A 54,203-nucleotide genomic window follows, 5' to 3' on the forward strand; every position below is an offset into this window, starting at 1 on the left:
CGGCCTCGCCGTCGCCGAGCGCTTCGCCCGAGAGGGCTTCTCGATCGCCCTGCTCTCCCGCAACCAGGACCGCCTGGACTCCCTCGCCGCCGGCCTCCGGGAGCACGGGTACACCGCCGCCGGCTTCGCCGCGAACGTCCGCGACGGGGACTCCCTCCGTGGCGCCCTCGAGCGTGCGACCGAGCAGCTCGGGCCGATCGAGGTGCTGCAGTACAGCCCGCTGCCCGCCAAGGAGTACATGCGCCCGGTGCTCGAGACCACGGCGGAGGACCTGGTCGGCCCGATCGAGTTCTCGGTCTACGGCTCGGTCAACGCCGTCCGCCAGGTGCTGCCCGGCATGCGCGCGATCGGGCACGGCACGATCCTGTTCGTGAACGGCGGGAGCGCGGTGCGCCCGGGTGCTCGGGTCACCGGCACGTCCGTGGCGTTCGCGGGCGAGAGCGCCTACGCGCAGCTGCTGCACGACGCCGTCCGTGACGAGGACGTCCACGTCGGCCAGCTCATCATCCCGTTCGGCATCGACGACGGGCAGCCCGAGCACTCCGGTGCGTCGATCGCGGACCGCCTCTGGGCGATCCACACCGAGCGCGGTGCGTTCCGGACGTACGCCGAGCCGCTGCCCGAGTGACCCACTGACGGACGGGAGGGACGTGGCGCCGCCGCCCCGCCCCTCCCGTCCGACCCTGGTCGCGTCTCGATCAGCGCGCGGCTCGCGTGATCGCCGTCGCCATCACGCGCGCGACGACGACGTTCGTCGCCGCGTCGCCGTGGATGCCGTCCGCCGACGCGCCCCGGATCCACGCCCCGTCCGCCTGCCGGAACCCGGCGAACGGGTCGACGTACGACCAGCCGTGCTCCGCCGCGTCGCGCTCCAGCGCCCGGCTGAGGACGAGCTGTCCCGCGCGGCGGTCGGCGCCCCACTGGCTCCAGGTCCAGTTCGACGGCGGGCCGGAGACGACGAGGACGTGCCGCGCACCGACCTTCCGGACGACGGCGTCCACGTTCGCGATCGTCGTCGCGGTCGGGATCGCCTGGTTCACGTCGTTCGTGCCGAGCTCGACGACGAGGACGTCCGCGTCCGGAACGGGGCCGATCTCGTGGAGGACCTCGTCGGACCGGTACCCGCTGTGCGCGTAGCCGCCGACGGCGTGGAACCGGGTGTCCGGCACGAGGTCGTGGAGCCAGGAGTCCGGCCGTGCCGTGATGGAGTCGCCCGCGTACGCGAAGGTGACCGCGCCGGACCGGTCGCCGGAGCCGAGCGCCCCGGTCACGGCGTCGTCCGGTGTGGCGGCACGGACAGCTGTTCCGCCGGCTGCGGCTCGGGTGTCCGCACGTTCGACCGGCGCGGCGGAGGCGCGACCGACGGACGGGGCGCGCTCGGCTGCGGCGGTGCTCGCCGACACGACGGCCGTGCCGACGACGAGGGATCCGCCGGCGACGAGGCAGGCGGCGGTGACGATGCTCGCGACGAGGGCGAGACGACGGGTGCGGGACACGACATCAGGTATCCCCCGGATCGGCCTGCCGTACCAGTCCCCAGACCTGGGGAACCGCGCCGCTGGCTGTGGGTCTTCGCGGCCCTTCCCAGCCGGCCGCCTCGGTCGGGTCCGGGACCCGCCGCGTCCGGTCACGGTGTGCGTCGCAGTGCCACGCGGTGGCGGCGGCCCGCGAAGACCCAGGTCCCCGCGGTGACGAGCAGCGGCAGCCCGAGCCCGAGGAGGGCGAGCACGGGCCAGTCCGCCACGAACGGCAGGTGCGTGGTGCCGGCTGGTCCCGCCGAGAAGCGGAGGGTGAGCGCCCGGATGGGCAGCAGCCCGAGCAGCGTGCCGATCACCGCACCGACGGTCGTCAGGATCGCGGCCTGCCACGCGGACACCCGGCGACGGAGCACGGGTGCCGCACCGACCGCGTCGAGGACCTCGTCGTCGCGTCGGCCGTCCGAGCGGGCCAGCCCGATGGCGACGGCGGTCGCGCCGATCGTCACCGCCGCGGCGAGGGCGAGGACGATCGCCTTGACGATGCCCTGCGCGTCGACCGGACCGGCCTCGTACTGGAAGTACGGGCCGCCCCACCGTTCGCGGTCCGCGCCGCCGAGGCTCTGCCACGCCGAGGTCAGCTCGTCGGACTGTGCCGGGGTCAGGTCCGCGGACTGCTCCGTGACGAGCATGCCGTCCACCGCCGGGACCCGGTACCGCTCGGCGGTCTCGCGGGTCATGAAGACGCCGACCTGGATGCGGGGGGTCTGCACGTCGAGCACCGCGGGGATCGTCGTCGTGGCGTCCGGACGGGTCGTGGCCGTGATCGCGGGGCTGTTCGACGTCTGGTCGCGGAACGCGTCGATCCGGACCTGGCCGTCGTGCGCGTACTCCGACCACAGGGCGACGGCGCGGCCCGAGGTGAGCGCGTCGCGGACCTCGGCGGACGGACGGTGTCCGGTGAGGACGGCGTAGTCGTCCACCGTGCCGGTCCAGATGTGCGGCGCGGAGGTGTCCTGCGACTCCAGGTAGCGCGAGCACGACGTGGTGTCGTTCGCGCGGCAGTCCGTCCGCCCCCACGAGTGCAGGAGCGAGAGCGTCGACGGCTGGTCGCCGGCGACGTCGGGCGCGACGCCGAGCACACGGACCCGGTCGTGGTCGAGGACACCGGAGACGATCTTCGCCGCCTTCGCCGTGACGGAGGCGTCGTAGCCGCCGTCGCTGCCGTCCTCGTTCGAGAGCCAGACGTCGGCCGTCGCGACGCCCACGGCGGTGCGGTACTCGTAGTCGCGGACGAACTGCGCGTGCTCGGACGCACTCCACGTGATCGCCACCGAGGCCACGAACACGACGCTCATCACGCTCGCGAGCACCGGCACGGTCCGCACCGGGTTGCGCCGGGCGTCGCGGGCGGCGATGCGGGCGGAGAGCCCGAGCCGCGTCGCGGTCCTGGAGACGAGGGCGAGCAGCCACGGCGACGACATCGCGACCCCGAGCTGCATGAGGCACGGGCCGATCGCGACGCCGGCGCCGACGATCCAGGCGAGGTGGTCCTGCTGCACCGGGCGGTCGTTGAGGAGCAGCACGCCCGCACCGCACGCCAGGGTCATCACGGTGCCCGCGACGACGAGCACCGGTGCCCAGATCCGGCGGCGGCGCTCGGCGCGCGGGTTCACCGCCGCGGGCCGGAGCGAGCCGCGCAGTGCGGCGAGGACGTTCACCCGCGTCGCCGCACGGGCCGCGACGAGCGCCGACACGAGCCCCGCGAGGACGGCGGCGGCACCGATCGACAGGACCAGGCCGACCGGGACGTGCAGCCCGGGCCACGAGCCCACGTTGCCGTTGTCGGCCAGGTGGAACGCGAGCACGCCGACCCCGGTGCCGAGCGCGACCCCGAGGACGGCGCCGGTGAGCCCGAGCACCAGCCCGGAGCCGGCCACGATCGACCGGACGAAGCGTCGGTCCCCGCCGACGCTCGTGACGATCGCGTACGAGCGGGTGTCCGCCCGAGTGCCGACGAGGAACGCGGCACCGGCGAGCAGGGCGACCTCGAACATCGCGAAGACGCCGAGCAGCGCCATCGCCCCGAGGAACCAGCCGATCGGGCTGCTGAGCCCGGCGCCGTGCAACCGCTCGTCGGGCGGGTCGAGCACGACGGGACGCGACTGCACCGTGATCCCGTGGGCGTTGAGCGCGCGGATCTCCGACCACGTCGGGGCGTCCGAGGCCAGGTACACGGTCACGTCGAACGGCGCCGCGGCCGTGCCGGTCGTCGGCTGCGTGGTGCCCCACGGCACGAAGACGCCCTGCGCGCCCGGGTCGGACGCGGCGTCGCGCATGGTGCCCGTGATCGTGAAGCGCTTCGTCACCGGGTCGGTCAGGTCGACCGTGTCGCCGATCGACGCGCCGAGTCGCTCGAGCGTCGCCGGGGTGACCATGAGCTCGTCACGGCTGGTCGGTGCGGCGCCGTCGAGCACGTGCCAGTGCCCGTCGAGGACCCGCGACCAGACCGCTCCCTCGACCGCCTGGATCCCGATCGGCCCCTTCGGCCCGGTCAGCACGATCTGCGCCGAGGTGACCGGGATCGACACGGCACCGGCGGGCACGTGGTCGAGGACGTCGGCGAACCGGGCCTCGCCGTCGGACTTCGCCACCGGGCTGTCCTTCGCGGACTCGGTGTACTGCCACTGCACGGGGTCCTGCCGCATGCCCGGGAGGTCCGGGCCGACGACCTGCATCTGCGCTGCAGCGTGCCCGAGGTCGTACCGCAGGCTCTCCGCCTGGGTCGGCTGCGTCGACTGCACGACGACCGACACCGCGGCGAACCCGGCGGTCGGGATGCCGATGAGCGCGACGATCAGCGCCGCCCGCCCGGCCTTCGCGAACGCCAGCCGGCGGCCCAGCCGGAGCGCCGGTCGCAGCGCGAAGGGCGTGCGGCGGTCACGCCCCGAGCGGGCTCCGGCGTCGGCACGTCGCCGACGCGCGTTCACGAGGCGGTCCGGTCCGTGAGCGCCATCTCGACGCCCGAGTACACGGTCTCGTCCACGACGCGGCCGTCGCGGAGGAACACGATCCGGTCCGCCCAGGCCGCGTGCCGGGCATCGTGGGTCACGAGCAGCGCGCCCGCCCCGGAGTCGACGTGCCGGCGCAGCATGCGGAGCACGACCTCGCCGGTCTGCGAGTCGAGGGCACCGGTCGGCTCGTCGGCGAGGACCAGCCGGCGCTCGCCGACGACCCCGCGCGCGATCGCGACCCGCTGCTGCTGGCCACCGGACAGATCGTCCGGGAAGGCGTCGGCGCGGTGCCCGAGCTCGACGTTCTCGAGCGCGAGTTCGGCTGCGCGGCGGGCACGGCTCGCCTTCCAGCCGTCGAGCTCGAGCGGCAGCGCCACGTTCTCGACCGCGGTCAGCGAGGGGATGAGGTTGAAGTCCTGGAACACGAACCCGACGAGACGCCGACGCAGCGCGGCGAGGTCCTTGGCCGGCCGGTCGGACACGAAGTCGCCGTCGATGACGACCTCGCCGCTGGTCGGCGGCAGGAGCGTGCCCGCGCAGGCGAGCAGCGTCGACTTGCCCGAGCCCGAGGTGCCCATCACGGCGACCATCTCGCCGCGGGCGATGCGCAGGTCGATGCCGGCGAGGGCGGTGACGGCCTTCGCGCCGGAGCCGTACTGCACGCTCACGGCGTCGAGCTCGAGGAGCGGTGCGACGGCGTTCACCGGGCGCTCCGCACGGTGGCGTCGGACGACTCGGCAGCGACCGTCGAGTCGGGTGTCGGGGACGGGCGGTAGCGCGCGACGCTCGACTCCACGTGGTCGAGCCAGCGGACGTCGGCCTCGGCCTGGAAGAGCATCGACTCGAGCACGAGCGACCAGGCCAGGTCGTCCGCCGGGTCCGAGGAGCGCTTCAGTCGGGTCAGGTCCTGCAGGTTCCGCACGGCGGCGGCGCGCTGGACCTGCACGAGGCGCGGCACGTCGACGCCGGGCACCGTCACCGCCAGGGCGAACTTGATCGCGAGCTCGTCACGACCGCGCTTCGGCGGGACCGGCTCGCTGAACCAGCGTGCGACCTCCTCGTGACCCGCGTCGGTCGCCGTGTAGACGACGTGTCCGTCGTCGTCGGCGTCACCGCGGGCCACGAGGCCGTCGCGTTCCAGGCGGTCGAGCGTCGTGTAGACCTGGCCGATGTTCAGCGGCCAGCTGCCCCCGGTCCGGTGCTCGAACTCCCCCCGGAGCTGGTACCCGTAGCCGGGCCCGGCCACCAGCAGCGCGAGTACGCCCATCCGTACGCTCATGACGTCTTCCCCCTCGTTCCGTCCGCCTTGGACATACCGAGTATGCACATACCGCGTATGTGAACGCAACCCCATGACGGACTGGAGGCGCGGTGCCAGCTGGCACCGCGCCTCCCGTCCGTCACCGTGTCGCGTCAGTGACCCAGCTTCGACAGCTCCTCGAACTCGTCGTCGGTCAGCTCGACCGTCGCGCCCGCGAGGTTGTCCTCGAGGTGGGCGACGCTCGACGTGCCGGGGATCGGCAGCACCACGGGCGAGCGCTTCAGCAGCCAGGCCAGGGCGAGCTGGGCCGGGGTGGCGCCCTTGCGCTCGGCGATCTCGGTCAGCGGGGAGTCGCTGCCGGTGAGACCGCCGGTCGCGAGCGGGAACCACGGGATGAAGCCGATGCCCTGCTCGGTCGACCAGTCGAGGAGTTCCTCGGCGTCGCGCTTCTGCAGGTTGTACAGGTTCTGGACGGAAACGATCGTGGCGATCTCCTGCGCAGCCTTCACCTCGTCGACCGACACCTCGGACAGGCCGATGTGGCGGATCTTGCCCTCGTCCTGCAGCTTCTTCAGCTCGCCCACCTGGTCCTCGAGCGGGACCTTCGGGTCGATGCGGTGGAGCTGGAACAGGTCGATGCGCTCGAGGCCGAGGCGGCGGAGGCTCATCTCGGCCTCCTGGCGCAGGTACTCCGGGCGGCCGACCGGCGGCCACTCGTTCGGCCCGGTGCGGGTGAGACCGGCCTTCGTCGCGATGACGATGTCGTCGCCGTAGGGGTGCAGCGCCTCGCGGAGCAGGTCCTCGGCGACGTAGGGGCCGTAGGAGTCGGCGGTGTCGAAGAAGTCCACGCCGAGCTCGACGGCGCGCTTGAGGACACGGATCGCCTCGTCGTGGTCCTTCGGGGGTCCCCAGACGCCGGGGCCGGTGAGCTGCATGGTGCCGTAGCCGAGGCGGTGGACCTCGAGGTCACCACCGATGCGGAAGGTGCCGGAGGCGGCGGCCGGACGGTTCGTGGTGTCGGTGCCAGTGGTCATGTCCCCGGTCTACGCCTGCTTCGTTGCAGGTCTGGTGAACCGGTGTCCCCCGGGATCTGTCAGAAGCGGTTCCTATGCTCCTCGGCGTGCCCCTCCGCTCCCGCAGACGGAGTCCCGGCCGCTCGTTCGTCATCGGTGTCGTCGGGATCGCGTTGCTCGCCGGGATCGTCGTCCTCCTCGTCCCCGCCGTCCTGGGCGTCCTCGGGAGCTCGGGGTCCGTGATCGGCTCGCTGCTGCCGTGGCTCGCGCTCCTGCTCGTCCCCGTCGCCGGTGCGGCACTCGGCACCCGGTCGAAGCGGCTCGCCGTGCTGTCCCTCGCCTTCGCCGCCGCGTGGGCCGTCGCGGTCCTGCCCGGCGTGCTCGCTCCCGGCACCTCGGGGTCGCCGCAGTTGACGGTCGTCACCGAGAACATCGAGGCCGCCAACCCCGACCCGGCCGCCACTGCGAGGTCGATCGCGGCGCGCGACCCGGACGTCATCGCGCTCGAGGAGCTCACCCAGACCTCGGGCACGGCGGTCGCGGGCGTCCTCGACGAGCGGTACCCGCACCACTACCGCGTCGGGTCGATCGGGGTGTGGAGCCGGACGACCCTGCGCGACGGCGAACCCCTGACGCTCGGCCTGGGCTGGGCCCGGGCGCTCCGGGTGACGGTGGACACCGGGGTCGGCGACGTCCGGTTGTACGTCGTGCACATGGACTCACTGCGACTGGGTGGCGAGGACGGTCGGCCGCGGATGCTGGCGTCGCTCACCGAGGCGGTCCGCGACGACGAATCGGAGCGGCTCGTCGTCGCCGGGGACTTCAACGGCGGTGCGGCCGACCCGGAGATGCTCCCGCTGACCCGGATGCTCGACGAGGGCGGCGGGTTCGGGGCGACCTGGCCGGCGCAGTTGCCCGTCGTGCGGATCGACCACGTGTTCACCCGGGGGCTCGGGACGACGTCGACCGAGGTCCTGCCCGCGAACGGCAGCGACCACCGGGGCGTGCTCGTCGGCCTGCGCCGCTGACGGCGGGCGCGGGCGCGGGCGCCGTCGTCGGTGCGTTCGCGGTCGTCGGTGCGTCGAACCACGTTTCCGACGTCGAACCAGCCCGCGCGCCTGGTTCGACGTCGTCTTCGTGGTTCGACAGGGGCCGTCAGGGCTTCCGCGGGTACGGGGTCTCGCCCCGCTCGAGCCCGCCGACGAGCTTCGCGAGCCGGTTCGCCCGCGCCGTCGCACTCGGCGCGGTCGTGATCCGGTGGAGCACGGCGTACCGGTTCGTGGCGTCGAGTTCGGCGAACAGCGCTGCGGCCGCGGGAGCGGCGTCGAGCGCTGCCTGCAGGTCGTCGGGCACGGTGGCCGTCGCGGCACCGGCGTAGGCGCGGTCCCACCGGCCGTCGCGCTTCGCACGGTCGACCTCGGCCCGGCCCCGGTCGCGCATGCGCCCCGCGGACTCGAGGGTGGCCACGAGTCCGATGTTCCGCTGCGACCAGATCGACGCCTTGCGCCGCGGGGTGAACCGCTGGCGGAAGGTCGCGGTGTCCCGCCCGCGCTTCTGGCCGTCGATCCAGCCGGAGCAGAGCGCTTCGTCGAGCGCCTGGTCGTAGGTCAGCGTCGTGGGCTCCGTGGTGCCCTTCTTCGCGAGGACGAGCCACACGCCGTCGGGGTCGTCCTCGTGTGCGTCGAGCCAGGCGCGCCAGGCAGCGGCGTCGGGGAGTACCAGGTCGTCCGCGTCCATGCGGTCATCGTAGGGCGGCCCACCGTCGCCCGGAGGGCCGCGCCGGACCGGTGCCGCGCCTCCTGGAGCGGCGCTCCGGATCCCGGTTCCCCGACGACCCCGCGACCGCGACTCCGTGCGGGTCCGTCTCGACGGTCGCGGGCTCGCCCTCGATCGCCCGTCGCAGCGCCTCGAGGTACCCGAACCCGTCCCGCACGTTCGGGATGAGGCCGGGTCCGCCCTCGGCCCACTCCGACACGTTGTACACCGTCATCACCCGCGGCAGGTCGTGCTCGTCGACGTAGGCGCGGGCTCGGTCGAGCTGCTTCCGGAAGAGCTGCGGGGTCGACCCGGTGTAGTGGTACCCGGACGGGTGCGGGTGTGCGGTGTCGAGCGCCGTGAAGGTGCCGATCGCGGCGTTCTCCTGCAGGTCGGGGACGGCGTCGTACTCGACGTGTTCCGTGTAGTCGGCGTAGGTGTCGTGGTCGGTGCCGTCGTCGTAGTTGCCGTCGTAGGACGCGTTGACGATCCGGATGCCGTCGCCCACGTACCGCTCCCACCGCGCCCCGAGGACGCCGGGGTGGCGACCGAGCACGGCGACGCCGTCGTACCCGAGGTCGCGGAACGACGACGCGAGGGACCGGAGGAACGCGAGGGTCTTCGGCATGTTCAGGTTCGCGTACCCGTCGAACGCGCCGCGCAGCGACTCGAGGTCCCATGCGTTCACGGTCGCGTAGCGCTTGCCGTCGTCCGCGAAGACGTACACGTTCGGGTGGTCACGCACGGTGGCGACCAGCTGCTCGGCCCGGCGCTGGATCTCGGCTGCCGAGCCGACGCTGCCGATCGGCAGGACGTAGTCGAGCGCCCGCGAGTTCGGCGTCTGCTCGAAGTACGCCTCGAGCCAGTCGCGGCCGTTCCCGCTCCAGCCGTCGGTCGTGAAGCCGCGCGACTGTGGGAAGCTCACCGCTCGGACGCCGGCGCTCCGCAGCCAGTACGCGGTCCACCCGAGGACACGGGGATCGTCGCCCTCGTAGAACCCCAGCGTCGGGTGACGAGCCGGGTCGTAGCCGAGCTGCGGATCCGTCCTGCCCCCGTCGCGGTTCGTGGGGAAGTTCCACCGCCAGTCGTACCAGCCCTTCCACCCGGAGCCGCCCACGAGGCCGAAGTCGTTGTACCAGTGCGCGATCACGTCGATGTCGTCCGGCCCGGACCCGGCCGCGTGTTCGACGGTCGGCGGCTCGGTGAGCTCGCCGAAGTCCAGCGGTGTGCCGGCGTACACCGCGCAGTCCTCGTGCTGTGGCGTCCCGACGTCGGTGCGGTACGGCGGGTCGAACTCCGCCCAGGCCGCCCGGTCGGCGGGGTCTGCCGCGCACGGCGCGGCCGACCGGAGTTCGACGGTGGTGGTCAGGACGAGCGGGAGCAGCGCCACGATCGACAGGACGCGGCGGGCGGTCGTCGCGACCGGGACGGAGGGGGTGCGCACGACGGAATACAAGCACACCAGATGTGCCGTTCCAGAACATTCCGCATGCGCGCGGTGCTCACACCCAGTTCGGCTGCGCCAGCACCCCGCCCGGGTCCACCTGCTCGGCGATCCGGTGCAGCCGCGAGGTGTTCACGTCGAAGTAGTCCGCCGGGTCCGTGATCGCCGCGTCGCAGTAGTTCGCGTACGCCGCGTCACCCCACGCCGGCCGCATCGCCTTCCGGAACCCCCGGACGTAGGCGTCGAAGGGTGCCGGGTCCGATCCGTCCGCGAACACGGCGGTGTACTGCACGGTCATGAGCGCCGACCGCCACGGGAACGCGGTGTCGGTCCGTCCGACGTCGGAGACGACACCGCCGAGGGCGTCGAGCGCGACCCCGCCCTCGAGGTTCCCCGCCACGTCACCGGCGGCCTCGGCGTGGGCGACGAGCACGTCGATCTGTTCGTCGGACAGTTTCACCGATCCGATCGAGGACGTCGCCGCCTCGGACACCCGCTGTGGCTTCCCCGCCAGCGCGGACATCGCGGCACCGTAGGTGAGCTGTCGCGCGGTGTGGGCGAGCGGCTTCGCTCCGGTGGCGGCGATGAAACCGTCGACGGTGGTGTCAGCTCCGGTCTTCGAACCCGTCCACACACCCGTCACAGTGACGGTCGGGGCGGTGTGCCGGCTCCCGTTCAGCAGCTTGAGCGTCGACCACAGCTCCGGGTCGGCGGTGGGCGCCCAGTCCTGCCAGGCGCGCACGACCGCCGCGGCGGCCGACCACGCGAAGGTGATCGAGAAGAGCAGGACGCCGGGCGCGGCCTGGGTCCGGTACGTCAGTGCGGTGACGACGCCGACGGTTCCACCGCCCCCGCCGCGGCAGGCCCAGAACAGGTCGGGCTCGGCGGTCGCGGAGACCTCGTGCACGGTGCCGTCCGGCGTGACGACGGTCGCACCGGTGAGCTGGTCGCACGTCAGCCCGAAGGAGCGGACGAGCACACCGACCCCGCCGCCGAGCGTCAGGCCGCCGATCCCGACCGTGGGGCAGGACCCGGCGCCGATGGCCCGTCCGGCGGCGGCGAGCGTGGCGTAGACGTCGCCGAGCTGCGCACCGGGACCGATCGTCACGGTGCCGTCGTCGTGCACGTCGATGCCGTCGAGGTCCTGCGTGCTGATCACCAGCGACCGCGGGACGTCGGTGCCGCTCGCGCCGCCCGCCGACCAGCCCGTGTACGAGTGCCCGCCGGAACGGAGCGCCACCGGCGTGTTCGTGTTCCGGGCGAAGGCCAGCCCGGCCTGGACGTCCGCGGTGCCGGCCGCGCGCAGGATGCCCTGCGGGTCGGCGTCGTCGTACCGGGGGTTCTCGACGAGCCGGGCGCTGTTCCACCCGTTCGATCCGGAGCGCAGCAGCCGTCCGGAGACCGCGGCGGCGAGGGCGTCCCACGAGTCGGGGCCGCCCGGTGTCGGTGACGCGGTCGGGGTCCCGGTGGGCTCGGGCTCACTCGTGGCCGACGGGGACGGGGACGGCGCCGGTCGGCTGCACGCGGCGAGCACCCCGGCGATCCCGAGTCCGACTCCCCCGGCGAGCACCGCCCGCCTGGTGGCGGGACGGGTCACGGTCCGGAGACCCCGCCGCCGGCGCCGGTGATGCCCGGGTGCGCGGCCTTCGACAGCCCCTCGGTCACCGAGTGCGCGGCCTCGGCGTCCGCTCGCGCCTGTGCCCCGAGCCGCGGGTCGGCCGGTCCGAGGTGCGCGAGGCGCTTCGCTCGTCGGTGGTTCTGCACCTCGAGCACGGTGATGACGGCGGCGATCAGCACCGCGACGCCGATCACGATCCACACGATGGTCATGACGTCCCCTCTCGTCCCGGGGTCTCGGACCCCGTGCCCGCGAGCGTACCCGAGCTGCTGATCCGGGTGGCTCCGGCCCACTCGTGCACCCACTCCGGCACCGACAGGTCCCGGTCGGTCGCGCCCGCGGCCTCGAGCAGTTCCGACGGGGACACCGTCCCGCCGGTGCGCAGTAGGAACCGCGCCTGCACCACGGCCCGTGCCACCACGGCCCCGCGGCGGACGAACGTCTGCTCCAGGTAGGCCGCGCGGTCGTCCATCCCGAGCACCCGGGTCACGAGCTCGAACCGCTGCCCGAGCGTCAACGACCGCTTGTAGGTGATCGTCTGCGCCGACACGACCGGGTACCAGCCGCGCTCGGCGATCGCACCCCAGAACCCCGAGCGCAGCATGAGGTCGAGCCGCCCGAGGTCGAGCATCGACAGGTACTTCCCGTTGTTCACGTGCCGCAGCGGGTCGAGGTCGGTCAGGGTCACCCGGAACGGCGTGCGGACCTCGTCCCAGAGCGTCGGTCGCCGTCCGCCGGTAGTGGGGCGGAGCCGGACGCGCAACTGGAGCAGGAACAGCCGGAAGTACAGGTTCACTCCCCGATCACACCAGGGTCGGGCCACGAACGCGCGGAACCTTGGAGGAACCGCACGAACCGGCATTCCCGGCTGACGGGTCCGGTCAGTGCCTCCCTCCAACCGAGGGACCCGGAGTAGACCTGCACCCATGCAGACACGCAAGCTCGCAGACCTCGAGGTCGGACCCGTCGGCCTCGGCACCATGGGCATGAGCGCCTTCTACACGGGCGCCGGCACCGACGACGACGAGTCGATCCGCACCATCCACCGCGCGATCGACCTCGGCGTCACCCTGTTCGACACCGCCGAGGCGTACGGCCCCTACACGAACGAGGACCTGCTCCGCCGGGCCCTCGGAGACCGCCGCGACGACGTCGTCATCGCGACGAAGTTCGGCCTCATCACGCACACCGCCGGCGAGGAGACGCCCGCCACGGGCCGCGGCATCAGCTCCGCACCGGAGTCCGTGCGCGAGGCGCTCGAGGGCTCGCTCCGCCGCCTCGGCACCGACCACATCGACCTGTACTACCAGCACCGCGTCGACCCGGCCGTCCCGATCGAGGACGTCATCGGGCAGCTCGCCGGCTTCGTGCAAGAGGGCAAGATCCGCCACATCGGGCTCTCCGAGGCGAGCGCCGCGACGATCCGGAAGGCCCACGCGGTGCACCCGATCACGGCGCTCCAGAGTGAGTACTCGCTGTGGACCCGGGACCCCGAGGGCGACGTGCTCGACACCCTCCGCGAGCTCGGCATCGGCCTCGTGCCGTACTCGCCGCTCGGCCGCGGGTTCCTGACGGGAGCGATCACGAAGCCGTCCGACCTGGACGCCGACGACTTCCGCCTGGCGAACCCGCGCTTCCAGGAGGAGGCCTTCGCCGAGAACATGCGCATCGTCGACGCCGTCAAGGCGATCGCGACCGAGGCCGGCGGGACCCCGGCGCAGGTGGCGCTGGCGTGGCTGCTCGCGCAGGGCGACGACGTCGTGCCGATCCCCGGCACGAAGCGGGTCTCGCGGCTCGAGGAGAACGTCGGCGCAGCCGACCTCACCCTGACCGCGGACCAGATCGCGCACCTGTCGGCGCTGCCGGTGCCGACGGGTGACCGCTACCCCGACATGTCGACCATCGGTCGGTAGACGCGACCGATGACGGCCTGGAGGCGCGGTGCCAGCCGGCACCGCGCCTCCAGGCCGTCTCGGCGTGCGTTCCGGGCGTCGGTCCGGCGACGGACGCGACCCACGCCCGTCATCCCGGCCCGCCGAGCGGGCGGAACATGCGCCGTTCGCCATGCGAGCCGCGCACATTTCGCCCGCTCGCGCGCTGCGGGCGGGACACATGCCCCGCGCGGCATGGGATCAGCTTCCGCGGTAGGTGCTGTAGGCGAACGGGCTGAGCAGGAGCGGCACGTGGAGGTGCTCGGTCCCGCCGACGGTGAAGGCGACGACGACGAACGGGTGGAACGTCGGCACCCCGGCGGCGCGGTGGTACGCGCCGGTGTCGAAGCGCAGCTGGAGGTCGCCTCGCGGCAGGACGTCCGGCCCGAGGGCAGCTCGTCCGTCGGTGTCGGTCGTGCCGGTCGCGAGGACGTCGCCGTCGACGGTGCTCAGCACGAGGCCCACCCCCGCGGCGGGTGTGCCCCGGGTCGCGTCGAGCACGTGCGTGGTCAGCTGGGCGACGGCGAAGGTCGCGCGGATGCGGTGCAGTGCGATGTCCGCGAGGGCACCGGCGGCCTCGGCGACCTCGACGTCGGGATCGTTGCCGAGCCGCCGTCGGAGTTCGGCGAGGAGCTCCTCGGGCGTCCGGCCGGCCGCGCGCACGAGGAACACCCGGCCGAACCGCCGCTCGTACTCGGCGTTCCCCGCGGCGATCGCCCGGGCGACGTCGTCGTCCGCGGTGCGCATGGCCGACTGCTCCCGGGCTGACGAGGCATCACTGCCCCGCTCACCGATCCGCGGGTGCTGCGCGAGGGCGGCGTCGAGCTCGGCGGCGCCCCACCCCCGGGCCTCGGCGGCGGCACGCTCCAGGAGCGCGGCGACGGAGCCGTACGGCCGTCCGGCGGCGAGTGCGTCGGCCCACGCCGGGACCGCCGCCCACCCGGTGGCCGTGGCGACCGCGTCGGAGACGGTCGCGTCGTCGAGATCGCCGATGTCCATGCCGCCACGCTACGGAACGCCCGTTTCACGGGGGTTACGCCGTGGTTTCCCGCGCGAGGTGGCCGACGGTCCCGGAACGGTCGCCGCTCCGGGACGGGAGGCGCGGGTCGGACCCGCACCGCGCCTCCCGAACCGCAGGTGCGCACCTCGACGACGTCTGCGCGCGCTGCACGCCGCGCACTCGTCGTCCGCGTGCGCAGTCGCGACTAGACCTCCGCGGCGAAGGACGCCGCGCGGAGCTGCAGGTCCTCGATCCGCTGCAGCCGTGCGGCCTCGACGTCGTAGCCCTCGTACGCGAGCGGCGGCGTCCGCCGGACGTTGCGCGAGCACTGGAAGTCCTGGCAGACGAGCGTGCCGACGGTGTTGCCGTTGCGACCCGCCTTGCCGGACCGCTTCGCGCTGTAGAACACGACGTCGTTGGGGAGCTTCACGTCCTGGCACCACGAGCACTGCGCACGGGCACGGGGCGAGGCCTCGGCCTGCCGGAAGAGGATGCCGACGAGGTCGCCCTCGAGGGTCGGCACGACGGCGTACGCGCGCCGGGCGAGCTTCGGGTCGCGCCAGCCGAGGTAGTCGAGCGCGTCCCAGTCGACGGTCTCGAGGTCGGCGGGCAGCGTGAGGTCTCCGGTCTCCTTGCGGGAGGCGTTGACGAAGGACGTGCGGATGGTCTTCTCGCTGATGGGCAGCATGGTGGTTCGCTCTCGGACGGGCCCGGGGCACGCGGACGCATGCCGCACCGGGCGGAGGGTTCAGGGTTCGATGACGGCGGCCGCACCGAACGGTGCGACCGGGGGCATCACGCCCTGATGTCGGCGAAACGGGCGCCGACCACCTCCTGGAAGCTCACCCGACCAGCCTACGTCGACGTGTCAAGCCGGGTGCGGCTGCGCGGTGAGGAGGACGAGCGAGCCCTCGAACGTCGGCTGCGTGCGGAGCGCGCCGTGGGCTCGGTCCCACTCGCCGGACTCGAGGGCCGTGCGGAGCGCGGCGACGGACCGCCGCGCGGTCATCTCGTCGACGGAGCTCCACGCCGCGTCCGCCCGTCGTGCGCCCGGGTCGAGGAGGCGTTCCGGCCGCGCGTAGTACGCCTCGGAGAACCCGTCGACGCACGTGAACGGGATCGGCAGGCGCGTTGTCGTGACCGCGTCGTCGGCGAGGGCCGCCGCGATCCGGGCGAGCGAGGGGTACCGCCGGGCCTCGGTCGCCATGACCTCGGGGGCGTACTCGGCGAGCCAGAAGTCCTCGACGCGGTCGGGGTCGCACGTCAGGATCACGATCGGGCCCCGCGTCACCCGGCGCAGCTCGGCCAGCCCACGCTCGAGGTCGCCCCACTCGTGCACGGAGAAGGTCGTCATCGCGGCGTCGAACGTGTCGTCGGCGAACGGCAGGTCCTCGGCGGTGGCGTCGACCGCGGTCACCTCGCGGTCGGTGGGCTCGTAGGACCCGGCGCCGGCGCCCACGTCGAGGACCGTCCGGGCGTCCCCGAGGGCCTTCGCGATCGCCCGGGCGAAGGACGGCTCCGGCCGACGGTACTTGCGGTGGTCCTGACCGATGCGGGCGGAGTCGGCGTCCCCCGCTGAACCGTCCGTCGTCCTCGTCACGGCCCCAGCCTACGGACCGGGCCTGTTACGGTCGGGCCATGGTATCCGGGGGATTCGCCGTCGTCAGTGTCCTGTACATCGCGTTCGTCGTGGCGCTCGCCGTGCTGACGGTCGCGCTCATCGTGCTCGTGTTCGCCGCGATCCGCGTGCTGCGGCTGTCCGCGACGGAGCGGCAGCTGCGCATCGAGCGGCTGCGGTATGACGCCGCCGTCGACGGGATCGAGGACGGTGGCGCCGGCCCGGACGCGACCGGTCCCACGACCCCCACCGTCTGACGCCCGTCGGGCGGGGGGTCAGTCGACCGACTCGGTCTCCGACTCACGCAGCGCCGCGTAGTGCTCGGCACGCTCGGTCGCAGCCCACGACCCGAGGAGCGCCAGGGACCGCTCGGACTCGCTGCCGGGTTCGGCCGAGTACGAGAACATCACCAGGCCCGGGTCCGCGACGAGTTCCAGCGCCTCGTAGTCGAGCCGGAGCTCACCGACGATCGGGTGCACGAGCCGCTTCTTGCCGGTGCGGTGCATCCGGACGTCGTGGGCGGCCCACCACGTGCGGAACTCCTCGCTCCGGGTCGACAGCTCGCCGACGAGGGTCACGAGTCCGGGCTCGCACGGGTTCGAGACCGCGGCCGCACGGAGGATCGCCACCGCGTCCCGAGCGGTCTGCGCCCAGTCTGCGAAGAACTCCTTCGCCGCGGGGTCGAGGAACGTGAAGCGCGCGGTGTTCACCGGACGACCGGGGCCCGCGAACATCGGCGCGTACAGCGCGCGACCGAGCTCGTTCGTCGCGACCACGTCACCGCGCTCGTTCCGCACCCAGGCGGGCGCTCCCGTGATCGAGTCGAGCAGCCGCTGCACACCGGGTCGCACGCGGGTCGGGACGTTGCGGTGCATCACCTTCACGCCGGCGTTCGCCAGGCGGGCGAGGTCCCACAGGTGCACGCGCTCGTCCTCGTCGAGCTGCAGCGCACCGGCGAGCCCCTCGAGCACGCTGTCCGAGACGCCCTTGAGCGAACCCCGCTCGAGCCGCGTGTAGTAGTCCACGCTGACGCCGGCGAGCATGGCGACCTCGTGCCGACGCAGTCCCGGCACCCGTCGGACACCGCCGCCGAACGACGGCATGCCGACCTGCTCGGGAGTGAGCCGCGCCCGCCTCGAGGACAGGAAGTCGCGGATCTCGTTGCGCACGTCGATACCCATGCGACGAGCGTACGTCCCGTGGCTGGTACCGCGGCAGGCCCTGCCCGTACCCGGGACGGGACGGACGGGAGGCGCGGGGCGGCCCCGCACCGTCCTCCCTCGCAGGCTCGGTCGGCGCGCCCCGCGCAACGCTCCGCGTTGCCGCCGAGCGGGGCGCGCCCGCGTCAGGCGGTTGCGTCGGCCGTGATGCGCACGCGCGCCACGCGGTGACCGTCCATGGCGGTCACCTCGAGCCGGTGGCCGCCGACCTCGACGACGTCCCCGACCTCGGGCACGCGGTCCAGCGCCACCTGCACCAGGCCGCCCACCGTCTCGTAGTCGCCGTCGGGGAGGGCCGGGCCGCCGTCGGCCACGAGGTCCTCGAGCACGGTCGCCCCGTCGACGCCGTCGTGCTCGGCCGCGGGCTCGTCGTACTCGTCGCGGATGCGTCCGACGAGGTCCTCGAGCAGCGCCTCGAGCGTCACCATGCCCGCGCTGCCGCCGTACTCGTCGACGACCAGGGCGATCTGGTGTCCCTCGGTGCGCATGTCCGCGATCGCACTCGACAGCGACTTCGTCTCGGGCAGCGCGAGCACCGGACGCACGAGGGTCGACACCGGTGCGGTGGGGTCCTCCGGGCGCAGCAGGTCCCGCAGGTGGACGAACCCGTCGACGTGGTCCCGCGTGCCGTCGGTGACGAGGTACCGGGTGTGCCCGAGGTCGATGGCGTGGTCGGTGGCCGCGGCGATCGAGGTGCCCGCGTCGATCGTGGACACGTCGTACCAGGGCCGCATGGACTCGCGGAGGATCCGGTCGCCCGCGTCGAGGGCGCTCCGGGCGATCCGGCGTCCCTGGGCGTCGATGGCGTCGTGGTCCTCGACGAGACCGCGGAGCTCCTCGGTGCTCATCGACTCGCTCCGGGCGTTCGGGTCCCCGCCGAGCAGCCGCACGACGGTGTCGGTCGACTTCGAGAGCAGCCAGATCACCGGGCGCATGAGCGTGGCGAACCGGTCGAGCGTCGGGGCCACGGCCATCGAGAAGCCCTCGGCGCGCTGCAGGGCGAGCCGCTTCGGCACGAGCTCGCCGAAGACCAGCGACAGGTAGGCGATCACGAGGGTCATCAGCACCAGTGCCACCGTCTCGGCAGCACCCTGCTCGAGCCCGAGGCCCGTGAACAGCGGCGCGACGTCCGGAGCGATCGACGATGCGCCGTACGCGGCCGAGAAGAACCCGGCGACGGTCACGCCGATCTGCACGGCGGAGAGGAAGCGGTTCGGATCGCGGCCGAGCTCGGCGACCCGCATCCCCCGGGGCCCGCGGCGCTCGAGCTGCTGCAGCTGGGATTCACGGAGGGAGACGAGGGCGATCTCGGCTGCGGCGAACACGCCACCGACGAGCACGAAGAGGACCACGAGCCCGAAGGCGATCCAGGTGTCGGGTCCCATCAGCGGGTTGCCGGCTCAGATCGGCGACGGGCGGGCGGTCTGTGACAATCGTCCATGCCTGTGAGCATGCACAGGGAACCTGATCAGGCGGTGAGGGAACGCCCGATGCGCGCTTCGAGCCAGGCTTCCGGGTCGATCGGGGTCTCGCCGTCCATCAGGACCTCGAGGTGGAGGTGCGCCCCGGTCGAGACCCCGGAGGAGCCGACCTTGCCGATGAACTGCCCGGCCTCGACGGTGTCGCCGACCTTCAGCGGCGAGGAGCCGGGGATCATGTGGCCGTAGAGCGTCGAGACCTCGCGCCCGTCGATCACGTGGTCGATGATCACCGCGGTGCCGTACGAGAAGTACGTGCCGGAGACCCGGACGGTCCCCGCGGCCACGGCACCGATCGGCGCGCCCATGCCCGGGTTGAAGTCGAGGCCCTGGTGGAGCGACGAGCAGGCGCCGCACGGAGCCGAGCGGTAGCCGAAGCCCGAGCTCATCCGTACCGGCCCGGGGAACGGCGACCGGACCTCGCCGCCGTAGGACACCGACGTGCCCGGGGCCCCGGCCGAACCGCCGCCGACCGTGAAGCCGTCGCGGTCGAGGGCGGAGGCGGAGATCGCCTGCGTCACGGCGTAGTCCTGCGTGCGGACGGAGGGTGCGAGGGTCGCGGTCGCCATCGAGGTGCCGGCGCTGGCGTGCGCGGGCATCGCGGACGCGGCGAACATCGCGAGGGCGGCGAGGGCGCTCGTGAGCGTCACGCGGCTGGCGCGGCGGGACCTGGAGGCGCGGGTCGCCCGGGCGACGGCGGTCACGCTGGGTGCGGGGCGACGGACGACGCGCTGGATGCGGGCGTCGACGTGCTCGGTCGTCGCACGCGCGGCGGCCGCTCGGCGACCGGTGCGCTCGGGCTTCGGCGCGCGAGGCGGCGCGGGCGTGCGCTCGGCCTTCGGTGCGCGCTCGGGCTTCGGCGTCCGCTCGCGGCGCGCCGGCTTGCGGGCTGCGGCGCGCTCGGCCTCGAGGGCGGCGCGACGGGACAGGTGCACCACCGGGGTGTCCGGGTGCTGGTCGAGTTCGCGTGCAGTCGTCATGGCCGCCCACCATTCTGCACGACTCTGTCGCTTTGTACAGGTCCTTTCGTGATCTCATCGTTACCGAAGTGCTGGGAGGCTGCTGATCCCACAGCCCGCCCCGGCCCCGGAGGCCGCCCGATCAGTAGTGTCCGCAGTGAGCGAGCGGAAAGGACCCTCCACATGGCCCGAACACCGCGCGAGCGGCACGAACCGGTCGACCTGGCGTCGGCGCACGTCGTGCTCGCCGGGACGCAGGAGCTCCTGCCGGTGCTCCGGACCGCTGCCGTCCGGGCCGGGGTCGACGCCGCCCGGATGCGCGTGGTCGGGGTGGACGACCTGCCCGACCCCGAGGAGACCTGGGACGCCGAACTCGCGGTCATCGCGATCCGTCGGCCCGGTGACGACCCGGCGTTCCACCGTGCGCACGAGGCCGCCGAGATGATCGACCCGCTGCTCGCGCCGCACGCGGTCCGGATCGTCGTGACGGTCTCGGGGCTGACCCGGCTCGCGCCGAAGGTCGAGCGGACGCTGACGTCCGAGGTGCTCCACCAGATCGGCGCGGCGTCGGCACCGTCCGGGTTCGAGCGGCCGTTCCGGAACTTCCGGATGCGCGTGGGACTCGCGGCCCTGAAGACCGCCGGCGTCCGGGTCTTCCGGGTGCGCATCGGCGAGTGACCGTCACCGTGCGGGAGCGCCCCTGAGCTCGAGGGCGATCTGCTCGGCGTCGAGGTTCTGCAGCATCGACTCGAGTACCTCGGCGTCGAAACTGCCGTCGTCGCGGGCGTCGAGGATCGCGGCGCGCTGCGCTTCGAGCACCGCCAGGCGCCGGGCCTTCTCGCGCCCCATCCACGCCCGGAGTTCGGCGGGGTCGGCGGCCTCGAGCTCTTCCCGCGCGCGGGGTCCGGCCTCGCTCGTCCCGGGGACCTGTTCCGCCGCTGCCCGCATGAGCTCGAGGAGCCGCTTGCGTTCCTCGGTGTCCTGCGCGGCGGTGTCCGTCGTCGGCGCGGCAATGCGACGCAGGAGCGGCCCGATCGTCCCGCCCTGGACCACGAGCGACATCAGGGCCACGGCGAACGCGACGAAGACGAGCAGTGACCGCTGGGGCGTGCCGTCGGGGAGCGTCTGGGCCGCCGCGACGGTCACCGCGCCACGCATCCCCGCCCAGACCACCGCGGTGCCCTCCCGCCAGCCGAGCGGCGCCTTCGTGTAGTACGCGATGTCCGCCAGGGTGCGGCGGACCCGCACCGCGAACCGGTCGAGTTCCCGTTCGGACGGCGCCCGGTTGCCCGGTCGGTGTTCGCGGATCACCTCGCTCATGGCGTCGCGGTCCTGCGCGTGCATCTCCGCGAAGCGGGTCTGCATCCGTTCGCCCCGCTTGGCGCTGGCGGACAGGGCGAGCAGCAGCGGCACGACGTAGGCGGCCCGGACGAGGACGGTGAGCACGAGGGCGCCGACGGCGATGAGGAGCGCCGGCCCGATCCCGGCATGCTGGTCCTGCACGTCGCCGAGGATCGACGCGAGCTGCAGTCCCATCGTCAGGAACACGGCACCCTCGAGCACGAGCTCGATCGTCTGCCAGTTCTGGGCGTCCGACAGCCGGTGCCCCGGGGGGAGCCTGCGCGGGCCGACGATGCCCGTGAACAGCCCCGCTACGACGGCCGCGACCAGGCCGGACCCCTCGAAGTGCTCGGTCGGGATCGCGGCGACGAACGGCACCGCGAAGGACAGCGCCGTGTTCACCGCGGCGTTCGGCACCCGGGACCGGACCCAGACGTTGAGCCAGCCGACGAACCAGCCGATGACGACGGCGATCGCGACCGCCCGGGCGAAGTCCCCGAGCGCGCCCCAGAACGAGAACGACGCGCCCGCGGCGAAGATCGCGGTGCGGAGCAGCACGAGCGCGGTCGCGTCGTTGAGCAGCGACTCGCCGTCGAGGATCGAGATCGCCCGCCGCGACACCGAGGTCTGCTTGACGATCGAGGTCGCGACGGCGTCGGTGGGGCTGACGATCGCCCCGAGCGCGATGCCCCACCAGAAGCCCAGCCCCGGGACGACCCACGCGAAGAAGAGCCCGAGCACCAGGCTCGACGCGACGACGAGCAGGACCGACAGGCCGCTGATCGCGCCGAACTCCCGCCGGAAGTTCATCGACGGCATCGACACCGCCGCCGAGTACAGCAACGGCGGCAGCACCCCCGCGAGGATCCACTCCGGTTCGATCCGGGCGTGCGGGATCCACGGCACGAGGCTCGCGGCGACCCCCACCGCGACGAGGACGAGCGGCGCGGCGACCCCGATGCGCGGGCCGAGCACGGCAGCACCCGCGATGGCGACCAGGGCGACCACACCGATGACGAGGAGTTCGTTCACTCCCCCAGCGTGGCACCGTTCCGGGCGATCAGTCCCGGTCCGGCTCCGCGCTGTGGACAGCCGAGGCGTTGACGACGTGGTGTGGAGGAGCGACGTGGGCGACGACCGCGACACTGCCGGCGGCCAGGACGAGCGCGAGCGTGCCCGCGGTCACGGCGGTCCCGATCCGCCGCAGCCGCGAGCCCGACCCACGGTCCCGCGGCGCGAAGCGGGCGAGCCCTCGACGCGGCGTCGGGCCGACCAACCACGGCCCGGAGCCGTCCTCGTCGTACGAGAACGGCCCGGACCCGTCCGGCGCGTACCGGTAGGGCCCGCTGCCGTCCACGGCGTACGCCGAACGGAGGTCCTCCGCGGACCACCCGAAGTCCTCCGGTGTCTGCCGTGTCGTCGACATGTGCGCCTCCTGCGCTCGTGTGGTGCGGAAGACCACTCCACGCGACGTTCCTATGAGTCGACAGTGCGCCTCCAGGAAGCCATCCGAGCATCTGCTCCACGCAGGCGGCACCATGTATCTTGATGTCGAGACATCCCGTTGCGCGAGTAGCGTGGACGTACCGACGGTCGAACAAGGGAGTACCCGCCAGCATGGCCAAGATCATCTACACCCTCACGGACGAGGCGCCGTTCCTCGCCACCCACTCCTTCCTCCCGGTCATCCAGGCCTTCGCCGGCACCGCAGGTGTCGACGTCGAGACCCGCGACATCTCGCTCTCGGGCCGGATCATCGCCCAGTTCCCGGAGCGGCTCACCGCCGAGCAGCGCCTGGACGACGCCCTCGCCGAGCTCGGGGACCTCGCGAAGACCCCCGAGGCGAACATCATCAAGCTGCCGAACATCTCGGCGTCGATCCCGCAGCTCAAGGCCGCGATCAAGGAGCTCCAGGCGCAGGGCTACGACCTGCCGGACTACCCCGACGAGCCGACGACCGACGACGAGCGCGACGCCCGCGCCCGCTACGACCGCACCAAGGGCAGCGCCGTGAACCCGGTCCTGCGCGAGGGCAACTCCGACCGCCGCGCACCGCTCTCCGTCAAGAACTACGCCCGCAAGCACCCGCACCGCATGGGCGCCTGGAGCCACGACTCGAAGACGAACGTCGTGACGATGGGCACGGACGACTTCCGCTCGAACGAGCAGTCCTGGATCGCCCCCGCCGACGACGTCCTGACGATCGAGTTCGTCGGTGCCGACGGCGAGACCACGGTCCTCAAGCAGTCGATCCCCGTCCTCGCGGGCGAGGTCGTCGACGGCACGGTGCTGCACGTCCGCGCGCTCGAGGCCTTCCTGCAGGACCAGATCCGCGCGGCGCAGGAGCAGGGCATCCTGTTCTCGGTGCACCTCAAGGCCACGATGATGAAGGTCTCCGACCCGATCATCTTCGGCCACGTCATCCGGGCGTTCTTCCCGAGCGTCTTCGAGCGCTTCGGCGCCGACCTCGCCGCCGCCGGGCTCAACCCGAACGACGGCCTCGGCTCGATCCTCGCCGGGCTCGACGCCGTGCCGAACGGTGCGGAGATCAAGCAGGCGTTCGCGGACGGCATCGACGCGGGCCCCGAGCTCGCGATGGTCGACTCCGACAAGGGCATCACGAACCTGCACGTCCCGAGCGACGTCATCGTGGACGCCTCCATGCCCGCGATGATCCGCACCTCGGGCCACATGTGGGGTCCGGACGGCGAGGAGCACGACACCCTCGCGGTCATCCCGGACTCGAGCTACGCCGGCATCTACCAGGCCACGATCGAGGACTGCCGCGCCAACGGTGCGTTCGACCCGGCCACCGTGGGCTCGGTGCCGAACGTCGGCCTGATGGCGCAGAAGGCCGAGGAGTACGGCTCGCACGACAAGACCTTCGAGGTCCCGGCAGCCGGCCGCGTCCGCGTGGTCACGAGCGGCGGTGAGACGGTCATCGAGCACGAGGTCGAGGCCGGTGACATCTGGCGCGCCTGCCAGACCAAGGACGTCGCGATCCGCGACTGGGTGAAGCTCGCCGTGACGCGTGCCCGTGCGACCGGCTCCCCCGCGGTGTTCTGGCTCGACGAGACCCGTGCGCACGACGCGAACCTCATCGGCCTGGTGCGGACGTACCTCGCCGAGCAGGACACCGACGGGCTGCAGATCGAGATCCTCACCCCCGAGGACGCGATGCGCTTCTCGCTCGAGCGCATCCGCCGCGGCGAGGACACCATCTCCGTCACGGGCAACGTGCTCCGCGACTACCTCACCGACCTGTTCCCGATCATGGAGCTCGGCACCTCGGCGAAGATGCTCTCCGTCGTCCCGCTCCTCGGCGGCGGCGGCCTGTTCGAGACCGGTGCCGGTGGTTCGGCGCCGAAGCACGTGCAGCAGCTCGTCGAGCAGAACTACCTGCGCTGGGACAGCCTCGGTGAGTTCCTCGCCCTCGCGGTCAGCCTCGAGCACCTCGCCGGTGTGACGGGCAACGAGCGGGCGAAGATCCTCGGCGAGACGCTCGACCGTGCGACCGGCACGTTCCTCGACGAGGACAAGTCGCCGGGGCGCAAGCTCGGGTCGATCGACAACCGCGGCAGCCACTTCTACCTGGCGAAGTACTGGGCCCAGGAGCTCGCGGCGCAGACGACCGACGCCCAGCTCGCCTCGGCGTTCGCCGAGATCGCGGCGACGCTCGACGAGCAGGAGTCGACGATCGTCGAGGAGCTGAACAGCGTGCAGGGGCACCCGGCGGATATCGGCGGGTACTACCGTCCGGACGACGCCAAGACGAGCGCCGTGATGCGCCCGTCCGCCACGTTGAACGGGATCCTCGCCGCGCTGTAGCCGCGAGACGCACGAACAGGAGGCGCGGTGCCGGCTGGCACCGCGCCTCCCGTCCGTCGTGTGGTCGCGACCCGGGCCGCGCTTCGTGAGCGGGAATGGTCGGGTCCGCATCACGAACCCGACCGTTCCTGCTCACGAAGGCAGCGCGTCAGCCGCGGGACGGGACGGGCGGGCCGGCGGCCAGCAGCGCCACGAACACCAGGGCGACGGCGACGACGCCGATGAGGATCGACACCGCCGGGTGCCGCACCACGAAGAACAGCAGGCGGTCCCAGAAGCCGACGCGCCCCTCGGCACCGTGGCGCCACGGACCCTCGAGCATCCCGCGCCGGGCCACGGCGACCTCGAACGGCACCGTCGCGTACGGCACGACGGCACTCGCCCACCCGAGCACGAGCGCTCCGGCAGACCACCGCTGGTTCACCGCGACGACGGTCGTCACGACGAGGTACGCCAGGAACACGAACCCGTGCACCCCGCCCCCGATCCGGACGCCCCAGTCGCCGGCACCGAGGCCGTACTTGAGCACCATCCCGGCGATGAGCATGGTCCAGGTCACGAGTTCGGCGACCGCGGCGGCGCGGAACAGGGAGCGGGGAGTCATGCGGACATCGTCGCGGACGCCTCCCGGGAAAGCCCCGACACTCCGGTGGTCGTATCGATTCGACGACCAGGCGGACTAGCGTGGGAGCCATGTCGACGCCGACCGAATCCCGTCCCCTGAACATCGTCGTCTGGAACGAGAACGTGCACGAGAGCCGGGGTGACGAGACCGTCGTCGGGCACTACCCCGACGGCATGCACACCGTGATCGCCGCCGCGCTCCGCGAGCACCACCCCGACGCGACCGTGAGCACGGCCACCCTCCAGGAGCCCGACCACGGCATCACCGCCGAGCGCCTGGCCACCACCGACGTCCTGTTCTGGTGGGGCCACGCCGCCCACGACGAGGTCAGCGACGCCGTCGTCGACCTCGTGGTCGATGCCGTGCACGCGGGCATGGGCCTCGTGGTGCTGCACTCCGGGCACTACTCGAAGCCGTTCAAGCGCCTGATGGGCACGACCTGCTCCCTGAAGTGGCGCAACGACGGGGAGCGCGAGCTCGTCTGGACCGTGGCGCCCGAGCACCCGATCGCCGCGGGCGTCCCGCACCCGATCGTCATCGACCGCCAGGAGATGTACGGCGAGTACTTCGACATCCCGCGCCCGGACGAAGAGGTCTTCCTGTCGACGTTCGCCGGCGGCGAGGTCTTCCGCTCGGGCGTCGCCTACCGCCGGGGCCTCGGGAAGGTCTTCTACTTCTCCCCCGGTGACCAGGAGTACCCGGTGTACCACCACCCGGACATCCAGCGGGTGCTGTCGAACGCGGCCGCGTGGGCGGCGCCGGTGTCCGAGCGACGCGAACTGACCGCCGACCCCCACCCGCGGGACTGGTTCCTGGGCGAGGGTGCGGGTAGACAGGACGGGTGACCCACCTCGACGCCGCAGCGCACCGGTCGGCCGTGGTCGAGGCGCTCGGCGTCCTCGGCAGCGGCCCCGAGGAGCGCTTCGACCGCATCACCCGCATGACGCAGGAGGCCTTCGGGGTCCCGCTGTCCTTCCTCAACCTCGTGCACGACGGGCTCGTCACGGCGCAGTCCACGCAGGGCTGGCGTCAGGGCGGCAGCGCTCCGGCGGAGCAGGTGTTCTGCTCGACGACGGTCCTGACCGACGAGCCGATGGTGGTGCCGGACGCGACGCTCGACCCGCGGTTCGCCCACCTCGCCGCGGTCACCGAGCAGGGCATCCGGTTCTACGCGGGCGCGCCGCTGTCGATGCTCGACGGCACGCGCGTCGGCACGCTCTGCATCATGGACGCGGCGCCGCGCACGCTGACGGCCGAGGACATCGACCTGCTCCGCGACCTCGCGCGCTGGGCGGAGCGGGAGCTCGGGCACACGATCGAGCGCGACCGGGTCCGGCGGGTCGTGGAGGGCCTCGTCCCCGGACCCGTCGAGGTCCCCGGGTACTCGCTGGAGGTGCTGACGCTCCCCCGCGAGGACTCCGGCGACGTCGCGGACTGGCGGGTCGCCGCCGACGGCCGCCTGCACTGCACCGTCGGAGCCGTCCCGGCAGCCGGTCGCGCCTCGGCGCTGCTGGCAGCAGCGGTCCGGGCAGCCGTGATCGCGCGGACCGACGTCGACATGGAGACCGCGATCGTCGGCCTGGAGGTGCAGGTCGCCGCCGACCTGTCGGCTGCGGACACCGTCGGGTCGCTCTTCCACCTGCGGCTCGACCCCGCGTCGGGTCACGTCGTGTACGGGGACGCCGGGCACGGCCTCGCGGCCGTCGTGCGCGCGGACGGCGGTGCCGCGGTGCTCCGGTCGCACGACCTGCCGATCGGCCTGCAACCGGACGGGACGCCGCGGACCCCCGGTGCGCTCGACCTCGTGTCGGGAGACCGTGTCGTGCTGTGCACCGACGGACTGCTGGCCGCGGTCGGGGACCTCGACACGCTGATCGGATGGGTGCGGGCCGCCGACGACACCGCGAGCCTGGTCGACCGGGTCCGGGGTGTCGCCACGGCCGGCACGCTCCTCGTCCTCACGCGCGACTGAGCGCGACGAGCCGCCCGCGCCCGCGACGGACCGCCAGCGCCCGCGGTCGTCAGCGCTGCGCGGGCTTCGCGGTCAGGGACACGACCAGCAGCGTCGCGAGCATCCCGAACCCGGCGAGCTCGATCCCGAGGCCGGCGAGCTGCCAGTAGGCGCTCCCCACGACCTGCGGCTGCGTGATCGACTCCGGCCACCACCCGTTGATGAACGGGATCGACGCCGGGAACGGATCGAGGCCGAACACGACGAGCCCGCCGAGCAGGAGCACCACCCCGAGTGCCGCCATCGCACCCCGCGACCCTCGGAGCATCCGGGCGACGAGCGCCGCGGCGATGCCGGCCAGCCCGACCACGGCGATCGCGAACGCCAGCACGACGACGGTCTGCGGCGCCAGCGCGACCCAGTCGAGCACGGCGATCGGCAGCAGCAGCCACCGACCCGTCCGTGCCCAGCGCACCGGGTTCCGCCATCCGTCCATGCCGGGAACCGTACGACAGCCGACCGGGGAGGTTCCCGGACGTCACCCGGACACCGCCTGGGACGGCCGCATCGGTACGCTTGCAGGATCATGGCGCAGGACGGTGGCACGCGGCAGCAGCGGGCGGTCGCCACCCGTGCCGCGATCCTCGACGCGGCGGCGGGCGAGTTCGACGAGCGCGGGTACCTCGGCACCTCGATGGACGCCGTCGCCGAGCGGGCCGGCCTCACCAAGGGTGCGCTGTACTTCCACTTCACGTCGAAGGCCGACCTCGCCGGCGCGGTGATCGCCCGGCAGCACGAGGTCTCCCGGCGGTACGGCGAGGCGGCGGCCGCCCGCGGGACGACCCCGCTCGAGGTGCTCATGTGGATGTCCCAGGGCCTCGCGTCGCAGATGATCCACGAGACCGTCGTGAGCGCCGGCATCCGTCTGTCCACCGAGGCCGCGACGGCGGACGTGGCCCGGCAGGACCCGTACGCCGACTGGATCGCCGTGGTGACCGACCTCGTCCGACAGGGCATCGACGTCGGCGAGGTCGACCCCGCGTGGGACCCGGAACTCGTCGGCCGCGTCGTCATCCCCGCCTACACGGGGGTGCAGACCGTCTCGGACGTCCTCGCCGACCGTGCGGACCTGTACGTCCGGCTCCGTGAGCTCTGGACGGTCCTGCTCGCGGCGATCGTCTCCGACCGGGTGCGCCCCGAGATCCCCCGGCTCGTCGCGCTCATCGCCCCGCTGCCCGACGACGGTTGACCCGACCGCCACGCGACGCGGGTCCCCCCATGGACACCCACGTCGCTGGTCCCTCGAGGCTACCGAGCGCCCATCCCGCCCGGCTCTCCCCAGTTCACGGGTGTGCGCGCCCCCGGCTACCCTGACCCGATGGCCACTCCCGCCGCCGAGGTCGACGTCGACGTCCCGCTCGTCGCCGCCCTGCTCCGCGACCAGCACCCGGACCTCGCGGACCTCCCGCTCGCGATCGTGGCGAGCGGCTGGGACAACGTCGTGGTCCGGCTCGGCGAGCTGCTCGCCGTGCGGCTCCCCCGCCGGGCGGCCGCTGCGGCGCTCATCGAGCACGAGCAGCGGTGGTTGCCGGAGATCGCGCACCGGGTGGCGGCGATCGTGCCCGTCCCCGATCCGGTCCGCACCGGACGCCCGGCCCTCGGGTACCCGTGGTCGTGGAGCGTCGTCCGCTGGCTGCCCGGCACCCCGGCGGGCGAACGCGCCGGCGGCGTGCAGGTGGCCGAGGCGCTCGCCGCGTTCGTCGAGCTGCTGCACGTCCCCGCGCCGCCGGACGCTCCCGTGAACCCCGTCCGCGCGGTGCCGCTCGCCACCCGCAGCGACAGCGTCCTGACGCGACTCGCGACGGCGGACGTGCCCCGGGCCCGTGAACTCGCGGCAGTCTGGCGGACCGCGGCGGCGCTGCCCGCGTACGCCGGGCCTCCCGTCTGGGTGCACGGCGACCTGCACCCCTTCAACGTGCTCGTCGACACCGCGCCGGACGGCGGGACCCGCCTGGCGGCGGTCGTCGACTTCGGCGACGTGACGGCGGGCGACCCGGCCGTCGACCTCGCCACCGCGTGGCTCACGCTCGACCGGGAGGCGCGGCGCACCTTCCGCGCGCGCGTCGCGGCCGACGACGACACCTGGGAACGGGCGCGTGCCTGGGCCGTCTCGATCGGTTCGGCACTCCACCTGTCCGACGACCGCGCGTTCCGCGCGGTCGCACGCCGGGTGATCGGAGAAGTGCTGGACGACTGAGTCCGCGCGGGGCTATCGTGACCGCACCAATCCGTGCACGTGAAGATCGGAGGGGCCGTCATGACCCTCGAGTTCCGCGTCCAGCACGACGTCGCCACCGACGCCTCTCCCGTCCCGTCCACCCCGACCCGCACCGGCTTCCGCGGGCTCCTCGACCGGTTCTCCGCACGCCGTTCCGCTGCGCGCGACCGTCGCGTCGAGGCCCGGTTGCAGGAGCTGGACGACCTCGCCCGGCTGCTCTCCGGGGCGCGCGGCGTCATCGAACGGGGGTGGATCCAGCACGCGTGGTTCGCGTACGTCGACGAGCACGGTCGGATGCGGAAGGCCTCCAGTGCCGCGGCGATGGACGTGCAGGGCCGCCCCCTCGTCGCCGCGTGCCTGGTCGGCTCCGTGGTCTCCGCTGCCGGTGGCCCGCACGCCGTGCACTCGCAGCAGGTCCAGCGCGCCCTCGACCTGGTGTGGCACGCCCTCGCCGTCGACGAGGGACAGCCGGTCCTCTGGTGCCCGGCGCCGGACGTCCGGATGGGGCGGGTCCGCGACCTGACCAGCTGGAACGACGCCCCGGCGCGGAACTCCGGCGAGGTCGCCGGGCTCCTGCTCACCGCCGAACGGGTCGCCGTGCAGGAGTCGGAGCGCGTCCGCGAGCGTTCGGTGGCACGATCGAGGGCATGACGAGCGCCGACCCGGTCCCCGAGGTCCACCCCGCACCGGCAGCACCGACCATCGCCTCGAGCGGTGGCTCGATGCTGTCGGACGAGGGGTCGACGACCGGCATCGACGCCGAGGTCCTCAAGCGGACGCTGCACCGGTACCTGCAGAAGCACCGCGCGGCACTGGTCGCCAAGCTCGACGGGCTCGCCGAACGGCAGGCGCGGTGGCCGGTCACGCCGACCGGGACGAATGTGCTCGGTCTCGTGAAGCACGTCGCGGGCGTGCAGGCCATGTACTTCGGCGAGGTCTTCGGACGCCCGCTGCCGGACCCGCCCGCCTGGCTCGAGTCCGAGGACGGCGACGACATGTACGCGACGCTCGACGAGACCCTGGACGACGTCGTCGCGTTCCACCACCGCAGTGCCGCGCACGCCGACGCCACGATCGAGGCGCTCGACCTCGACGCCCGCGGGGTCGTTCCTTGGTGGCCGGAGGACCGCCGGCGGGTGACCCTGCACCGGATCCTCGTGCACATGGGGTACGAGACGGCCCGGCACGCGGGGCACGCCGACATCGTGCGCGAGATGCTCGACGGGCTCGCGGGCGACGGGGACGGCAACCTCGCCGAGAAGACAACGGACGAGTGGGTCCTCTGGCGCGAGCACCTCGTCGACGTCGCCGAGCGGTCGGGACTCCGCGGCCTCGGCGCATAGCCGACGACTGCTCGGGATCGTTACCGTTCTCCCAGGGTCGGGGCGCTGCACCTGTCCTGACCGGGTGTTTCCGGCTTCGCGGATCCGCAGGGAGTCGCTCCGGCGCCCGTCCCCGGTTGTGCGGTGACCCGGCCCCCTGCGTAGGTTCGAACCCACTTGTGCCCCGACCCGTGGGCAGTTCGGCCGACCGGAGGGGAGCGTTCTGCGCGTGTTCCAGTACATCGGGGAGCGGTGGGACCAGATCTGGTTCGCGTCGTGGCAGCACTTCTCACTGGTCGTCCAGTGCACGGTGCTCGCGACGCTCATCGCCGTGGTCCTCGCCACACTCGTCTACCGCAGCGAACGGCTCACCTCCGTCGCGAACGGGGTCTCGGCGATCGGCCTGACGCTCCCGTCCTTCGCGGTCATCGGCCTGCTCATCGTGCCGCTCGGCTTCGGCGTCGTGCCGTCCGTGGTGACGGTCGTCTTCTTCGCCACGCTGCCGATCCTGCGCAACGCCGTCGTCGGCCTCGCCGAGATCCCGCCGACGGTCGTCGAGTCGGCGCGGGGCATCGGCATGAGCCGGTTCCGGACCCTGCTCCAGGTCGAGCTGCCGATGGCGTGGCCGATCATCCTCAGCGGTGTGCGGGTGTCCGCGCAGATGGTGATGGGCATCGCCGCGATCGCCGCCTACGCGCTCGGCCCCGGGCTCGGCGGTTTCATCTTCTCCGGGCTGTCCCGCCTCGGCGGTGCGAACGCCCTCTTCTCCGTGACGGTCGGGGTGGTGGGGGTCGTCCTGCTCGCCCTCGTCCTCGACCTGCTCCTCCTCGGCCTCGGCCGTCTGACCATCTCGAGAGGTATCCGTGTCCAGCACTGACTCCGCCACCACCACCGCTCCCGCCGGCGACGTCACCGGCCGCCGCATCCTGCTCGACGAAGTCACGAAGCGGTACCCCGGTCAGACGAAGCCCGCGGTCGACGGCATCACGCTCGAGATCCCGGCCGGCAAGATCGTCATGCTCGTCGGCCCGTCCGGCTGCGGCAAGACGACCACGCTCAAGATGATCAACCGCCTGATCGAACCGACCGAGGGACGCATCGTCGTCGGTGAGGACGACGTCACGGGGATCGACGCGGACGAGCTCCGTCGCCGCATGGGCTACGTGATCCAGGCCGGCGGACTCTTCCCGCACATGACCGTGGCGGCGAACATCGCGATCGTCCCGAAGATGCTCGGGTGGTCGAAGGAGAAGATCGCGGCCCGCGTCGACGAGCTCCTCGACCTCGTCTCGCTCGACCCCGACACCTACCGCGACCGGTTCCCCCGCGAGCTCTCCGGCGGCCAGCAGCAGCGTGTCGGCGTCGCCCGGGCGCTCGCCGCGGACCCGCCCGTCCTGCTCATGGACGAGCCGTTCGGCGCGGTCGACCCGATCACCCGCCAACGCCTGCAGGACGAGCTCCTCCGCATCCAGGAGGAGCTGCACAAGACGATCGTCATCGTGAGCCACGACTTCGACGAGGCCGTGAAGCTCGGCGACTGGATCGTGATCTTCACCGAGGGTGCCCACATCGTGCAGTACGACACCCCGGAGCGGATCCTCGCGGAGCCGGCGAACGAGTTCGTCGAGAACTTCATCGGGTCCGGCGCCGGGCTCAAGCAGCTCACGCTGAACCGGGTCCGCGACGTCGAGCTCGCCCCCGCGGTGACCTGCTCGCCGGGCGAGGAGGCGAAGGCCGTGCTGCAGCGCATGCAGGAGGCCGGTGGCCACGGGCACGCCGTCGTCGTCGACCGCCGACAGCGTCCGATCGGGTGGCCGACGCGTCGTCAGCTCGAGCGGCTCGACCGGATCCCGGAGGGCATCGAGCCCGACCTGCCCGTCGTGGGCGGGGCCGCCACCCTGAACGACGCGCTCGACACCATGCTCGTGTCGAGCGCCGGCGCCGCACTCGTGACCGGCCGCGGCGAGGCGTTCCAGGGCGTCATCACCGTCGAGACGGTCATGGACGCGATCACCCGGTCGCGCGCCGCCGCCGCCCAGGAGCAGGCCTACACGCCGGTCGGGACGAACACGAACCCGATCGAGACCATGCCGTCGTCGCCCGTGGTGGCGACCAGCGGGGAGGACCTGTGAGCGCGGTCGCCGCCGGGGCGGGGACGGGCAGCCGCACCGGGTGGAAGGGGCTGCTCGTGCAGCCGATCGCCATCCTCGTGGTGCTCGCCGGGTTCGCGGTCTGGCTCGCCACGGCGGACCTCACGCCGACCGAGCGCACCACGCTCAACCCGGCGGACATCCTCGCGCTCACCGGGCAGCACCTCGTGCTGACCCTCGAGTCGACCGTGCTCGTGCTCGTGATCGGCATCCCGCTCGGCGTCCTGCTCACCCGCGGGCCGCTCCGTCGTGCGAGCGTGTACGTGCTCGCCGTCGCCAACTTCGGGCAGGCGGCACCGGCCGTCGGGCTCATCGTGCTGCTCGCCGCGTGGCTCGGCCTGAACTCGTGGTCGGCCGTCGTCGCCCTCGTGCTCTACGCGATCCTGCCGGTGCTCCGGAACACCATGATCGGCATCCAGAGCGTCGACTCGCGGTTGGTCGAGGCCGGGCGGGGCATGGGCATGAGCGCGATCAGCGTGCTCATGAAGGTCGAGCTGCCGCTGGCCGTGCCGGTCATGCTCTCCGGCATCCGCACCGCGCTGGTGCTGCTCGTCGGCACCGCGAGCCTGGCGACGTTCGTCGGCGCCGGTGGCCTCGGACTGCTCATCACCACGGGCGTGAACCTGTTCCTGCCGAAGGTCCTCGTCTCCGGGGCGCTCCTGGTGGCGCTCCTCGCCCTGTCCATCGACTGGATCGGCCGCGTGGTCGAGACGGTCGCACGACCGAAGGGACTCCGATGACCCACGGGACCCACGCTCTGCACGCGACCCACGACGTGCCGCGCGCCGATCTGCGGGGCGCACGCCGCGCCTCCCGTCCGACCGTCCGTCGCCGGGTCGCGACCGCCACCGCCGTGGCGGGCGCGGCCGCCCTCGTGCTCACCGGCTGCGGCCTGCAGCCGGCGACGTCCTTCGTCCCCGCCGCGGACCCCGGTTCGATCCAGCGCATCGACGACCTGCCGGACGGCGCGCACATCACCGTGACCTCGAAGAACTTCACCGAGCAGCTGGTGCTCGGCAAGATCGCCGTGCTCGCCGCGAAGGCCGCCGGGTTCGACGTCACCGACGAGACGAACGTGCCGGGCAGCGTCGCCGTCCGCGAGCTGATGACCTCGCACGGCGCCGACTTCACGTACGAGTACACGGGCACGGCCTGGCTGACCTTCATGGGCCACAGCGAGGGCATCCCGGACAAGACCGAGCAGTGGGAAGCGGTGAAGAAGGAGGATGCCGGCAACGGCCTCACCTGGCTCGAGCCGGCGCCGATGAACAACACGTACGCCTTCGCCGTCCGCGACGAGGCCGTGTCGGAGCTCGGCGACATCACGACGCTCTCCGACATCACGAAGCTCCCCGTCAGCGAACGCACGTTCTGCGTCGAGTCCGAGTTCAACTCCCGTGCCGACGGCTTCAAGCCGATGCTGAAGAAGTACGGGCTCGAGCTCGGCGGCTCGGGCGACAACGGCATCCCGACGAAGAACGTCAGCATCCTCGACACCGGCACGGTCTACACCGCGACCGATCGTGGCAAGTGCAACTTCGGCGAGGTCTTCACCACCGACGGCCGCATCAAGTCGCTCGGGCTCACCGTGCTCGAGGACGACAAGGGCTTCTTCCCGGCGTACAACGTCGCGCCCGTGCTCGACTCGGCGACGCTCAAGGAGTACCCGCAGCTCGAGGACGTCTACGACCAGATCTCGCCGAAGCTCACGGACGCCGTGCTGCAGGAGCTGAACCGGCAGGTCGACGTCGAGGGTCGGGAGCCCGCCGACGTCGCCTTCGACTGGATGGTCAAGGAGGGCTTCATCACGAAGCCGTGACGCGGGCGCGGCGCGCGGCGCGCGCCGCGCGGCGCGCTCGCATCGTGAGCAGAAATGGTCGGGTCCCCGAGCGGCACCCGACCATTTCTGCTCACCATCCGGCGGACGGGAGGCCCGTGATGCGACGGACGGGAGGCGCGTGGCGGCCCCGCCCCGCGCCTCCCGTCCGCTACTGGCCCGTGATGCGGGCCGCGGTGTCGCGGATCGTGGCGACCACCCGTGCGCGGACCTCCTCCGGGTCCGACCCCTCGTGGCGCGCCGAGCTCCGCAGCCCGGTCATGCACATGCCGAGCAGCATCTCGGCCGCCTGGGGCGTGGCCGCGTCCGGACCCCAGGCCGGGTCCCGCTCGAGGATCGTCCGGACCGCGCCCGTCATCGCCTCGGCGACCGTGGTCATCCGGGACACCTGGCGGCGCATGAGCTGCGGGAAGCGCACGATCACCTCCTTCCGGGCGAGCCGCTCGTGCTCGTCACCGAAGGACTCCCCGAACACCAGGAACGCCAGGTCCACCACGGCCTGCGCCGCGGGCTCCCCCGCGACGGCGGCCAGGTGGGCGTCGAGCGTCTCGGGCGCGAGGTCGAGTTCGGTGTGCCCGAGGACCGCGTCCTCCTTGCTCTCGAAGTAGTTGAAGAACGTGCGCGGGGAGACCTCGGCGCGCGCGGCGATCTGCTCGATCGTGGTGCGGTCGATGTCCTGTTCGAGCGCGAGGGAGCGTGCCGCCTCGGCGATCCGGTGCCGGGTCTCGAGGCGTTTGCGGTCGCGGAGGCCCATCTCGGAGGCGGGCGCGGTGTCGGGCATGGCCCGACTGTAACCGGAACGTCACATCGTTTACAGCAAACGCAAACTTGCAGTCGTGCAGCGGACAGTACGGTGGGCGCATGACCACTCCCGTGCTCGAGGCCCGTGGCCTCGCCAGGACCTACGGCCGCGGCGCGACGCGGTTCGACGCGCTCAAGGGGGTGTCGCTGCAGGTGAACCAGGGCGAGAGTCTCGCGATCGTCGGCAAGTCCGGCTCCGGGAAGTCCACGCTCATGCACCTCCTCGCGCTGCTCGACAAGCCGTCGGCGGGCCAGGTGCTCCTCGACGGCACCGACGCCGCGACGCTCAGCGCGCGGCAGGTGAACCGCACGCGGAACAGCACCTTCGGGTTCGTCTTCCAGCAGTTCTTCCTCACGCCGAAGACCTCGGTGCTCGAGAACGTCGTGCTCCCGTTGAAGATCGCCGGCGTCTCCGGTGCCGAGCGGAAGCGCCGGGGCATGGCCGCACTCGACGCCCTCGGCCTGGCCGACAAGGCGAAGAACGACGCCAACGACCTGTCCGGCGGGCAGAAGCAGCGCGTGGTCATCGCGCGTGCACTCGTCGGGGAGCCGAGCGTCATCTTCGCGGACGAGCCGACCGGCAACCTCGACACGAACACCGGGCAGGTGGTCGAGGACATGCTCTTCGGGCTGCAGCGCGACCGGGGCATCACCCTCGTGGTCGTCACCCACGACGAGGAACTCGCCGAACGCTGCGACCGGCGCGTCAACGTGCGCGACGGACTCATCGTGGGCGGGAGCGACGATGCCGTCGACGCGCCGGCCACCCACGGAAGGCACTCCGCATGAACGTCCTCGACCTCTTCCGCACCGCGGTCGCGAACACCTTCCGGTCGAAGCTGCGCACGACGCTGACGGTCATCGCGATCTTCATCGGCGCGTTCACGATCACCCTGACCTCGGCCATCGGCACGGGCGTCAGCAACTACATCGACACCCAGGTGGCCTCCATCGGCGACACCGGGTCGCTGACGATCACCAAGGCCGTCGAGTCGTCGACCGACTCCGGGCCGGCGAAGTACGACCCCGACGAGTCGAGCCAGAGCGTGGACCGCGGGCCGGCCTCGTTCGCGTACCTGTCCCAGTCGGACGTCGACAAGATCACGGACGTCTCGGGGGTGAAGAGCGTCCGCCCCGCCGTCGCACTGAGCACGAAGTGGGTCGAGTACGACGGGAAGGGCAAGTACGTCGTCGACATCGCCGCCAACGCCGGGGAGCTCGACGCCGACCTCGCCGCCGGGAAGCAGCTCGACGACGCGTCCTCCGCCGGCAACCAGGTGCTCCTGCCCACGAACTACCTGGAGAACCTCGGGCTCGGCAGCGCGAAGGCCGCCGTGGGCAAGGAGCTGACCGTCGCGGTCGACGACTACCAGGGCAAGGAGCACACCCTGACCGCCACGATCGCGGGGGTGCAGAACGAGTCGCTGTTCGGCGGCGGCGCCGGTGCGAACGCCGCGCTCACCGACGCGATGCAGGCCGCGCAGGAGACCGGCAAGCCCTCGTCGATCGCCACCTCGTACGCCAGCGCCACCGCCACGCTCGACAGCGGTGCGTCGGCCAGCAGCGTGAAGAGCGCCCTGTCGAAGGACGGCTACACCGGGCAGACCATCCAGGACCAGCTCGGCCAGTTCCAGACGGTCATCAACGGCATCGTCGGCGTGCTCAACGCCTTCGCCGTGATCGCGCTCGTCGCGGCCGGGTTCGGCATCATCAACACGCTGCTCATGAGCGTGCAGGAGCGCACCCGTGAGATCGGGCTGATGAAGGCGATGGGCATGGGCGGCGGGAAGGTCTACACGCTGTTCTCGCTCGAGGCCGTGTTCATCGGGTTCCTCGGCAGCGCGATCGGTGCGGGCGTGGCGATCCTGCTCGGCACGGGGATCTCGAACGTCCTCGCCGGGACCGTCCTCAAGGACCTGCCGGGGCTGCAGATCATGCAGTTCGCGCCGTCCTCGGTGATCACGATCATCCTCGTGGTGATGTTCATCGCCTTCCTCGCGGGCACGCTGCCGGCGCGTCGGGCGGCCCGGCAGAACCCGATCGAGGCGCTCCGGTACGAATAGCGGAGCGCGTGCCTAGTCTCTGAGGGGTGGCGGCGTTCGGACGGGACCTCGGGGACGGGTACACGCTGACGCTGCGCGACCTCACCACCGTCCGGCCGCTGCACGAGCTCGTCGTCGCGAACGCGGACCGGCTCCGTGCCGCGGAGCCGTGGGCGTGGCAGGAGCAGACCGTCGAGACGATCGGCCTGCACACCGAACACCTGCTCGGCCAGTACGCGATGGACCGCGCGCTGCCCTGCGTCATCCGGCAGGACGACCGGGTCGTGGGTGCCGCCTCGATCGCCTTCGACCCGTACCTGGGGCAGGTATCGCTCGGCTACTGGGTGGACGCGGGCCAGGAGGGACGGGGTGTCGCCCGGCGCGCCGCCACCGTCCTCGTCGGGGTGGCCCGGGCGCGGGGCGCCGCGCGTGCTGAGATCCGGACGGCGGTCGACAACGTGCGCAGCCGGGGCCTCGCCGAGCGGCTCGGCTTCACGCACGAGGGCACCCTGCGGAGCGCGATGCCCCTGGGGCCGGTGCGGGTGGACGTCGCCGTGTACGGCCTCGTGTTCTGAGCGGGCAGCTCCGGGGCCCAGGGCCGACCGGGTCAGCGGCCCTGCGTCGCGCCCGACCACACGGCGAACGCGCCGCCCACCACGAGCAGCACGAGCAGCAGGATCCACACCGCCAGTGCGACGAGGTTCAGGAAGATCCCCCACCCGGCACGCCCGCGGGCGAACGGTTCGCGGCTCCGCGAGGCGACGCCGAGGCACAGCCCGACGATCGGCGCGACGAACGTCCAGCCGGCGAGCAACGAGCAGACGCCGAGGACGAGACTCGCCGTGCCGAGCCCGGTGCGGGGGGATTCCGAGTACGTGACCATGCACCCGACGCTACGGGTCCGTGGGAGGCGGGTCGTCCCTCCAGGGCCTGATCCGGGTCCACCTGCGGACGGATGGTCACCGGACGCCGGTATCGTCGACTGCATGGCCTTGTTCGGACGACGCAGCAAGCACGACGTGCGCGACCGACCCGTCAGTCAGGTCGAACTGAAGCGCGCCGTCGACGAGGGCTTCCTCATCGCGAAGGCCGCGGTCACCATCGCCGTGGGCAACCGGATCATCACGAACGCCCTCCGCGACGAGGGGTACTTCGACCACGCCGTCATCGCCGACGCCGCGCGCGAGGAACTCCACCGCATGGCCGAGGAACAGCGCGGCGACGCTGCCCGGATGCGCGAGATCCGCTCGAGGTCGAGCAAGCAGAAGGGCCGTTCGCGGCACCAGCACGACTACCGCCGCGGTGACGACCTCAAGCTCCGCACGCGTGAGGCGACGTACGAGCAGCTCGCGACGATGCTCGACAAGCGCCGGGACGACCAGGGTTTCGTCGACGGCATCGTCCTCGCCGCACGTGCCCGCGCCTGGGACGACATCGGCACGACCGTCGTCGGGCGGCTCGGGTGGGCGCAGCGTCCGGCGGACGACTACGAGGTCGGGCGGGACGACCGGCTGCAGCAGATGCTCGACGAGGACTTCGCGGCGCTGCTGGCGGAGCACCCGGTGGGATCGACCCCGGTGGACGCCGACGAGCCCGACGCAGCGGACGCGGGCGACGACGGGTCGGACCCGGCGGACCCGGACGCGGCGCGCGTCTGACCGGACCGGCCATCGGCGCGCAGCGATCTCGACGGCGTCGCGGCCCGTCGCCGCCAACCGGCCCGCGCCTGATGCCCGGCACCTCGATCCACGCGCTGCGGCTCGGAGCGGATCTGCTGAAGTCGTCCGCACCGTGACCGTTCCGGTTCGCGGATCACGGGGTTCGCGAACCGGAACGGTCATCTGCAGGACCGGGAACGGCCGTGGAACGGACGCGATGACGGGCTGCACGCGGGGGGCGTGGCAGACCCGCGCCTCCGGGGCGCCGAACGGTGCGGAGCGCGCCTCGATCACCGGTAGCCGTGAGGGGGATGCGGGTGCGCTGCCCGAGACGGCGCGCAGCAGCGGTCCCTAGGCTCGGGGGCATGGTGGATGCGGTGGTCGTCGGAGCCGGACCGAACGGACTCGCGGCGGCGGTGACGCTCGCGCGTGCCGGCCTGTCGGTCGAGGTCGTCGAACGCGCCGACACGATCGGCGGTGGTGCGCGGACCGCCGAACTCACGCTGCCCGGGTTCCTGCACGACGTGTGCTCCGCCGTGCACCCGATGGCGCTGCAGTCCGAGTTCTTCCGGCGCTTCCGCCTCGAGGACCGCATCGAACTCCGCTTGCCCGAGGTCCAGTACGGGCACCCGCTCGACGGCGGCCGTGCCGGGATCGCGTACCAGGACCTCGCGCGCACCGCCGAGTCGCTCGGCATCGACGGCCCGGCGTTCCGGCAGCTCATGGCCCCCCTGTCCGGCAAAGCCGACCAGGTCGCCGACTTCGCCACCGGCGCCCTGCTGCACGTCCCACGGCACCCGCTGAGCGTCCTCCGGTTCGGGTTGCGGGCGCTGGAGCAGGGCACGAGTGCGTGGAACCTCCGTTTCCGCGACGAGGTCGCCCCCGCCATGGTCTCCGGCGTCGCGGCCCACTCGATCCAGCACATGCCGTCCCTCTCCACGGCCGCCGCCGCGCTGTCCCTCGGCGCCTACGCGCACGCGCGGGGCTGGCCCGTCCCGATCGGCGGCAGCCAGGCGATCGTCGACGCGCTCGCCGCCGACCTCGTCGCGCACGGCGGCCGGATCGAGACCGGGCGCGAGGTCCGCTCGCTCGCCGACCTCACCCCGGCCAAGGCGGTGCTGTTCGACACGAGCGTCCCCGGGATGCTGCGGATCGCCGGGAAGCAGATCCCGACGCCGCGACGTGGTGCCCTCCGGCGATTCCGGTTCGGCAACGCCGCTGCGAAGGTCGACTTCGCGCTCTCCGACCCGGTCCCGTGGACGAACGAGGCGCTCCGCCGCGCCGGCACGGTGCACATCGGCGGGACCCGCGCCGAGATCGCGGCCGCCGAGGGTGCGGTCGCACGCGGCCAGCACGCCGAGCGACCGTACGTGCTCGGCTCGGAGCCCACCGTGGTCGACCCGAGCCGCGCGCCCGCGGGCAAGCACGTCTTCTGGGCGTACGCGCACGTCCCCGCCGGGTCGGACGTCGACCAGACCGAGGCGATCACGCGGCAGATCGAGCGGTTCGCGCCCGGCTTCCGCGACACCGTCCTGCAGTCGAGCAGCCGCACCGCGGTCGAGATGGGCGCGTACAACCCGAACTACGTCGGCGGGGACATCGCCGCGGGTGCCGCGAGCTTCTGGCAGCTGGTCAAGCGCCCGGTGCTGTCGTCCGACCCGTGGCGCATGGGCGGCGGCATGTACCTCTGCTCCGAGGCGTCCGCCCCCGGCCCCGGTGTGCACGGCATGGCCGGCTGGCACGCGGCCCGGAGCGCCCTGCGGCACACGTTCGGGCTGCCCGAGCACGTCGATCTCACACCGGAGGACTGACCATGGCGAAGAACGTCCGCATCCTGCACTGCCGCCCGGAGGACGTCTTCGACGTGCTCGCGGACGGCTGGCTCTTCACGACGTGGGTCGTCGGCGCCTCGCGGATGCGCGGGCAGGACCCGGGCTGGCCAGCGGTCGGCACCCGCCTGCACCACTCGTTCGGCGTCTGGCCGCTCGTGATCGACGACGTGACGACGGTCCTCGAGTGGGACGCCCCGCACCGCATGGTCATCCAGCCGAAGGGGTGGCCCCTCGGCGAGGCCCGGGTGGAGCTCGTCGTCGAGGAGCACCGCCGTGGCTGCAAGGTCACCATCGTGGAGAATGCCGTGGCGGGGCCGGGCGCCTGGGTGCCGGACCTCCTGATGCAGCCGATGATCTGGATCCGCAACCGCGAGACGCTGCGGCGGCTCGGCTGGGTGGCCGCGGGTCGCGTCGCAACGTCCTGAGGGACGGGAGGCGCGGTGCGGGCCCGCACCGCGCCTCCCGTCCGTCCTGTGGACGCCTCGGCACCGGCCCCGCGAACGGGGACGCTGTGGCGGGGTCCTGGGTCCGCCAGACTGACCGGGACATGCTCGCTGCACCCGACCACCGCCCCCTCCGGCCCCGAAGCACGACCCTCGTGGTCGGCCTGGCGCTGATCGCCGCGACCGCCGTCTCCGGGTGCTCGCACCGAGTCGAGCCCGTAGGCCTCGACGATGCGTTCCCGGACTGGGCGAAGGGCGTGCAGGACCGCTGGGCGGGACAGCCGGGCGAACTCGGCAGCGGCACCGGCTCGAACGACTCGTCGAGCCGACTGTCCGTCGGTACCGGCGAGGACGGGGCACCTGCCCGGGTGAGGGTGTCGATCACGTGCCAGGGCGACGGCACCGTCCACATGGCGGTGTGGGCCGGCCGGATCGTGGACGGGGCCGAGAGCGGCAAGCGGCTCGCCTCGGGCGAGATCCGGTGCGGACACGACGAGGACCTGTACCTGCGCACCCGGAGCGAGTACGTCACCATCGGTCCGACGTCCGGGGACTCGACCGTCGGCTGGTACGCGGCCACCTACAACGACCTCGCGGCGACCGCCGCCGACTGACCGCGGGGCCGGGGTACACACCGGTCCACCGCGTGCCCGACCGACCCGATACGGTGCGGATCCGGCTGCTTCCCCGAGCTGGTGCGGTTCGACGCGGCGCACGCGCCGGGGCGGGGTGCCGACCGGACCTGGCGAACGCCTCCGAGCAGCCTGAGCGATCGTCGGGACTGGCGTGACTGAGCGGACGTACAGGCCTACCGTCCCTCGGTGTCGGGCCGAGGGAGCCCGGCGCCGAGGGGGGGTCGGGTCGTGCAGCACACGTACGGGCAGCAGTTCGCGGAGATCTACGACGACGTCTTCCCGCCGGACCCGGGCCTCGTCGAGGTACTCGCTTCCAGCGCACCGGCGACGGCGCTCGAGCTCGGCGTGGGGACCGGTCGCGTGGCGATCCCGCTCGCGCAGCGGGGCATCACCGTCACCGGCGTCGACCTGTCCGCCGAGATGCTCGACCGGTGCCGCGACGGCGCCGACGACGCCGGCGTCGACCTCGAGCTGGTGCAGGGCTCGATGACGGACCTCCGCCTCGGACGGCGGTTCGACCTGGTCTTCTGCGTCTGCGCGTCCATCTCGATGCTGCTGACCCGCGAGCACCAGCGCGAGACGCTCGCCACCGCGCGGGACCACCTCGCCGACGGCGGCCGGTTGGTCGTCGAGACGCACAACCCGGACGCGGTGCTCGGCCTGCACGGTGGACGTCGTCGTGAGACCTGGTTCGTCCCGTACCCGGGCGCCGGCCGTGGTCTGCAGACCTACGCGACCCTGGACGAGCCGACCGGACTCTGGCAGGTCAGTCACCTGTGGCACGACGGCGGACGGACGACCATCGGGAACGAGGTGAGCCTCCTCACACCGGTCGAGGTCTTGACGGGCCTCGGTACGGTGCTCGGGCTCGCGGTGCGGTCCGTGACGGGCGACCGGGACGGCGGTCCGGTGACGCCGGAGTCCCCCACGTACACGGTCGAGTTCGAGGTGGCATCGTGATCGGGTTCGTGGACCGCGTCGTCCGCGGTGTCGTCGACCGGTCGGCCGACCGCGGGAACGTGCTCGCCGCGACCGAGCGGGCCTCCGCGCTCGTGGTGCTGATGGGGAGTCTCGAGCACCTCGCGAACGCGGACAACCGCCGGACGGGCGGCCTGAACGACTGGACCCTGCTGCGGGGCTCCGCGCTCGTCCGCAACGAGCGACTGCGCCGCGTGCTCGACCGCGTCTACCGGCCCCGGGTGGTGACCGCGATGCACGGGCTCCGGGTGGCCGCCGCCCTCGTCCACCTGTCCCCGGTCCGCGACCGACGCGTCCGCGCCGCGGCGTCCGCCGTCACGGTGCTCACCGGCTACGCACTCGGGCCGCTGCACCACAACGGCGGCGACGGCAGCGACCAGGCGGCGTTCTTCACGCAGGCGCTGTCGGGTGTGGCCCGGGCCTCCGGACGACCCGCGACGGTGGACACCGCGCTGTGGGCGGTCGCGAGCCAGGCGACGCTGTCGTACCTCGTCTCGGGCTGGGTGAAGCTGATGGGTGAGCCCTGGCGGAACGGCTCGGCGCTGCTCGGGGTGATGCGCACGCGGACCTACGGTTCGGAGTGGGTGTGGCGGGTCCTACGCGACCGGCCGGCACTGGCGCGGGTGGGCGAGGTCGCCACGCTCGTCCTCGAGTGCGCGTTCCCGATCGTGTTCGTGCTCGGCCCGCGGATGCGCGTGGCGTACCTCGGCGCGATCGCCGGGATGCACCTCACCATCGCCGCGACCATGGGGCTCGGTCGGTTCCTCCCCGCGTTCCTCGCACTGCAGCCCGCGGTGCTCTACGTCACCGCGGACCGTCGATCGGTCGTGCCGCGTCGTCACGACGGGTTCCCGTGGGTCCTCGGCGTGATCGGGGCCGCGGTCGGGACGCAGGCCGTGGTCCGGCAGGTCGTGGACGCCCGGCGCAGTCGACGTCCCCGTGCCGGACAGACCGTGGTCGAGACGCCCACCGGATCGCGCCTGGCCGTGCGGTACCGGCCGGCGACCTCGGGCCCGGGCGCACCGCTGGTGGTGTTCGAGAACTCGCTCGTCGCGGTCCAGGAGTACTGGGACCCGATCATCGCGGAGCTCGGCGGCGACGTCGCCACGCTGACGTACGACCGTCCCGGCACCGGCGCGAGCACGGCACCCGGCGCGACGCTCGCCACCTACGCGGAGGACCTCCGCTTCCTCGTCGGCCGCCACGCCGACGACGGACCCCTCTGGCTCGTCGGGCACTCGTTCGGCGGGCACCTGCTCCGACGCCACGCGGCCGAACTCGGGCGCGACGTCGCCGGGGTGGTCCTCCTCGACCCGACCACCGGTTTCGTGGACCGACCCGACGAGGACGTCCTGACCGCCGTCCGGTCGCTCACCGACGGCTTCCCGCTGATGGAGTGGTCCCTGCGGACCGGCTGGGGATGGCTGCTCGACGCCACGACCTGGGCGATCCCCGCACGCCAGGGACGGACCGACGACCTGAGCCCCGTGTACCGGAACGCCCGACTGTGGCGCACCGGCCGTGCGGAGTGGCAGGCGGCGGAGCCGGACCTCGTCGCCGACCGACCCGGACGCCGTATCCCCGAGGGTGCCGACGTGCTCGTCGTCACGGCGAGCACGAGCGACGAACTCCAACCGGCCGTGAGCGCCGCGCACGAACGCGTCGCGCACGAGCACGACGGTCGCCGCGAGGTCGTCCGGTCCACCCACGACGGCCTGCTCGTCCACCCCGGACCGGTCCGACGGGTCGGTGCACTCGTCCGCGAGGCGATCGGGGTGGACCGATGAGCCGCCGCAGTGACGGTCGGGCCCTGCCCCTCGCGATCGGCCTCGCGCTCTGGATCATCGCGACGGTCATCGGCCAGCACCCGAACCGTCGGTTCGACCGGGTCCGGCAGGTCGACACCGCCGCGCTGCTCATCCCGAACTGGCGCTTCTTCGCACCGATCCCCGCCTCGATGGACTTCGAGCTGCTGCACCGCTACCGGCAGGACGACGTGGTCAGCGAGTGGACGCGGACCAAGGACGTCGCAGCACGCCGGCTCCGGCACATGCTGTGGTTCCCGGACCGGCGGGTCGACAAGGGCCTGTTCGACGTGGTCGGACGGTTCCTGGTGGCAGCGGAGCAGCTGCCGGACGGGTACGAGACGGGCGCCGACTACCGCGCGCTGCTCGCCTTCGTCCGCCGCGTCGTCGCCGCGCAGACCGGTGGTCGCGCCGATGCCGTCCAGTTCGCGATCGTCCGCACGGGCGGTCACGACGACACCGTGCCCGTCGAGGAGCTCTTCGCATCCCGACGGGAACCCATGCACGACGGGGACGGCCCCCGTCGGCAGCCGGACGCCGCCTCCGCAGCGTCCGCACGACCGAAGGAGGAGACCAGATGAACGCCAACACACGGACCGCGCTGTGGTTCGCAGCACCCGTCGTGCTCATCGCCATCGCGGTGGCGATACTCCTGTTCGACCTGCCCGGCTTCGCGTGGCTGTCGGTCCTGGTCGTGCTCGGCATCGCAGCCGCAGTCTTCGTCGTCTCGGCACGACGAGAGTGACCTCGGCCCACCGGGCCGGGAACCGGGCCCAGCGCCCGACCATCACCATCGCAGAACGGAAGGAATCCAGCATGACCACCATCGCCGACATCGCGTTCGACAGCGACCGCGGGCAGCGGTTCGCACCGGAGCAGCCCCTCGCCGCGACCCCGCTCGCAGCGCTCGCCGCCACCTCGGTCTTCACGGGTGCGGTCGCCGCGTACGCGGTCGAAGAGGCCGTCGGGAACTGATCAGCAGGACATCGAGGAAGGAAGCAGCGCATGCAGCAGACACGACAGCTCGACGCCGTCCCGTTCGACAGTGACGAGGCGACCACGTTCCGTGGTCTCCGTCCCGTCGCGGCCACCCCGGCAGCGGTGGCCTGGGCCGGCGCCGTCGTGGCGGCGGCCGGGGTCGGTGCCGCCATCGGGGACGCCGTCGACTGACGGAGCCGCGTGACGGCGCCGGTGGGCGCCGTGTGCGGGCAGGACGTGAGGCGCGGTGCCGGACGGTACCGTGCCTTCCGTCGTGGACGGTGCGGGTGTGCTCCGCGCTACGGCCGGGTGTCGACGAGCGCGACGAAGCGGCTGCCGATGCCCTCGACCTCGTGCCGGGTGAAGCCCGCGACGGGGTCCGGCGCCTGGTAGGGCTCGTGGTAGTCGCACATCAGGTGGTCCCAGTCGGGCCACCACTTCTTCGGACGTGCCTCTTCCGCGAAGCCGCAGACCACGCACTCGAGGCGGACCCAGACCTTCTTGGTGCCGGTGCGGTTGGCTCGGGACTGCACGAGCCAGGCGGGCGGGTCCTGCTCGATCGCCGTGAGTTCGGCCTCGCTGAGGTGCGAGGGGATCCCGTGCCGGGTCGCCATCTCGAGGGAGATGTCGAGCCGGACGGCGGCGTCACGTCGGGAGAGCATCCGACCAGCGTAGAGCGCCGACATCGAGCGGTGGGGACGGGTGTCGCTGCGCCGACGCTCACGCTACGATCCCGACATGCGTTCTCCTCGTTCTTCGTGGTGGCTGCGGTAGCAGCCTCCTGACGCATGGTCGCGGGCTGCACGGCAGCTCGCAGACCGCAGGACCGTCGTGCAGCCCTTTCTCTCGAGAGGGCAACTCCAGTGGACACGTTCACCGCCACACAACACCGCATGCACGACCTCGACGCCCGCATCCGGGCGCGACCGGACCGGTTCCGCGTCCTGACCGGCGAACGGCCGACCGGTCGGCTGCACCTCGGGCACTTCTTCGGCACGATCGCCGAGCGCGTCGCGCTGCAGCGGCGCGGCGTCGAGACCTTCCTGGTGCTCGCCGACTACCAGGTCATCACCGATCGGGACACCGCTGACCACGTCGCCTCGAACGTCCGCGAGGCGGTGCTCGACTACCTCGCGGCCGGACTCGACCCGGCCGCGACGACGGTCTTCACGCACTCGTCGGTGCCGGCGCTGAACCAGCTGCTGCTGCCGTTCCTCAGCCTCGTCACCGAAGCGGAGCTGCACCGCAACCCGACGGTGAAGGCCGAGGTCGCGGCATCCGGTCGCGCGCTCAGCGGCCTGATGCTCACCTACCCCGTCCACCAGGCCGCGGACATCCTGTTCTGCAAGGGCAACCTCGTCCCGGTCGGGAAGGACAACCTGCCGCACGTCGAGATGACACGGACGATCGCTCGGCGGTTCAACGACCGGTTCGGCGCGCTGTTCCCCGAGCCGGAACCGCTCGTCACGACGTCCCCCGAGGTCCCCGGTGTCGACGGCCGGAAGATGAGCAAGAGCTACGGCAACGCGATCGCGCTCGGCATGACCGACGACGAGACCGCGGACGTCATCCGACGGGCACGCACGGACGGTGATCGGCGCATCACCTTCGACCCCGAGCGCCGGCCGGGGGTCGCAGCGCTCCTCACGACCGCGGCGCTCTGCACGGGCTCGACCCCGGAGGCCATCGCCGACGGGATCGGCTCAGCGGGCGCGGCGGCGGTGAAGCGTGTCGCGGTCGAGGCGGTCAACGAGCGCTTCGCCGCGCACCGACGCCGTCGTGCCGAACTCGCTCGCGACCCGTCGATCGTCACCGCGGTGCTGGCGGCCGGGAACCGTCGGGCGAACGAGATCGCCGAGGCGACCCTCGACGAGGTCCGCACCCGGATGGGCATGCGGTACACCGACGAGCCGATCAGGCCTCGCTGCGACTGAACTCGCTCGCCCGGCGGACCTGGTCGTCCGTCAGCGCGACGCCCGTGTACCGCTCGAACTGCCGCGCCGCCTGCAGCGCGATCACCTCGGCACCGGTGATGACCTGCTTGTCCGCAGCGCGACCGGCGCGGATCAGCGGGGTCTCGGACGGGAACGCGACCACGTCGAACACGGTCGTCGCCGCCCCGACGCGATCCTGGTCGAAGGCGAGCGCGTCCTGCTGGTCGCCGCGCATGCCGAGGGGAGTGACGTTCACCAGGACGTCGGTGACCGGCGCGTCCCGCTCGTCGGCGACCCACTCGTACCCGTACTGCGCCGCGAGGGCCGGCCCCGCCTGCCCGTTGCGTGCGACCACGGTGAGGTCGTCGAACCCGGCACCCCGGAACGCCGCAGTGACCGCCTTGGCCATGCCGCCGGAGCCGCGGAGCAACACGTTCGCGGACGGATCGACGGCGTGCGAGGCGAGCAGCGACGCGACTGCCTCGTAGTCGGTGTTCGACGCCGTGAGGACGCCGTCGTCGTTCACCACGGTGTTGATCGACTCGATCGCCGCCGCGGACTCCTCGACGACGTCGACGAGCGGGATGATCGCTTCCTTGAAGGGCATCGAGACCGAGCAGCCGCGGATGCCGAGTGCCCGGATGCCGGTCACCGCGCCCGGGAGGTCGGTCGTGGTGAACGCCTTGTAGACGAACTCCAGCCCGAGCTCGTCGTAGAGGAAGTTGTGGAAGCGAGTGCCGATGTTGCTCGGTCGAGCGGCGAGTGAGATGCAGACCTGCATGTCCTTGTTGAGGATGGGCATGTCGTCAGTCTCCCATGGCAGCAGGGATGGAGCGGTCCACACAAGTCAGATGTGGAGGGGGTGGGGTTGTCCCCACCACGAACCCGGGTGTCCCCCGGATTCGATGTCGGATCGATCCTCCGTACCGTCGACGACATGAACACACTCATCCGCCCCCGCACCGGCCGCCTCCTCGCCGGGGTCTGTGCCGGCATCGCCGACCGGTTCGGCTGGTCCCGCACTCTCGTCCGCATCGCCTGGGTCGTCCTGAGCCTCTTCCCGGGGCCGCTCTGGATCGCCTACGTCGTCCTCTGCATCCTCATGCCGAACCAGGGCTCCCGGCGCTGATCCCCCACCCGTCCGGACGGGTTAGTGTGGCGGGGTGCCGGTCTCCGTCTTCGATCTGTTCAGCATCGGGATCGGTCCGTCGAGTTCCCACACCGTCGGACCGATGCGGGCCGGACGCGCCTTCGCCGCCCGCGTGGCCGAGGCCCCCGTCGCGACGATCGCCGTCGACCTCTACGGCTCGCTGGCCTCGACCGGCCAGGGACACGGGACGCTCGGCGCGGTCGTCGCCGGCCTGATGGGGTCCGACCCCGAGACCGTGGACCCCGACGCGATGACCCGATCGCTCGCCGAGCTCGAGGAGACCGGCGTGCTCCGGCTCCAGGGTGGGGCGAGCGTCCCGTTCCGGCTCGCCGACATCGTGCTCCACCCGCTGACGATGCTCCCCCGCCACCCGAACGCGATGCGCCTCCGCGCCGCCGACGCGTCCGGGGCGACCATCGCCGAGGAGACCTACTACTCGATCGGCGGCGGCTTCGTCACGAACGACTCCGAGGGCGACGTCGCCGAGACCGCGATCCCCGTCGACGACGCCGTGCCGTACCCGTTCTCGAGCGGCGCCGAGCTGCTCGCGGCCTGCGCGGCGAGCGGTCTGCCGGTCAGCGGGGTCGCACTCGCCAACGAGACCGCCACGCGCAGCGCCGACGACGTCCGGGCCGGCCTCCTCCGCATCCACGGCGTCATGGAGTCCTGCGTCGAACGGTCCGTCGAACGCTCCGGCACGCTCCCGGGTGGGCTCACCGTGCGACGCCGCGCCGCGAACTGGTTCGAGCAGCTCACCGCCGACGACCCCGGGCACGACCCGCTCTTCGCGATGGAGTGGGTGAACCTCATGGCGATGGCCGTCAACGAGGAGAACGCCACCGGTGGACGGGTGGTCACCGCTCCGACGAACGGTGCCGCCGGCATCATCCCCGCCGTCCTGTACTACGCGCTCACCTACGTGCCGACGGTCACGCCGGCGAACCGCGACGACACCGTGGTGCGCTTCCTGCTGACCGCGGGCGCCGTCGGTTCGATCTACAAGGAGCGCGCCTCGATCTCCGGCGCCGAGGTCGGTTGCCAGGGCGAGGTCGGATCGGCGGCGTCGATGGCCGCCGCAGGGCTCGCCGAAGTGCTCGGAGGAACGCCCGAGCAGGTCGAGAACGCCGCCGAGATCGCCATGGAGCACAACCTCGGGCTCACCTGCGACCCGATCGGCGGGCTCGTCCAGATCCCGTGCATCGAGCGGAACGCCATCGCCGCGAACAAGGCGATCAACGCGGCTCGGATGGCGCTGCGGGGTGACGGCGTGCACCACGTGTCGCTCGACCAGGTCGTCGAGACGATGCGGCAGACCGGCGCCGACATGTCCACGAAGTACAAGGAGACCGCGATGGGCGGGCTCGCGGTGAACGTCCCGCTCTGCTGAGCTCCGCCCTCGGGCGGGTCAGCCGTGCAGCAGCGTCAGCAGCCGGGCCGTCTCGGTGGCGATGGCGTCGCGCCCCGCGGAGACGTACTTGCGGGGATCGACCACGTCCGGACCTTCGTCGAGCACCGCTCGCAGGGCCCGGGTGAAGAGGCCGTTCAGGTGCGTGGAGATGTTGATCTTCGTCATGCCCGCCCGGACGGCTGCCCGCAGCTCGTCGTCCGACAGCCCCGAGGAGCCGTGCAGGACGAGCGGGACCGGCACCGTGGCGCGGAGCTGCTCGACGAGCGTCCGGTCCACCGACGCCTCGCGCGTCTGCATCGCGTGGGACGTCCCGACGGCGACCGCCAGTGCGTCCACACCGGTGTCGGCGACGAAGGCAGCGGCGTCGTGCGGATCCGTGCGCACACCGGGAGCGTGCACGCCGTCCTTGCCGCCCACCTCACCGAGCTCGGCCTCGATCGCGACCCCGGCGGCGTGGCACCGGACTGCCAGTCGGCGGGTGGCCTCCACGTTCGCGGCGAAGTCGAGGTGCGATCCGTCGTACATGATCGAGTCCACCCCGAGGTCGATGCCGGCGAGCACGAGCTCGGGGTCCTCGATGTGGTCGAGGTGCACGAGGACCTCGACGTCCGCGGACCGCGCGATCGCCGCGGTCGCCGTCGTGATCGGGGCGAGGCCGCCGTGGTAGCGGACGCAGTTCTCGCTGATCTGCAGGACCACGGGGAGCCCCGCTCGCTCGGCGCCGGCGACGATCGCCTCGGCGTGTTCCAGCAGCACCACGTTGAACGCCCCGACGCCGCGGTGTGCGGTCCGTGCGGCGTCGAGCAGTCCGGTGAGGGCGAGGTCGGTAATCATGCGTGGCTCCAGGTCGGGTCGGAGGGTCGTGCGCCGGACCGGGCACCGTCGTCGTCCGCGAGGAACCGGCGGACGGCGTCGACGTCGACCTCGCCGGCGACGGGCCGGAGGACGGCGGCGGCGCCGAACGCGGCAGCGGATCGGAGCGCGGCGTGGTCGACGCGGGGCGTGGACGGCGCGGTCGTGGTCGCGGTGGGGGTCGTCGGGCCGTCGGACGACCCGCGCAGCAGCGCGGCGAGGAGCCCGGCGGTGGCCGCGTCGCCGGCACCCGTGGGGTTGCCGGAGACTCCCGGGACGGCGCGCACCTCGGTGACCCCGGTGCGCGTGTGTGCCGCCAGACCGTCCGCACCACGGGACACCACGACGGCGCCCGCGCCACGGTCGAGCAGCTGCAGGGCGCCGCTCCGCTCGTCGTCGGCACCGGTCGCCTCGAGGAGTTCGTCGCGGTTGGGCTTGCAGATCGTCGCCCCGGCGTCGGCGGCCACGAGGAGCGCACCACCCGGACAGTCGACGAGGCTCGGCACCCCGCGCATCCGAGCGGCGGCCACCCAGTCCGCGACGACGCCCGGATCGGCGCGGTGCGGCAGGGACCCCGAGACCACGAGGAACTCGACGTCGCCGTCGAGCTGCTGACCGATCACGTCCGTGACGGCGACCCACTCGTCGTTGGTCACCTCGGGTCCGGGCTCGCCGAACATCGTCGGGTGCTCGACGTCGTCGACGACGGTGACCGTGGTGCGGGTCTCCCCCGTCACCGCGATGTCGACGTGCGTGAGACCGAGGGCGTCGAGGCCGTCGGCGATCCAGCGGCCGGCAGCCGAACCGAGCGGCAGGACGGCGCGGGACGGGATCCCGACCGCGTCGAGCACCCGCCCGACGTTGAGGCCCTTGCCACCCGGACGACGGGCGACGTCCAGGACGCGCTGCGTCGTCCCGACGCGCTGACGGGCGACACGGTAGGTCACGTCCACCGCCGGGTTGGGCGTCACGATGAGGATCACCGGTGCACCGCCGCGGTCGTCCGCAGGTCGAGGACGCGCCAGGGCTCCGACCGCGCGGCACTGCTGGGGCCCTCGTCGATCACGAGCAGGTCGGCGGGAGCGCCGACCGAGAGCGGCGCAGGGAGGCCGAGCAGGCGTGCCGGTCGCGCCGACGTCGCTGCGACGACCTCGGGCAGGGGGGTGCCACCGTCGAGGAGGCGTCGGGCGGCGTCCTGCACGGTGATGGTGCTGCCGGCGAGGGACGATCCGTCGGCGAGCAGCGCGACGCCGTCACGGACCGAGACCGCCGAACCCGCGATCGCGTGCTCGCCGTCGCCGCAGCCGGTGGCGGCCATCGCGTCCGAGACGAGCACGAGGCGGTCCGGCGCGGCTCGCCGCACGAGTTCGACCGCCGCGGGATCGAGGTGGTGCCCGTCGACGATGCACTCGACCAGGACGCGGTCGTCGGTCAGGGCGACGCCGACCGGGCCCGGCCGGCGGTGGTGCAGTGGGGGCATGCCGTTGAAGAGGTGCGTGACGAGGGTGGCACCGGCGTCGATCGCTGCGCGCGTCTCGTCGGCGGAGGCATCGGTGTGACCGATCGCGACGACGACACCGGCGTCGACGAGGCGGCCCACGGCGTCGATCGCTCCGGGGAGTTCCGGTGCGAGCGTGACGATCCGGAGCGCGCCGTCCGCCGCTGTGAGGAAGCCGTCGAGCTCCGCCGGGTCCGGTGCGTGCAGGAGGTCCGACCGGTGGGCACCGCGGCGCGCCGGTGACAGCCACGGCCCCTCGAGGTGGAGCCCGACGAGCGTGCCCTCGGCGACGAGGACGCGGAGGCGTCCGAGTGCTGCGATCGTCTCGGCGACCGGGCCCGTCGCGACGGACGCGATGAGCGACGTCGTCCCGCGTGCGCGGTGGTGGCCCGCAGCGAGTGCGGCGCCGTCGGTCGTGGCCGTGGCGAAGTCGTGCCCGAGCGCCCCGTGGGCGTGCAGGTCGACCGCCCCCGGCAGCAGCGTTCCTTCGATCGTCACCGCGGTGTCGGTCCGCGGGGGCGTCCCGGATCCGCTCTCGAGGACCGTACCGGCGTCGTCGACCGCCAACCACCCGTCGTGGAGGTCGTGCGTCTCGGTGAGGATCCGCCGCGCACGCACCAGGGTGCTCATGCGTGCACCTCGGCGTCGAGCGCCGTGCGCGCCATCAGCCCGGCACCGATGGCACCGGCGGCATCGCCGTGCCGTGCCGGGGCGAGGACCGGGACGCGCAACCCCGGGAGCCGTTCGACGAGGGCCGTCCGGAGCGGATCGAACAGCAGCGGACCGGACTCGGCCAGCCCCCCGCCCACGATGATCGTGTGGCAGCCGGCGACCGTCGTGGTCCACGCCAGGGCGTCCGCGAGCACGTCGATGCACTCGTGCCAGACCGCGGTGGCCACCGGGTCCCCGGCGCGGACGCGGAGCATCGCCTCGTGTGCCGAGGTGGAGCCCGACCGACGGGCGACTCCCCCTGCGGACGCGATCTCCTCGACGCGGCGCCCCGCGTGCGGACCGGTGGGGATCCGCACCTGTCCGATCTCCCCCGCCCAACCGCCGCCCGCGACGACCACG

General features: G+C 72.7%; 60 protein-coding genes and 1 pseudogene (2 of these 61 cut by a window edge). 32 read left to right on the plus strand and 29 right to left on the minus strand.

All coding sequences use genetic code 11. The features are described 5' to 3' along the window. Window positions 1-628, plus strand: the 3' portion of a protein-coding gene (locus tag JSX79_RS01150; RefSeq protein WP_070417539.1) for an SDR family oxidoreductase. 38 nt of this gene lie to the left of the window's left edge; only the last 628 of its 666 coding nucleotides appear in the window; its start codon lies off the left edge, out of view; its stop codon occupies window positions 626-628. Window positions 629-698: 70 nt separating this feature from the next. On the opposite strand, the gene JSX79_RS01155 is transcribed toward JSX79_RS01150, so the two are convergent. The 5 genes from JSX79_RS01155 to JSX79_RS01175 form a co-directional block, all read right to left on the minus strand. Then, window positions 699-1,496, minus strand: coding sequence for an SGNH/GDSL hydrolase family protein (locus JSX79_RS01155; RefSeq protein WP_229084798.1), 798 nt, complete (start codon window positions 1,494-1,496; stop codon window positions 699-701). A gap of 131 nt (window positions 1,497-1,627) precedes the next feature. After that, the gene (locus JSX79_RS01160; protein ID WP_229084800.1) at window positions 1,628-4,465 is read right to left on the minus strand and encodes an FtsX-like permease family protein; all 2,838 of its coding nucleotides are present in this window, start codon (window positions 4,463-4,465) and stop codon (window positions 1,628-1,630) included. Then, window positions 4,462-5,193: an ABC transporter ATP-binding protein gene (locus tag JSX79_RS01165; protein ID WP_071294186.1), complete on the minus strand. Its 732-nt coding sequence runs from the start codon at window positions 5,191-5,193 to the stop codon at window positions 4,462-4,464. The genes JSX79_RS01160 and JSX79_RS01165 overlap by 4 nt, the downstream gene beginning before the upstream one ends. After that, complete coding sequence (locus tag JSX79_RS01170) at window positions 5,190-5,768, minus strand: PadR family transcriptional regulator (RefSeq protein WP_229084802.1); 579 nt, start codon at window positions 5,766-5,768, stop codon at window positions 5,190-5,192. Before JSX79_RS01170 ends, JSX79_RS01165 begins: the two co-directional genes overlap by 4 nt. Window positions 5,769-5,902: 134 nt before the next feature. Next, window positions 5,903-6,784 (minus strand): aldo/keto reductase, encoded by an 882-nt coding sequence (locus JSX79_RS01175; RefSeq protein WP_070417544.1) that lies wholly within the window; start codon window positions 6,782-6,784, stop codon window positions 5,903-5,905. Window positions 6,785-6,870: 86 nt separating this feature from the next. On the opposite strand from JSX79_RS01175, the gene JSX79_RS01180 reads away from it, so the two are divergent. Next, window positions 6,871-7,791, plus strand: a complete 921-nt coding sequence (locus JSX79_RS01180; RefSeq protein WP_175475650.1) for an endonuclease/exonuclease/phosphatase family protein — start codon at window positions 6,871-6,873, stop codon at window positions 7,789-7,791. 127 nt (window positions 7,792-7,918) lie between these two features. On the opposite strand, the gene JSX79_RS01185 is transcribed toward JSX79_RS01180, so the two are convergent. The 5 genes from JSX79_RS01185 to JSX79_RS01205 are packed head-to-tail and all read right to left on the minus strand — an operon-like array spanning window position 7,919 to window position 12,376. Then, the gene (locus tag JSX79_RS01185; RefSeq protein ID WP_229084803.1) at window positions 7,919-8,500 is read right to left on the minus strand and encodes a YdeI family protein; all 582 of its coding nucleotides are present in this window, start codon (window positions 8,498-8,500) and stop codon (window positions 7,919-7,921) included. Between the two features lie 4 nt (window positions 8,501-8,504). Further along, window positions 8,505-9,962, minus strand: a complete 1,458-nt coding sequence (locus JSX79_RS01190; protein ID WP_229084805.1) for a hypothetical protein — start codon at window positions 9,960-9,962, stop codon at window positions 8,505-8,507. Window positions 9,963-10,020: 58 nt separating this feature from the next. Beyond that, window positions 10,021-11,559, minus strand: coding sequence for an FAD-binding oxidoreductase (locus tag JSX79_RS01195; protein ID WP_229084807.1), 1,539 nt, complete (start codon window positions 11,557-11,559; stop codon window positions 10,021-10,023). Continuing rightward, window positions 11,556-11,792 (minus strand): hypothetical protein, encoded by a 237-nt coding sequence (locus JSX79_RS01200; protein ID WP_071302341.1) that lies wholly within the window; start codon window positions 11,790-11,792, stop codon window positions 11,556-11,558. The genes JSX79_RS01195 and JSX79_RS01200 overlap by 4 nt, the downstream gene beginning before the upstream one ends. Then, complete coding sequence (locus tag JSX79_RS01205) at window positions 11,789-12,376, minus strand: acyl-CoA thioesterase (protein WP_229084809.1); 588 nt, start codon at window positions 12,374-12,376, stop codon at window positions 11,789-11,791. Before JSX79_RS01205 ends, JSX79_RS01200 begins: the two co-directional genes overlap by 4 nt. A 130-nt stretch (window positions 12,377-12,506) precedes the next feature. Here JSX79_RS01205 and JSX79_RS01210 point away from each other — a divergent pair, with 130 nt between their 5' ends. Continuing rightward, window positions 12,507-13,493 (plus strand): aldo/keto reductase, encoded by a 987-nt coding sequence (locus tag JSX79_RS01210; protein ID WP_229084811.1) that lies wholly within the window; start codon window positions 12,507-12,509, stop codon window positions 13,491-13,493. A gap of 219 nt (window positions 13,494-13,712) precedes the next feature. Here JSX79_RS01210 and uraH read toward each other — a convergent pair whose 3' ends face one another. The 4 genes and pseudogenes from uraH to JSX79_RS01230 form a co-directional block, all read right to left on the minus strand. Then, the gene (uraH, locus tag JSX79_RS01215; protein WP_229084940.1) at window positions 13,713-14,051 is read right to left on the minus strand and encodes a hydroxyisourate hydrolase; all 339 of its coding nucleotides are present in this window, start codon (window positions 14,049-14,051) and stop codon (window positions 13,713-13,715) included. Beyond that, window positions 14,052-14,510 (minus strand): annotated as a pseudogene (gene uraD, locus JSX79_RS01220) (2-oxo-4-hydroxy-4-carboxy-5-ureidoimidazoline decarboxylase); the annotation flags it as partial. A gap of 206 nt (window positions 14,511-14,716) precedes the next feature. Further along, complete coding sequence (locus tag JSX79_RS01225; RefSeq protein WP_071302396.1) at window positions 14,717-15,199, minus strand: FBP domain-containing protein; 483 nt, start codon at window positions 15,197-15,199, stop codon at window positions 14,717-14,719. 180 nt (window positions 15,200-15,379) lie between these two features. Further along, a complete protein-coding gene (locus JSX79_RS01230) occupies window positions 15,380-16,111 on the minus strand; it encodes a class I SAM-dependent methyltransferase (protein WP_229084813.1) in 732 nt (243 codons plus the stop codon). Between the two features lie 38 nt (window positions 16,112-16,149). Here JSX79_RS01230 and JSX79_RS01235 point away from each other — a divergent pair, with 38 nt between their 5' ends. Next, on the plus strand, window positions 16,150-16,386 hold the full coding sequence (locus JSX79_RS01235) for a hypothetical protein (RefSeq protein ID WP_229084815.1): 237 nt from the start codon (window positions 16,150-16,152) through the stop codon (window positions 16,384-16,386). Window positions 16,387-16,404: 18 nt separating this feature from the next. On the opposite strand, the gene JSX79_RS01240 is transcribed toward JSX79_RS01235, so the two are convergent. From JSX79_RS01240 to JSX79_RS01250, 3 genes are all read right to left on the minus strand, one after another. After that, on the minus strand, window positions 16,405-17,310 hold the full coding sequence (locus JSX79_RS01240; RefSeq protein ID WP_070417554.1) for a helix-turn-helix transcriptional regulator: 906 nt from the start codon (window positions 17,308-17,310) through the stop codon (window positions 16,405-16,407). A gap of 164 nt (window positions 17,311-17,474) precedes the next feature. After that, window positions 17,475-18,734 carry a hemolysin family protein gene (locus JSX79_RS01245; RefSeq protein WP_229084817.1) on the minus strand — a complete coding sequence of 420 codons (1,260 nt, stop codon included), beginning with the start codon at window positions 18,732-18,734 and terminating at the stop codon, window positions 17,475-17,477. 83 nt (window positions 18,735-18,817) lie between these two features. Beyond that, on the minus strand, window positions 18,818-19,807 hold the full coding sequence (locus JSX79_RS01250; RefSeq protein WP_229084819.1) for a M23 family metallopeptidase: 990 nt from the start codon (window positions 19,805-19,807) through the stop codon (window positions 18,818-18,820). Between the two features lie 162 nt (window positions 19,808-19,969). Between JSX79_RS01250 and JSX79_RS01255 the strand changes: the two genes are divergently transcribed. Beyond that, on the plus strand, window positions 19,970-20,464 hold the full coding sequence (locus JSX79_RS01255) for a hypothetical protein (RefSeq protein ID WP_070417557.1): 495 nt from the start codon (window positions 19,970-19,972) through the stop codon (window positions 20,462-20,464). 3 nt (window positions 20,465-20,467) lie between these two features. On the opposite strand, the gene JSX79_RS01260 is transcribed toward JSX79_RS01255, so the two are convergent. Further along, window positions 20,468-22,159, minus strand: coding sequence for a sodium:proton antiporter (locus JSX79_RS01260; RefSeq protein ID WP_229084820.1), 1,692 nt, complete (start codon window positions 22,157-22,159; stop codon window positions 20,468-20,470). A gap of 28 nt (window positions 22,160-22,187) precedes the next feature. Continuing rightward, window positions 22,188-22,553, minus strand: a complete 366-nt coding sequence (locus JSX79_RS01265; protein WP_229084822.1) for a hypothetical protein — start codon at window positions 22,551-22,553, stop codon at window positions 22,188-22,190. A 191-nt stretch (window positions 22,554-22,744) separates the two neighbouring features. On the opposite strand from JSX79_RS01265, the gene JSX79_RS01270 reads away from it, so the two are divergent. Continuing rightward, window positions 22,745-24,955: an NADP-dependent isocitrate dehydrogenase gene (locus JSX79_RS01270; RefSeq protein ID WP_229084824.1), complete on the plus strand. Its 2,211-nt coding sequence runs from the start codon at window positions 22,745-22,747 to the stop codon at window positions 24,953-24,955. Between the two features lie 148 nt (window positions 24,956-25,103). Here the strand turns inward: JSX79_RS01270 and JSX79_RS01275 are convergent, their stop codons facing one another. Further along, a complete protein-coding gene (locus JSX79_RS01275) occupies window positions 25,104-25,559 on the minus strand; it encodes a DUF3817 domain-containing protein (protein WP_229084829.1) in 456 nt (151 codons plus the stop codon). An 89-nt stretch (window positions 25,560-25,648) separates the two neighbouring features. Between JSX79_RS01275 and JSX79_RS01280 the strand changes: the two genes are divergently transcribed. Both JSX79_RS01280 and JSX79_RS18530 read left to right on the plus strand, forming a co-directional pair. Further along, window positions 25,649-26,425 (plus strand): ThuA domain-containing protein, encoded by a 777-nt coding sequence (locus tag JSX79_RS01280; RefSeq protein WP_229084831.1) that lies wholly within the window; start codon window positions 25,649-25,651, stop codon window positions 26,423-26,425. Beyond that, the gene (locus tag JSX79_RS18530; RefSeq protein ID WP_229084833.1) at window positions 26,422-27,552 is read left to right on the plus strand and encodes a GAF domain-containing protein; all 1,131 of its coding nucleotides are present in this window, start codon (window positions 26,422-26,424) and stop codon (window positions 27,550-27,552) included. The genes JSX79_RS01280 and JSX79_RS18530 overlap by 4 nt, the downstream gene beginning before the upstream one ends. A gap of 49 nt (window positions 27,553-27,601) precedes the next feature. Here the strand turns inward: JSX79_RS18530 and JSX79_RS01290 are convergent, their stop codons facing one another. Continuing rightward, entirely contained in the window at window positions 27,602-28,027 is a 426-nt protein-coding gene (locus JSX79_RS01290) for a hypothetical protein (protein WP_071294170.1), read from the minus strand. A gap of 90 nt (window positions 28,028-28,117) precedes the next feature. On the opposite strand from JSX79_RS01290, the gene JSX79_RS01295 reads away from it, so the two are divergent. The 8 genes from JSX79_RS01295 (at window position 28,118) to JSX79_RS01330 (ending at window position 35,100) form a co-directional block, all read left to right on the plus strand. Further along, a complete protein-coding gene (locus JSX79_RS01295) occupies window positions 28,118-28,780 on the plus strand; it encodes a ScbR family autoregulator-binding transcription factor (protein ID WP_229084835.1) in 663 nt (220 codons plus the stop codon). 129 nt (window positions 28,781-28,909) lie between these two features. Next, window positions 28,910-29,788, plus strand: a complete 879-nt coding sequence (locus tag JSX79_RS01300) for an aminoglycoside phosphotransferase family protein (protein ID WP_229084836.1) — start codon at window positions 28,910-28,912, stop codon at window positions 29,786-29,788. 60 nt (window positions 29,789-29,848) lie between these two features. Next, window positions 29,849-30,460 (plus strand): hypothetical protein, encoded by a 612-nt coding sequence (locus JSX79_RS01305; RefSeq protein WP_139199256.1) that lies wholly within the window; start codon window positions 29,849-29,851, stop codon window positions 30,458-30,460. Continuing rightward, a complete protein-coding gene (locus JSX79_RS01310) occupies window positions 30,457-31,152 on the plus strand; it encodes a DinB family protein (protein ID WP_229084838.1) in 696 nt (231 codons plus the stop codon). Before JSX79_RS01305 ends, JSX79_RS01310 begins: the two co-directional genes overlap by 4 nt. A gap of 208 nt (window positions 31,153-31,360) precedes the next feature. Then, complete coding sequence (locus tag JSX79_RS01315) at window positions 31,361-32,008, plus strand: ABC transporter permease (protein ID WP_070417568.1); 648 nt, start codon at window positions 31,361-31,363, stop codon at window positions 32,006-32,008. Next, window positions 31,995-33,263, plus strand: a complete 1,269-nt coding sequence (locus JSX79_RS01320; protein WP_070417569.1) for an ABC transporter ATP-binding protein — start codon at window positions 31,995-31,997, stop codon at window positions 33,261-33,263. Before JSX79_RS01315 ends, JSX79_RS01320 begins: the two co-directional genes overlap by 14 nt. After that, window positions 33,260-34,021: an ABC transporter permease gene (locus JSX79_RS01325; RefSeq protein WP_229084839.1), complete on the plus strand. Its 762-nt coding sequence runs from the start codon at window positions 33,260-33,262 to the stop codon at window positions 34,019-34,021. Before JSX79_RS01320 ends, JSX79_RS01325 begins: the two co-directional genes overlap by 4 nt. Then, window positions 34,018-35,100 (plus strand): glycine betaine ABC transporter substrate-binding protein, encoded by a 1,083-nt coding sequence (locus JSX79_RS01330; RefSeq protein WP_229084841.1) that lies wholly within the window; start codon window positions 34,018-34,020, stop codon window positions 35,098-35,100. Before JSX79_RS01325 ends, JSX79_RS01330 begins: the two co-directional genes overlap by 4 nt. A gap of 169 nt (window positions 35,101-35,269) precedes the next feature. Here JSX79_RS01330 and JSX79_RS01335 read toward each other — a convergent pair whose 3' ends face one another. Further along, entirely contained in the window at window positions 35,270-35,899 is a 630-nt protein-coding gene (locus JSX79_RS01335; RefSeq protein ID WP_071294165.1) for a TetR/AcrR family transcriptional regulator, read from the minus strand. A gap of 80 nt (window positions 35,900-35,979) precedes the next feature. Between JSX79_RS01335 and JSX79_RS01340 the strand changes: the two genes are divergently transcribed. Genes JSX79_RS01340 through JSX79_RS01350 form a run of 3 tightly spaced genes read left to right on the plus strand, consistent with a single transcriptional unit; the run spans window position 35,980 to window position 38,536 of the window. Next, entirely contained in the window at window positions 35,980-36,708 is a 729-nt protein-coding gene (locus JSX79_RS01340; protein WP_070417572.1) for an ABC transporter ATP-binding protein, read from the plus strand. Continuing rightward, window positions 36,705-37,982, plus strand: a complete 1,278-nt coding sequence (locus JSX79_RS01345; protein ID WP_071294164.1) for an ABC transporter permease — start codon at window positions 36,705-36,707, stop codon at window positions 37,980-37,982. The genes JSX79_RS01340 and JSX79_RS01345 overlap by 4 nt, the downstream gene beginning before the upstream one ends. Before the next feature lie 26 nt (window positions 37,983-38,008). Then, window positions 38,009-38,536 (plus strand): GNAT family N-acetyltransferase, encoded by a 528-nt coding sequence (locus JSX79_RS01350; protein WP_229084844.1) that lies wholly within the window; start codon window positions 38,009-38,011, stop codon window positions 38,534-38,536. 32 nt (window positions 38,537-38,568) lie between these two features. Here JSX79_RS01350 and JSX79_RS01355 read toward each other — a convergent pair whose 3' ends face one another. Continuing rightward, entirely contained in the window at window positions 38,569-38,844 is a 276-nt protein-coding gene (locus tag JSX79_RS01355) for a hypothetical protein (protein WP_229084846.1), read from the minus strand. Between the two features lie 103 nt (window positions 38,845-38,947). Between JSX79_RS01355 and JSX79_RS01360 the strand changes: the two genes are divergently transcribed. The 10 genes from JSX79_RS01360 (at window position 38,948) to JSX79_RS01405 (ending at window position 46,482) form a co-directional block, all read left to right on the plus strand. Further along, window positions 38,948-39,619 carry a hypothetical protein gene (locus JSX79_RS01360; RefSeq protein WP_071294162.1) on the plus strand — a complete coding sequence of 224 codons (672 nt, stop codon included), beginning with the start codon at window positions 38,948-38,950 and terminating at the stop codon, window positions 39,617-39,619. A 365-nt stretch (window positions 39,620-39,984) separates the two neighbouring features. Beyond that, window positions 39,985-41,430 (plus strand): NAD(P)/FAD-dependent oxidoreductase, encoded by a 1,446-nt coding sequence (locus tag JSX79_RS01365; RefSeq protein ID WP_229084849.1) that lies wholly within the window; start codon window positions 39,985-39,987, stop codon window positions 41,428-41,430. A gap of 2 nt (window positions 41,431-41,432) precedes the next feature. Continuing rightward, window positions 41,433-41,876, plus strand: coding sequence for an SRPBCC family protein (locus JSX79_RS01370; protein ID WP_092385440.1), 444 nt, complete (start codon window positions 41,433-41,435; stop codon window positions 41,874-41,876). Window positions 41,877-41,998: 122 nt separating this feature from the next. Next, window positions 41,999-42,508 carry a hypothetical protein gene (locus JSX79_RS01375; RefSeq protein WP_229084851.1) on the plus strand — a complete coding sequence of 170 codons (510 nt, stop codon included), beginning with the start codon at window positions 41,999-42,001 and terminating at the stop codon, window positions 42,506-42,508. Window positions 42,509-42,757: 249 nt separating this feature from the next. After that, window positions 42,758-43,489 (plus strand): bifunctional 2-polyprenyl-6-hydroxyphenol methylase/3-demethylubiquinol 3-O-methyltransferase UbiG, encoded by a 732-nt coding sequence (locus tag JSX79_RS01380; RefSeq protein ID WP_229084853.1) that lies wholly within the window; start codon window positions 42,758-42,760, stop codon window positions 43,487-43,489. Beyond that, window positions 43,486-45,294, plus strand: coding sequence for an alpha/beta fold hydrolase (locus JSX79_RS18535; RefSeq protein WP_229084859.1), 1,809 nt, complete (start codon window positions 43,486-43,488; stop codon window positions 45,292-45,294). The genes JSX79_RS01380 and JSX79_RS18535 overlap by 4 nt, the downstream gene beginning before the upstream one ends. Next, window positions 45,291-45,893 carry a hypothetical protein gene (locus JSX79_RS01390; protein WP_071302419.1) on the plus strand — a complete coding sequence of 201 codons (603 nt, stop codon included), beginning with the start codon at window positions 45,291-45,293 and terminating at the stop codon, window positions 45,891-45,893. The genes JSX79_RS18535 and JSX79_RS01390 overlap by 4 nt, the downstream gene beginning before the upstream one ends. Continuing rightward, on the plus strand, window positions 45,890-46,057 hold the full coding sequence (locus JSX79_RS01395) for a hypothetical protein (RefSeq protein ID WP_022905510.1): 168 nt from the start codon (window positions 45,890-45,892) through the stop codon (window positions 46,055-46,057). Before JSX79_RS01390 ends, JSX79_RS01395 begins: the two co-directional genes overlap by 4 nt. Before the next feature lie 71 nt (window positions 46,058-46,128). Continuing rightward, window positions 46,129-46,287, plus strand: a complete 159-nt coding sequence (locus tag JSX79_RS01400) for a hypothetical protein (protein WP_156794815.1) — start codon at window positions 46,129-46,131, stop codon at window positions 46,285-46,287. A 30-nt stretch (window positions 46,288-46,317) separates the two neighbouring features. Then, a complete protein-coding gene (locus tag JSX79_RS01405; RefSeq protein ID WP_156794816.1) occupies window positions 46,318-46,482 on the plus strand; it encodes a hypothetical protein in 165 nt (54 codons plus the stop codon). 107 nt (window positions 46,483-46,589) lie between these two features. Here JSX79_RS01405 and JSX79_RS01410 read toward each other — a convergent pair whose 3' ends face one another. Beyond that, window positions 46,590-46,952 carry a hypothetical protein gene (locus JSX79_RS01410; protein WP_070419333.1) on the minus strand — a complete coding sequence of 121 codons (363 nt, stop codon included), beginning with the start codon at window positions 46,950-46,952 and terminating at the stop codon, window positions 46,590-46,592. A 231-nt stretch (window positions 46,953-47,183) separates the two neighbouring features. Here JSX79_RS01410 and trpS point away from each other — a divergent pair, with 231 nt between their 5' ends. Next, complete coding sequence (gene trpS, locus JSX79_RS01415) at window positions 47,184-48,224, plus strand: tryptophan--tRNA ligase (protein ID WP_229084861.1); 1,041 nt, start codon at window positions 47,184-47,186, stop codon at window positions 48,222-48,224. Here the strand turns inward: trpS and JSX79_RS01420 are convergent. Next, window positions 48,205-49,026 carry a shikimate 5-dehydrogenase gene (locus JSX79_RS01420; RefSeq protein ID WP_229084866.1) on the minus strand — a complete coding sequence of 274 codons (822 nt, stop codon included), beginning with the start codon at window positions 49,024-49,026 and terminating at the stop codon, window positions 48,205-48,207. The two genes, trpS and JSX79_RS01420, sit on opposite strands and share 20 nt — an antisense overlap. A gap of 135 nt (window positions 49,027-49,161) precedes the next feature. On the opposite strand from JSX79_RS01420, the gene JSX79_RS01425 reads away from it, so the two are divergent. Further along, complete coding sequence (locus JSX79_RS01425; protein WP_229084868.1) at window positions 49,162-49,353, plus strand: PspC domain-containing protein; 192 nt, start codon at window positions 49,162-49,164, stop codon at window positions 49,351-49,353. Window positions 49,354-49,387: 34 nt separating this feature from the next. Next, a complete protein-coding gene (locus tag JSX79_RS01430) occupies window positions 49,388-50,761 on the plus strand; it encodes an L-serine ammonia-lyase (RefSeq protein WP_229084870.1) in 1,374 nt (457 codons plus the stop codon). Window positions 50,762-50,779: 18 nt separating this feature from the next. On the opposite strand, the gene JSX79_RS01435 is transcribed toward JSX79_RS01430, so the two are convergent. The 4 genes in view from JSX79_RS01435 to JSX79_RS01450 are tightly spaced (each overlapping or abutting the next) and all read right to left on the minus strand, a layout consistent with a single transcriptional unit that may run on beyond the window. Beyond that, the gene (locus JSX79_RS01435; RefSeq protein ID WP_229084872.1) at window positions 50,780-51,616 is read right to left on the minus strand and encodes a class II fructose-bisphosphate aldolase; all 837 of its coding nucleotides are present in this window, start codon (window positions 51,614-51,616) and stop codon (window positions 50,780-50,782) included. Next, window positions 51,613-52,617: a PfkB family carbohydrate kinase gene (locus JSX79_RS01440; RefSeq protein ID WP_229084874.1), complete on the minus strand. Its 1,005-nt coding sequence runs from the start codon at window positions 52,615-52,617 to the stop codon at window positions 51,613-51,615. Before JSX79_RS01440 ends, JSX79_RS01435 begins: the two co-directional genes overlap by 4 nt. Further along, window positions 52,614-53,762: an N-acetylglucosamine-6-phosphate deacetylase gene (gene nagA, locus JSX79_RS01445; RefSeq protein ID WP_229084876.1), complete on the minus strand. Its 1,149-nt coding sequence runs from the start codon at window positions 53,760-53,762 to the stop codon at window positions 52,614-52,616. The genes JSX79_RS01440 and nagA overlap by 4 nt, the downstream gene beginning before the upstream one ends. After that, window positions 53,759-54,203 carry the 3' end of an ROK family protein gene (locus JSX79_RS01450; RefSeq protein ID WP_229084878.1) on the minus strand. It continues 461 nt past the right edge of the window, so 445 of the gene's 906 nt are visible here — the last part of the coding sequence; its start codon lies beyond the right edge, outside the window; it ends in the stop codon at window positions 53,759-53,761. Before JSX79_RS01450 ends, nagA begins: the two co-directional genes overlap by 4 nt.

Source organism: Curtobacterium sp. GD1 (assembly GCF_020882855.1).
In the GTDB taxonomy this organism is placed as follows: Bacteria; Actinomycetota; Actinomycetes; order Actinomycetales; family Microbacteriaceae; genus Curtobacterium.

What these genes read in the sequence shown, in the direction of transcription:
- JSX79_RS01370 (WP_092385440.1), top strand. Translation starts at nt 41,433, where the DNA reads ATGGCGAAGAACGTCCGCATCCTGCACTGCCGCCCGGAGGACGTCTTC.
- JSX79_RS01340 (WP_070417572.1), top strand. Translation starts at nt 35,980, where the DNA reads ATGACCACTCCCGTGCTCGAGGCCCGTGGCCTCGCCAGGACCTACGGC.
- JSX79_RS01420 (WP_229084866.1), bottom strand. Translation starts at nt 49,026, where the DNA reads ATGCCCATCCTCAACAAGGACATGCAGGTCTGCATCTCACTCGCCGCT.
- JSX79_RS01250 (WP_229084819.1), bottom strand. Translation starts at nt 19,807, where the DNA reads ATGACGACTGCACGCGAACTCGACCAGCACCCGGACACCCCGGTGGTG.
- JSX79_RS01245 (WP_229084817.1), bottom strand. Translation starts at nt 18,734, where the DNA reads ATGGGACCCGACACCTGGATCGCCTTCGGGCTCGTGGTCCTCTTCGTG.
- JSX79_RS01185 (WP_229084803.1), bottom strand. Translation starts at nt 8,500, where the DNA reads ATGGACGCGGACGACCTGGTACTCCCCGACGCCGCTGCCTGGCGCGCC.
- JSX79_RS01400 (WP_156794815.1), top strand. Translation starts at nt 46,129, where the DNA reads ATGACCACCATCGCCGACATCGCGTTCGACAGCGACCGCGGGCAGCGG.
- trpS (WP_229084861.1), top strand. Translation starts at nt 47,184, where the DNA reads ATGCACGACCTCGACGCCCGCATCCGGGCGCGACCGGACCGGTTCCGC.
- JSX79_RS01225 (WP_071302396.1), bottom strand. Translation starts at nt 15,199, where the DNA reads ATGCTGCCCATCAGCGAGAAGACCATCCGCACGTCCTTCGTCAACGCC.
- JSX79_RS01300 (WP_229084836.1), top strand. Translation starts at nt 28,910, where the DNA reads ATGGCCACTCCCGCCGCCGAGGTCGACGTCGACGTCCCGCTCGTCGCC.
- JSX79_RS01270 (WP_229084824.1), top strand. Translation starts at nt 22,745, where the DNA reads ATGGCCAAGATCATCTACACCCTCACGGACGAGGCGCCGTTCCTCGCC.
- JSX79_RS01175 (WP_070417544.1), bottom strand. Translation starts at nt 6,784, where the DNA reads ATGACCACTGGCACCGACACCACGAACCGTCCGGCCGCCGCCTCCGGC.
- JSX79_RS01355 (WP_229084846.1), bottom strand. Translation starts at nt 38,844, where the DNA reads ATGGTCACGTACTCGGAATCCCCCCGCACCGGGCTCGGCACGGCGAGT.
- JSX79_RS01435 (WP_229084872.1), bottom strand. Translation starts at nt 51,616, where the DNA reads ATGATTACCGACCTCGCCCTCACCGGACTGCTCGACGCCGCACGGACC.
- JSX79_RS01335 (WP_071294165.1), bottom strand. Translation starts at nt 35,899, where the DNA reads ATGCCCGACACCGCGCCCGCCTCCGAGATGGGCCTCCGCGACCGCAAA.
- JSX79_RS01405 (WP_156794816.1), top strand. Translation starts at nt 46,318, where the DNA reads ATGCAGCAGACACGACAGCTCGACGCCGTCCCGTTCGACAGTGACGAG.
- JSX79_RS01275 (WP_229084829.1), bottom strand. Translation starts at nt 25,559, where the DNA reads ATGACTCCCCGCTCCCTGTTCCGCGCCGCCGCGGTCGCCGAACTCGTG.
- JSX79_RS01375 (WP_229084851.1), top strand. Translation starts at nt 41,999, where the DNA reads ATGCTCGCTGCACCCGACCACCGCCCCCTCCGGCCCCGAAGCACGACC.
- JSX79_RS01200 (WP_071302341.1), bottom strand. Translation starts at nt 11,792, where the DNA reads ATGACCATCGTGTGGATCGTGATCGGCGTCGCGGTGCTGATCGCCGCC.
- JSX79_RS01345 (WP_071294164.1), top strand. Translation starts at nt 36,705, where the DNA reads ATGAACGTCCTCGACCTCTTCCGCACCGCGGTCGCGAACACCTTCCGG.
- JSX79_RS01365 (WP_229084849.1), top strand. Translation starts at nt 39,985, where the DNA reads ATGGTGGATGCGGTGGTCGTCGGAGCCGGACCGAACGGACTCGCGGCG.
- JSX79_RS01255 (WP_070417557.1), top strand. Translation starts at nt 19,970, where the DNA reads ATGGCCCGAACACCGCGCGAGCGGCACGAACCGGTCGACCTGGCGTCG.
- JSX79_RS01390 (WP_071302419.1), top strand. Translation starts at nt 45,291, where the DNA reads ATGAGCCGCCGCAGTGACGGTCGGGCCCTGCCCCTCGCGATCGGCCTC.
- JSX79_RS01305 (WP_139199256.1), top strand. Translation starts at nt 29,849, where the DNA reads ATGACCCTCGAGTTCCGCGTCCAGCACGACGTCGCCACCGACGCCTCT.
- JSX79_RS01395 (WP_022905510.1), top strand. Translation starts at nt 45,890, where the DNA reads ATGAACGCCAACACACGGACCGCGCTGTGGTTCGCAGCACCCGTCGTG.
- JSX79_RS01265 (WP_229084822.1), bottom strand. Translation starts at nt 22,553, where the DNA reads ATGTCGACGACACGGCAGACACCGGAGGACTTCGGGTGGTCCGCGGAG.
- JSX79_RS01410 (WP_070419333.1), bottom strand. Translation starts at nt 46,952, where the DNA reads ATGCTCTCCCGACGTGACGCCGCCGTCCGGCTCGACATCTCCCTCGAG.
- JSX79_RS01210 (WP_229084811.1), top strand. Translation starts at nt 12,507, where the DNA reads ATGCAGACACGCAAGCTCGCAGACCTCGAGGTCGGACCCGTCGGCCTC.
- JSX79_RS01170 (WP_229084802.1), bottom strand. Translation starts at nt 5,768, where the DNA reads ATGAGCGTACGGATGGGCGTACTCGCGCTGCTGGTGGCCGGGCCCGGC.
- JSX79_RS01235 (WP_229084815.1), top strand. Translation starts at nt 16,150, where the DNA reads ATGGTATCCGGGGGATTCGCCGTCGTCAGTGTCCTGTACATCGCGTTC.
- JSX79_RS01290 (WP_071294170.1), bottom strand. Translation starts at nt 28,027, where the DNA reads ATGGACGGATGGCGGAACCCGGTGCGCTGGGCACGGACGGGTCGGTGG.
- JSX79_RS01425 (WP_229084868.1), top strand. Translation starts at nt 49,162, where the DNA reads ATGAACACACTCATCCGCCCCCGCACCGGCCGCCTCCTCGCCGGGGTC.
- JSX79_RS01310 (WP_229084838.1), top strand. Translation starts at nt 30,457, where the DNA reads ATGACGAGCGCCGACCCGGTCCCCGAGGTCCACCCCGCACCGGCAGCA.
- JSX79_RS01295 (WP_229084835.1), top strand. Translation starts at nt 28,118, where the DNA reads ATGGCGCAGGACGGTGGCACGCGGCAGCAGCGGGCGGTCGCCACCCGT.
- JSX79_RS01240 (WP_070417554.1), bottom strand. Translation starts at nt 17,310, where the DNA reads ATGGGTATCGACGTGCGCAACGAGATCCGCGACTTCCTGTCCTCGAGG.
- JSX79_RS01280 (WP_229084831.1), top strand. Translation starts at nt 25,649, where the DNA reads ATGTCGACGCCGACCGAATCCCGTCCCCTGAACATCGTCGTCTGGAAC.
- JSX79_RS01330 (WP_229084841.1), top strand. Translation starts at nt 34,018, where the DNA reads ATGACCCACGGGACCCACGCTCTGCACGCGACCCACGACGTGCCGCGC.
- JSX79_RS01360 (WP_071294162.1), top strand. Translation starts at nt 38,948, where the DNA reads ATGGCCTTGTTCGGACGACGCAGCAAGCACGACGTGCGCGACCGACCC.
- nagA (WP_229084876.1), bottom strand. Translation starts at nt 53,762, where the DNA reads ATGAGCACCCTGGTGCGTGCGCGGCGGATCCTCACCGAGACGCACGAC.